Raw genomic sequence first — 56850 nt, forward strand, 5'->3', positions numbered from 1 at the left:
AAAGGGATGTTCGACAAGGGCGCCGGCAAAGCCAACGACAAGTATTTCGATCTCATAAACAACGCCCAATATATGGATAAGGATACGTTTGTGAAGAATTTGGCCGAGCTTAAGCTGGATATAGCTCAAACCGAGCGAGACAAATTGCCCACCGATTTAAAATCCCTATGGATGTACACCGGAAATCCTATCACCTATTTCACTAAGCTTGGCTACAATAAGCTAATGAACTCAGAAGGTGAGGGAAAGGTCGATCAGATGAAAAATATAGAGTCTTTGCTTATAAAGAACTGGAAAGCCACAACTAATTCCGGGCTAAACCCATTAAAAAAAGAAGACTCTATTGTTCCTCTAAACCCAAACAATCAGGGAGGCTCCACAACCACGCCGGCACCTCTTGGCGACAACCTCGATGCCGTCACGGGTTCTGCGCGTCAGGTACGTAATCTAACGGTAAATATCGAGGCATTTAATAAAGGAGGAATAAACACCGATAAAACGACACTTCAACACATGGAGCCAACAGTTATCGAACAGTGGTTTACTGATATGTGCAAACGAATTATTCATAGTGTCGAAGTCTCTTATTAAGCAGCGTTTAAACAGTATTTAAAGATGGATAACCAACTAAAAGACTTTAACCGTATATGCTTGAATATAGAGCGAGCCGTTCAGCGAATTCCGGCCAAGGCGGCAAAAAAGGCCGTCGAGTTTTCTAAAGAGCGCTTTATCAAAAAGAACTGGGTTGACAGGCAAGAAAAGCCGTGGGTTAAAACCAAAAAGAAAGGAGGCTCCACCCTTATCAAGAGTGGGCGCCTCAAAGGAAGCATTCATGATCTTCACATCGGTATCAATTATGCCATTATTGGTACCGATGTACCTTATGCACGTGCACACAACGATAGCGGTACCTTTTCCGGGACGGAAACCGTACGCACTCATGAACGCAGCTCCCACAAGCGAAAAGCGCATAAAACCCGCTCCGGACAACGAATTAAAGCCACTACCGTTCGCGCCCATGTCGTTAGAAGCCACAAGCGTAAATATAAGCGCACATTCATTCAACGACAGTTCATCGGGCGCTCTCAGTATCTTGTCGATCAACTAACCGGCATGATGACCAGTGAAATAGAGAAAGCTATTCAGTTATAGACTCAATCATACCGATAAGCCTTTTCTTAATCTTTTGTATATCTCGTTCCCAGATCACCTCATCCATTCCCCGATGATATTCTGGGTATGGCTTTTCTTCCTTATAAAACTTGAACTTTTTATCCAATGAATAAACATACCGATATGTCCGTACCGTATATATTTTAAATTCCTTTAGCAAGTATGCTATATTATTGCGTACATACCCAGCCGGGCTCGTTGTGTTTGTAAAGAGCTGCTCATGTACAACCTCACCTGTTCTCTGATTTACTAAAAAACGTGTATAGTGAAATCCATAATACCGAAAATTTGCCGCCTTGTAAATCGTCCCACACCCAAGTCTCCCATCAGCAAAACTCTGTATTGCTACGCAGTTTTTATCCAACTTTCGTAACAACTTAATTGAAGCCGCAATAAGAAGTGTCTCTGCATTCTTTCCCAATTCATCATCAATCCACATTCTGTTTAACTCGCACATCCACGCTTCGGGGTTAGGATGAGAGAACAACTTTGCTCTGGGATTTTTCATATACCCATACACGGCTACTCCCAAACACCTGTCATCTCCTCTTTTAAATATTCCGAAGTTATACTTCCCGAACCCTCCATTGTTCCATTTGTGAGAATAGTGATTCTTCACAATCATTTCTTTTGCTAACTCTTTGCTAACTTGTTTAATCACTAGCTCTCCCATAAGTGAACTATTTCTAATAATCTCATCCATATTATTATTATTTTTAATTATTATGCCTACCTTTGCAGCTCGACCACATACTACAAAGATACGCCAACACGTAACCCCAAGGCATTAAAGCCCTCGGTTGTGCGTGTTGGCGCATCTTTGTGTTAGTATGTGGTCGAAAACTACTAACGAGCCGGGGGCTTTCTTTTTACACTCGCCTCCGAATAAGTGTTTCCGTTTTAATAGAGCCAGGCAAACTTGCGGCGCTCGTTCAAATACCTATCATTGTTTTCGTTATCATAGGCTTCCCTCTCAAATGATATGCTACGATAAGCATTACCCTTCATAAACAGGCGTACAATCCATTCCAGTACGTACCACAGGTAAAAAAACACGTAAAGCAGTTCTTTCATTTGAGCCGTATGTATTTGCTCATGATTCAGCGTTTTCTTGTCTATCTTAGCCTCTTTACGCGCAAATAGCACTCCACATACATTCATTGCTCTAAACCCTTTAAATGGGATAAATCTGTTTCTAATTACTTTCATTTTACTTCATTTATTTAAAAGAGTGGCACTCGATTGCCTCCTTTAGTAATAGTCGAACGCCCTTTGGGTTTTTCTATGAAACCGTCCAACTGTCGTTAGAGGTGATGGCGACAGGCTGCGCTGTCCCTGCATTAACTAACGATAGAGAGGACTTATCTACACTTAAAGTGGACTTCCCTGCTTTTACGGTAAAGGAACAATCTTTTGATACACCGGAATCATCCGTCACTCGAAATTTAAAAGGTACATCTACAGCAAATGGTGATGCTGGTGCAGTCAGTGTTGCCACAAAACTATATACGGCAGAGGCACCGGGATCACCCGCAATTAGAGTATTTTTTGTAATGGAAACACTATTCACTTTTACGACTACCGGATACCCATTTTCATCAATCGCAACAATCTGTCCATTGATGAATGGTCCTAGTGTCCAATTTAGTTTTGAACTGTTTGAGGTCCCGTTTATCGTTACGACTCCACCCTCTTTGGGGATATCTGGCTTCGTTGCGTCCATTGTTGTAGCAACTGCTGCTGCTGCTTGGTTTACTGCGATACTTGCAGATGGTCTTTCTCCATTTGCCGCTTGTACCGTTACCGAGGTAGTACGAGCCGCTCTTCCCGTGTGTGCTGTTGCACTGATATTGATTGTTCCGTTCTCTTTACCTGAGGTTGGTGTAACGGTACACCATGCTGCTTTTGCCATATTATTCTTTGTTTAAAATACTTGTTATCTACTATTTATCTATACTGTTTATCGTACCCTATTGCGGCTCTGTGTCCTAAGTCCGAAGAGCTATACCATGATGCTTTTATCCTGTATTATCCATCACGTAACCTCCCATGTTTTACTCATTGTTCTCACTCCGATTACTGCACCTCCGCCCTCTGCCGGGACTTCAATGGCGCTGATATAGGTAAGTCCCATAAACTCCTCAAGCTTGGCACTGAGAGCATCCAGTTCGGTAACCGTATCAACCATCACTCCGCCAACACGGTCAGCCGTATTTGCACCGTCTATCGTCTCCTCCCTGATCTGTTCAGCCCGTTTCTTTAATTCTGCACTCATATCCGGTCTATTATTAGATAGGACAAGCCGTCAGGTTCTTCCTGTATGCTTCGTCCGTGTTTACTTTTACCCCGACCTCTGCGTTTTCAACATACTGTACAAACGCTTTAAGTCGCTTCTCATAGTGAGTTAACCCCATTGTAGCCACCTCTTCCTTCCTGATGGCAGAGAATGTTCCAAACTCACCTGTTAGTCGGTATATACGCGGATAACCCTCCACATCCGCCCCACTTACTCTGCGTGAAACGGTGAGCTCATAAGCTCGCTCCATCCCTGTATTACTACTCATTCTACGTCAACTATTTTTAATTTATAATTGTAAACCGTATCAAACGCAGGCGATACACTTTCATTCTCATGCCTATCAATTACCCACGTATCCACCACATGGGAGCTATATCCTGCCTTGAGTGTATATGTCGCTTTTAAGGCTCCCTGTTGATGTTGATTGAGTAGATACACATCCGATCTGATATCCAAATCCGTTTGCACAGGATACTCTGCGGCAAACCTCATTTTCTTTATGATCTTAGCTCCCCAACTCTCATCATACTGCCAGTAGTAGGTAATTGTGATCGTATTCACGGCTTCCGGCTTATTGAGTTCACAGACCCATTTCGACCACCCGAACCTCAGAGGATTATCCTCGCACACATAGCTACTCCACGTGCAATTAAATGCTACCTCTTTGTTCTCGTACGCATACGACTTCCCTGCAAGCTTATACCTATCCAGCAAGGCAAATAACTGCCGCTCCTTGTCTGTGTCCGTGAAAGCCGTTTGTATGATGAAGTCCACAGGCTTCCCGTCTCCTTCCAATATCTCAATCATGATGCCAAGTTCATCAAACACCGTTCGCTTGATCATGCATACCTGCGGGCTGCCTCCGGCTTTTGCGCGCATACGCTTTCTCCATCGGGCAAACTCCGCATACGTCCCCTCTATCGGACGACATAAAACAAAGCTTAAGGCTCGCATCCTTGGCATTCGCAGCCTCATAGGAAGCATCTCCGTTACCCATTTCCTCCAGTCTACATTCATGCCTTAATCTATTGAGTAAATAATATCAGCCGCATTCTTCTCGTACACAAACGCACCTGAATCAGCCTCAATCCTGCGTCGGTTCTCTTTTGTTCCTTTCCACGTCGTGCCATCCAGCGTCACATCCCGTACCCCCGGAGTAGTCTGAATCATATCCACCAGCTTCGATGCATAAAACACACCACCATACTCCAGTGCATTCAAATACTTCTCAATCGTTTCTTCGATGGGCTTTCCACCGCCTTCCAGCCTTGTACCCGTACTATCCAGTACCAACGGGTCGTAATAGATATGAAGATGTACACGCAACGTATCCGGCGCCTGGCTCACAAATAAATAATGCGTGCCTGCCGCTCCAATCTCCCGCATATAAGCCTCGAACGAGCTTCTCACGTCTCCCGTAATGGGCTGTTTGTTGGCGCCACTGAAATAAACCTTCAACTTTGTCAGGTTCTCATCCGTCACCTGTCGAATGGCTACATGCTTTATCACGCGCTTCGCTTCATCTTCACTCAGGTAGCGAAACGAATACGTCTTTTCATCAAAAGCCAAACTATCCCCTTTCTGAAAGGCCAGCGCCTTGGCGTAATACCAAGGCTGAGAAGTCACATACGATTCATCAATGCGCTGCTGAGTCTCTTCCCTGAATGCATCCCATATCCTCTCCAGCAACCAGATGGCGGACGCCACCACATAGATCAGGGTTGCCTCAATGCTTACTTTCGAGAACTGCTCCTCAAATGTCCGCCCCGGCACCAACCCATAAGCCTCCTGTATCGTTGCGTCCGCCACCAGTGCCTGCTTCATTCCTTTGCCTATCTCCTCAATCGTTCGTGCCATATTTAACTAAATGTAGAATCAAAACTTTTGCCAAAAACGCCGCCGCCATTTACTTTATGCAGCGTCGCCGGACAAATTCCATTCACCCCATAATGCTTTGTTATCCCCTTATCCAGCACCCCGGTGGCGGTATAATGCAGCACCTGTCCCGGCATCAGTTCATCCGTCACATTCAACCCATTCTCCTTTGCCAGAATAAACACTCCTTCAACTCCACCATACACCTGTATGGCAATGTCTGCTAATGTTTGGTTAGATAACACCCGCACCTTCATCGCTCACCTTTCTTTACTTTATACAAGAACCAGATACCCGCACCGACTACTGCCAGCCAGGCCATGCAGCCCGAAGTGTAGAAGAAGTCTCCCGCAAAGCGTTTTTTCTCCTTTACTGTCTGTATCTTCGTATTCCTATCCTTGTACACTGTGTCTATTTTCGCCACAAACACTGTGTCCGTTTTCTCGATCTCTATAAACACGTATTTCACCACAGAGGGGATACTATCCTTGTTCTCGATTGAATGATGGAGCCGTCCGCCCCTGATTGCTGCATCACTCTTTGCATACGATGTTTCTAAATGAGAAACGCTATCTGCCACGTTACTGCTTTTCTCCAGCAAACCCTTTACCATCACCATACTATCCCGGTAAACCTCCATTCGCTTCTCATAGCGTGCAATCCGCTCGCGAAGTTCGCTTACCAGCTTGGTGTAATCCGTTTGCTCTGTACTAACCTTCTTGGTAGAGCACGCTGTCAGCAATACCAGCGTGCATATTACTACTACGCGTCTCATGGCTTTACAATTACAGTGGGTAACCAAGCCGGATATTCGGCTTTCACATCGAAGCAGGGGCACTCTTTCAGCCATTCGCTTTGCTCGACCACTCCATTCCTGTTCTTGTCCGGGCTCGTATCCCGATGCCCCAGCACATCCAGTATTTCATGACGTGAAGCGATATCCTGCACCAACCGTGCCATAGCCTCCTTTTGTGCAGGTGTGCGTGTATCGGTCGCCCGCCCGTTGGCATCGAGACCACCCTCGTAGCAAATTCCAATTGACATACGGTTATAACTAACCTTCATTCCCGGAACCATGCAGTTGTTATGCGCTCCGACTTCATTCTCCGCCCGCATAGGAATCACCCGCCCGTCTTTGCGGATGTAGTAGTGATATCCCCATTTTCCAAACCCACGGGCTACATGCGCCTCGTTTATCTGTTTCTCCGTAAAATCCCTGTCCCCGCGTGTTGCCGAACAGTGAATCACAATGTAACTCGGTTTATTCATCTTTTAAAATCTCCTTTTCTTTAAGTTTCTTTTCTATATCGTCCAACCCCTTTTTAAAGGATAGTTTACGGTAATGGTTGAAACCGAACGCTGTGCCGGCAAACGTCGAAATTTCACCGTAAGCCACCAATACCGAATTATGTATTTCCCCTGCCGGCTTTACCCAAAAACCGCAAAACAATAATGCCACTCCGCAAACTGTCAGAAATAGCGCTACCCATAGATGCACACTCAACCTCTCTTTCATCATCCCCACTTTTAATTGTCATTCCACATCAATCACCAATTTTCCCGTATCACTTACCTGAACGTCTGCTTTATAGCCATCGAGCTCCAACTGTGTTTGTATGTCCGCCCGCATCTGTGATACCCGCCCCACGCTTTTCAAATACTGTTCGCCCACCCCAAGTACCGGAAATTCTTTAAAATCTCCCCGATTGGAGCCAACGATCAACGCCACATGGTCGTAGTCGCTTTCACCGACCACTAATCCCTGTATGATCAACCCGGCAGCATCCCGTACCACCTCTACTCTTAAATCGCCTGTCTCATCCATTAAAATCCCGCGTCTACCCATCGCATTAGTGCTTTACCCGTTCATCCTCATAATCCCCCTTATCCAGCTTGTCCGCCCCTTTTTGTATTGCAGGGACGCTCACCGGAGCCACCGTTGCCTGCGTTGTCGCACTTCCCTGTGTCGATATCGCCCCCGGAGGAATGGTATGCGTATGAGCGTTAAAGGCGTCTATCAAAGCGTTTACCTTTTGCGTCAGTTTGGCAATATCAATAAGGCCTCCCAACTTTCCACCGTTCATCACTACGCCATCTGCCGATACATCCAACGAAACATCTCCCGTTTGAACTACCACCCTGTCGATCTTCGAAGTGGCGAGTATCAACCCTTCAGTGTCCACTCCCAATAACAGCACCAACACATAGCTTCCCTCGGAGGGAATCACCGTGAAGGAATTCGTTATTTTTTCATCAATCACCGCGTTCAGCCTCACATCGTTGAGTTCCGGGCTCCCGTCCCGTTCCACCACACAGGTGCCTTCTTTACGATTTACCTCCTTTACAGTCCCCAAGCAGACCCGGCAACCGGCTTCCAGTCCGCCCGAACGTCTCATCAGTGTTTGTACCATCTCTACAAAAGCCTGTTCTGCTGTCATTCTATTTTGTAGCTAAGTTTGTTAATCCGCTCATAATAAGCATTTCCGTATCTCACCTTCACACTCTCCACCATATACACCCCGTTGCGCTCCGGCTCTCTCTCGGAGATCAGTTTCACCGTATCTCCAGCATGGGTACGCGGCACTCCGAAACCCGTCACATTTCCTTCGAATCCATCGAAACGGAGTCGCTTATACTCCGCCAGTGCCAACTCCCGTAACTCTTTCTCTGTTTTATTTGTGTAGCTTAGCGTCCTGATACCGGCATAGCGATCTTCGCTTCCTACCGTCTGCGTCATCCTCTTTCCGTCACGGTTGTAACTGATCGCCTTTATTCGCACCTTCTTATCTTCCTTACGCTTGTATTTAAGCGTATTGTTCTTAACATTCTTGGCGAAGTCGTATACATGCATCTGCTTGGCGTCCGCAATCTCATACCTGAACTTACACACAATCTTGTTGCCACGGATGGCGGTATAAAAACCATAGTGCTCTTTGATCATCCGTATCACTGATAAGGTGCTTTTGTTGTCAATCTGAAACTTACCCAACGAGGCTTCGTGGCAATCGATCTTGTACCCCGGTGCAATATACTCCAGCACCTGACGCAACGTCACCTCTTTCCAGCTTTTCACAAACGAGTTCTGCCGAAGGAAAAATGTTTCATCATCCAGATGTAGCTTCATCGGGAACCCGCTCTCGATCTCGCGGATATACCCCTCAAATTCCACTGCATACTCACCGTTATACCCCAGTTCCAGCCGCGCCCGATCACCTACGGCTATGTGTTCCGTCAATCCCCCGGAACTGTTTCCGTATCGCTTGGCTATGGTTACCGTAGCCATGTCTCCCAAGACCTCTACCGTCTTACTGATCTCGGCCGCTGATATGCGGTCAATCACTACCTTGCCACCTTTTTGTGGCTCAATGGTCAGACGTGAACATAAATTCAGATACAACATACCTTTTACACGATTAATGAAAACAATACAGGTTTAATGCTTTTGGCCGAGAGGGTATACTTGACTGTGTCGGGGAATCCTTCCACAGGTTCAAAACTTTGCTCTTTAAAATAAATCGACTTAATCCCCATATCCAGCAACAACGGGCAGGCCACTTCAATCACATCGTTAATTTCAAAGAAACGAGCCATCTCTTTCACTTTCTCCCCGGGATATCCATGCTCATCCATATCCACCAGCAACCCACTAATGTCTATCTCCCATGAGTTCACCCCGAAGTTCTCCACAATTTCAGCTTCATCCCCGCCGTCGATCACCGTTACATTGATATTTTTGGTGCGTCGAAACCTCATTAGCGGAGGTGGAGCATATACGCCCTGTGTTTCAGAAAGCAAACTTCCTACACCCATGTGCAACTCTTTCCTTTCGTGCTTCAGGGTCATTTCTGCCCATTGCCACTCGCGCGGCGCATACATCTTTACGTCATACCTCGGTTCCGCCTGGTCGGCACCGGATGCCTTCCATCGGCTTTCATTATAAGCTACTCCGGCTCTGAATATCCCCCCGTTTAAGGCTCCCTCCAGCTCTCCGGCCAGCGTACCGCTCACAAACCCAAAGGCACTCTGATACCTTGTAATCAGGTCAACCGTATATCTCATTTATTCCCTCCTTGTGTTGCTTGTGCTACCCGCGTTGTTTGTATTGCTTGCTTTTCCACCTTTACGCCCAGCATCCCCTTAGTGGACAGCCACTCAATCTGCCGCATTTTCTCCGCCCATACTTCGTCCGGGAGTTGCTCCGGAAAGGGAATGTGGAAATAAAAACTCATCAGCGCGTTATACTTCCTCACATAATCCACATTCTCCGTATCCAGTAGCGGGGGGCAACCCGCTATAACATCTCTACTTCGGGCTTCTGAAAAGGGAGCAGATCAACAATTGCAAAATAAGCCTGATAAAACAGGTTGTCGTCTGCCAATACCTTCTCTACATCCGTCAGTACACAGTTCCGTACGTATATCTCCTTGGCCTTACCCGGGTTCGTGGCATCAAATTTATCCGCTTCACTAATAACTTGCCGGTTCGGGCTTCGCACCAACCCCTCGAGAACTACACTCTTTTCATCGTCCCCTTTATAGGTTACCTTGACAATTTTACACCCCGGGTATTTCGCTTTCTGCTCTTCAATCAATTGTTTTGTAATTCCCATCTTCTTTTGATTTTAAAAATATTACACATTACCATACTGAATATCAAGTACGAACAACTCGTACTGCTTGTTAAGCCCCATCTCTGTATTTACATCGCGGCCTTGGCTCTGAAACTTGGCCAACACCGTATCGTTCACTATTTGATTAAACCCGTCCACGAACGTCACATTGATGGGAAAAGGTTTAATCGACAACAGGTCGCCCCCACACGCGTTTTCCAGCGCTACCGCCTGATTCATCATCATGGTAATACTCCCTGTATGGTCTTTCTTTCCCATACTCCAACTTGAAGCATCCCGGCTTCCCAGTGTCCAGTTCTTCTGGTGCTCTTGTGTCGAACCGTACTCAATTGCTGTGACTTCTTCCCAAATCTGCCCCAGCGCTGTAATCGTGGCGTCTCCGCCGTCATACGCTTTTCCGTCTCTTCTTAATTTCATACCCTTAAATCGAAGTTTTAATGTTTACCGTTCCCTCTATCACCCCGATGCATCCCATCGGAACCCAGCGGAAATACACCTTCAATACCCGGTCGCCCACCATCAGGTTGCTGTCACCGTCCACCTGAGTCTCACCGCCTGATACCTCCTGTTTGGCTGTCATGTTCGCAAACACGTTGTTGCCGATATCCTCGAGGTATTTGACCATTCCGGTGCCCAGTTTCCCTGTCTTAGCATCGAGCGGCACCGTACTCTTTATTTTGGGCAGGTAGGCGGCATAAAGCTCCCGCATCACCTTGCAGTTCGTCCGGCTCATCGCAATAGTGCTCTCGCTTATGTTCCCATCCTTGTCTACCACTATCCGGGCACATACATGATCGTCATTCAAGCACACCGCACCGGAGTAATACTCGCCGAAGATGTAGCCTTTTGAGTTCAAACCGTTCAGTTCCGTTTCCTTCTCCCTTACCTTTTCGTGCGAGGAAAGGCCTGCATTTACCCAACTTCCCCGGTTTGCATCAGTCAGCATCATGGTAGCCACCTCGCCGATGTTATACGACACGGGCTGTGCCGCCATAACACCCAAGAGTGCCCCTACATCGGCATATTTCTGTTCTGCTCCCGTTCGGGTTTCTGCGTAATCCCAATCTTGTCCGATCATGACCGATACCTGCGGGCAATTAACCGCCGTACTGTCCGTTTTTAACTCGCGCAAATTCGCCATCGTTGCTGCCGTAACGGTTCCCAGTCCGGCACCCTCCAGCGCCACATGCAGCGGCCTGTTTGTCTGTTGCGCCCAGTCTGCCAACACCTGTGCGGCTTTAACAGCCGGGATGATCTCATCCGGGAGTCCGTCTACTTTCGTCACTGTTTGCGGCACATAGGAGAAACCCAGGTTAAAGATTTGCCCGTCGGTCGCCGCAATCATCCGCTTTACGCTTGCGTGGCTTACCAATGCAGCAAGCCCGGCGGCTTCGCCCTTTTCCACATTCAGCACATACAGCCGTGCTCCTTTCCCTCCCATACGGAAGTACTCGGTAATGTGGTGGTGCAAGAGTCCGCTTGTGGTCTCATTGATTCCGAAAGCCGCCATATCCGTTACGGCAGAAAGCAGAATAAATTCACCTTCGCCAAAACTGCTAAGATTTCCAAAGTAGCCAACCAGTGCCGATGTCTTCTCAACTCCACCCAGCACGCTTTTGCCAACTTTGCCTTTGCCGATAATTATCCGGTTATTCATCTGTCCCTCCTTCAGGCTCCTTCACCTCTTCTTTATCCGCCGTCGCGATATAAACCCCGACTTTTTTCTTATCACCCGCCTCGCTGGCATACGCATAGCCGGGTTCGGTGAAATACTCACCCTTAGTGTTGTAATACAACTTATTCACACCCATCTGCTCGCAAACGCGCTGCATCTCCTCTTTCTTATCTACACTCTTTTTCGCCATGTCTTTTCTTAGTTTTATGAGAGAAAGCAGCAATGCCTTCTCTCTTGTTTAAACACCGTTTAAATCGCTCTTATTAACCTTTTACGGAGATAATGGCGCCTACTGCTTTCTCTTTCTTTTGAGGTAGCGCCACGAAGCGTGCCGTAAAGCTGACCGTATTACGTTTGTAGAGTGGGTCGTTCTCTGCCTTGCTGTAATACATCTTAACACTGCCTTTGCACTTGAACATGCGCGGAACATAGAAGAATACCGAGGCTTCAAAATCGTTGGCCGTGGCCACTGCACCGAAGCTCTTTTTCTTCTTGGTTGTGCTGTCAAAGAGCGGGCAGTTCGCTGCCTCGTAAATATCAAAGCCGTACATCTTAGAAATCACCCCCGTAGAGTAATCGTGGTACTGGTCTTTAAATTTCTGATCAGCCTCCAGCAGGTCGTTGATATGATCGCTACAGAGCACCAATCTGCGGTTTTTCTTGGGCACTTTGAGTTTGTCCAACTTTCTGCGCAACTTAAGAATATCCGCGCGAAGTAGTTTTTTACGTCCGTCTTCGTCCGGAGTTCCCGATGTTTCCAGTACCGGAGTGTCTGCCGTGTTCTCAGTTGGGGCAAATGCATGAATCGCCTTATCCAGCATACCCTCGCTTAACTTGTCCCCGTGGCGGGTTTTAACCAACGCCATTTTATCGTAAGCAAGCGCGTAAAGTTCATCGTCCGTGACCGCAGTCGGTTTTGTTTCAAACTTACTCAATCCGATAGACACATCCCCATCTGCGAGTGTCTCCACCTCCAGCGGATAAGTCGTATTATCCACCAATACAGTCGGGTCTCCCGACACGTCGCTCAGGTGTATCGTGCTATTCTCCGCATACTGACTAAAGTCCGGAACCCCATCCAGAAACGTATTCTCCATCGCATGCGTATAGTGCTCCACCACCTGCCGTGTCCATACCTCGACATACACACCCGCACGCAATCCGTTAGGCAACCTTACAAAACTGGCGACTGTTGCCACCACCATCATCCCAATGGCTCCCACCCACAGAGGAAGCCCCAAACAAAGGGCGATCAAACACCCCATTACCGCACTGACTACCAGCGCAACAAGCGCCGAAATAATTCTACCTGTCTTCTTTCTCATCTTCACCAAATCTTTCATCAATTGTCAATCGTTAATTACTTAAATGCTGCATTGTACAGCGCCTCGAACTTCTCCGGATCGCTCTTCGCCATCGCCTCGAGCTCGCGCGGAGCTTCCTTTTGCCACTGTTCCCATGTCCAGCCCTCACGCACCCCTCCGGCGGTTGCCGAAGCTGCATTTCCACTGCGCGTTGCCGCAACAAGCGATGGGGAAGGTTTCAATCCGGATAGTACCGCCATCAACGCCTCCAGCCCCGACTTTTCACCGATACCTACATACAGCGCCTTTTGCTCTGCCGTGATCTTCTTTGCATGTACTGCCGCATCTATTGTGTCCTCAATACGCTTCTTTTCCGCATCCTTGTTTGCTTGTTCTGCCGCGTCCGCCCGACGCGTTTCTGCGTCCAGCTTTGCGCGAAGCGCATTCTGCACATCCACATCGCTGCTTTGTGCCGTTACACCCGTCAGGGCAAACTCGTTAATCAAACCTGCTTTGTCCATTTCACTCTCTGTTTTATGATTAATACTATATCCTTCTTTCCCCTCTGTTTCTCCTTTCGTCAAACAAGCAGAGAACCGGTTGTACAGCGCCGTGGGCGTTTGCGTCTTCAATTCCTCCGCGGAAACCTGCGTTACACCTGTGGCAATAGGAGCCACAATGCCGTCTATCAATTTTTCGTCCGCCGCTTCTTGCGCTGTAAACCAGTTGTCACCTACCAAAAGTTCCTCAATCTCCTTTTCATTCTTCCCCGTTTTGGCAGCATATATCTTCTTGAAATTCTTCTCCATTCCACGCAACCCTTTGGCTGCCTTCTCCATCATTACCGCCGTCCCAAAACATCCGCCCGATGGTGCATGTACCATCAGGTAAGAATTCTCACACATGTACACCCGGTTGGCGGCCATCATAATCACCGTTCCCATCGAGCAACACACCCCGACGATATATACGTTCACCGGAATACCACAGCTTTTCATGTGGTTATAGATCAGTGTTCCCTCCAGCACATCGCCCCCCTGTGTATGCAGATATACATCCACTTCGGTGGCTCCTTTGCAGGCTTCATCAAATCGCCCGATAAAAGCGTTTGCCGAGTTAATGCCATACGGGTAAATCTCTCCGTACAGTCGTACTGTTTCAATCTTCTTTGCCATTGCGTCGATTATTTTTCAGCAAACATAACGTGCTTTTTCGCCCCTTGCAACTATCTGTACATACCTTGAACACTTCTTTTCAAGGGTTGAACACTTCTTTTAAACTGTCCCTTTTCGCCTGCATCTTTGCTTAAAAAGATTACCAATTATGGCAGAAATTACCAACGAAAAGAAACGGGAGATAGCCGAAGATATGTACATCCGCCTCTCGCTCACCGGGCGTGAGATAGCCGAAAACCTCGGTGTAACCGAGCAGACCGTTAGCAGATGGAAGAAGGGCAGAGAAGGAGAACCATCTTGGGATGAGCGTAAAAATGAAACTCAGCTAACGCCCCTTAAAATCAAAGAGCTGCTCATGGGCGAGGCTTACAAAGTCGCCAAGGGTGAAACCAGTACCATCAACTCCGATCAGATCAGCAAGCTGATGGCTGCCATCGATCGGCTCGACAAGAAAATAAACGTTCGCACCGTGATGGATGTGTTTCGCGAGTTCGACAACTGGATGGCAGATCAGGAACCTGCCACCGCCGTTCTATTCACCAAGTTTCACAAGCTATTCCTGCAATACCGGATAAGCCTCGAGGCGTAACAGCAAACTACCAATATGTCAACCAAATACGACAAGCTACTCAACGACTACGACAAGCATTGCCAGCGCATAGCCCAGTCTACCAGCATTCGAATCAACGAAAGCCCGGCCGACAAAATGCGTCGTATCAAGTCACTCGAAGCCGATTACATCAAATGGTTCGAGTACTATTTCCCGAACTATGCCAAAAAGAAATGCGCATGGTTCCACAAGAAGTTGGCCAAAGAGATTATCAAGAACCGCCATATTCGTGCACTGGCCGAGTGGTACCGTTCTGCCGCCAAATCCGTACACATCGACATGGGTATTCCTCTGTTTCTGTACTTGGCGATGAACGACATGCATTACATGCTGCTCATCGGCGAAACCGAACCCAAGGCAAAGAAGCTTCTTTCTTCGCTTCAGGCACAGCTACAGTTTAACCAGCGTTTAATCAACGACTACGGCCGGCGCTTTAAGTACGGCGATTGGGCGGATGGCGATTTTACTACCACCGACGGCACTAAATTCAGCGCCCTGGGCTTTATGCAGTCTCCCCGTGGTTCGCGCGAAGATGAGAACCGCCCCGATTACATTGTAGTCGACGACGTAGACAACAAGCGCCACGTCAATAACAACAAGCTCATGCGCGAGGCCATCGAGTTTATCACCGAGGACGTATGGGGGTGCTTCGACTCAGACCCTGATGCCACCGACCGCTTCATCTATGCCAACAACAACTTTCATAAAAACAGTATCACCAACCGTATGCGACAGCTTTACCTGCAGGGACAGCAGCAGGCCGCACAAGAGGGTGATACCTCGCATTATTACATTCTCAAAGTCTGTGCAGTCAAGAACCTCACCGACTTCACCCCGGAGTGGCCGGAAAAGTCCGATGCAGCGTATTGGAGAAAGAAGTTTAACTCCACACCTTACCGCTCTTTCATGCGCGAGTACATGCATGTGCACATACAAGACGGTGCCGTATTCAAGCACGAAGATATTATCTATGGGCAAATGCTCCTCTTAAGTCAGTACGATGGATTGTGTTTCTATGGCGACCTTTCCTACAAAGCTGCCGGAGACTACAAGGCTATGCTACTGGTCGGCAAAACAGGGCGTCAGTATCACATTATTTACGTCTACCTTCGCCGGGGTTCCCGCGCTAAATGCGCCTCGTGGCTGTACGATCTTTACGAAGACAAACGTCTGAGTCGTTTTAATATTTCCTACTTCATTGAGGGTTTATTCGCAATGGACGAGTTTGTCAACGACTTCGACACCGAAGGCGATGAGCGCGGTTACCACATTCCCGTCGTGGCCGATAAGCGAGGTAAAACCGACAAGTTCGATCGCGTCGAATCCACCGCCGGGTTCTTCGAGCGGCACAATGTCATTTTCAATGAAGCCATGAAAGATAATCCGGACTTTATTACGCTGGTCGATCAGTTCCTTGCTTTCGAACGCGGCTCACAGGCTAACGATGACGGGCCCGATGCCTGGCACGGAGCCGAATCAAAATTAAACAAAATCACTTTTGTAGAGAAGTTCGACACCCGCACCATCAGCCGGGCAGAGCGTCGTGCAAAATCTAAAAACAACTACTAATTATGGCAAATTTCATACAAGAATCAGACTACGAGGTACAGGCGCGCACAGAGCTGTTGCGCCTTTTGGACGGTACCGACGACCGTGCCGCCATCTTAAAGGCCGAACGTTTCGCCATCGCCCAGATACGCAAGCATTTGGGAGGTCGATACGACTGTAACACGCTATTCGCCGCCATCGGAGACGACAGGGACGAATACCTTGTTATGATTACCATCGACCTGACCATCTATCACCTGTGGAGCAAGAAGTCTCCCAAATCCACCCCCGAACATCGCAAAATCCGATACGACGATGCACTGGCATGGCTCACCTCCGTCGGCTCCGGAGAGACACCCACCGACCTGCCGCAAATACCCACAAAGGACTACTGCGGAGACGTCCGCATCTCCTCCCGATACAAACCCAACGAGAACAAGTATTAAAACCCGTTTAAACTGATTTAAATAAACTTTTAAAGAACAATATCGTATGTGTGCTAAACAGATAAAGAAAGTCCCGCAAACGGGCGCAAAACAAAACAATTTGATTGTTGCCAAAATTGTAGGCGAATTCAAAGACAGAACCCGTGCCGAGATACGTAAATGGCGCCAGGCGCTCGAGTTGGCAGGCGATATCAATACTCCGCGCCTCTACCTCCTCCAAGACCTGTACGATAACCTCAAAGACGACGGCCATTTCATCTCACAGGTAAAACTGCGAAAAGCTGCCACGCTGTGTACCCCTTTCTCTATCCAAGACCGTGCCACGGGCGAGGTCAACGAAGAGAAAACAAAACTGTTCAAAACCGAATGGTTCTACAACTTCATGGAGGATGTGCTGGAAAGCCCTTATTACGGATACACACTACTGGAGCTTTCCGACCCGGCAACCATGAGCTTCTCGCTGGTACCCCGCCGCAACGTCGTACCTACGCTGCTCACGGTACTACCCGAAGTCAATGCCACTACCGGTATCTCTTACGCTACGGGGTTTGAAGATACCCTCATTCATGTAGGTAAACCCTCCGATCTTGGACTCATGGCGAACATTTGCGGACAGCTCATCTGGAAGCGCAATGCACAGCAATCATGGGCTGAGTTCTCTGAAAAATACGGGCAACCCCTGATTACCGCTACAACCAATAAGACCTCGAAAGGTGATATCGACAAAATCGAATCCCTGCTTTCTGCTCTGGGCGAAGCTGCTCAGGCGGTTCTGCCCGAAGGCACTACCATCGACATCAAGCCTTTTGCCGGCGCCGATGCCTTTAGAGTCTACGACAAGCAGATAGAACGTATAAACACTGAAATAGGCAAACCATTGACCGGAGGCACTATGGTATCCGATAACGGCGCATCCCGCGCGCAATCCGAAGTGCACGAGCGTAACCTTGATGAAAAGATAGCCGCCGCCGATCAGCGTATCGTCACCTTTACCGTCAACGGTCAGTTGCTTCGTATCATGCAGGCTGCCGGCTGGGATGTAAATCCCGAAACTGATGAGTTTGTTTTTGACGCCAGCATCAAGCTCGACCTCAAAGATTACTTTGAAATCATCATGAAACTACTCGAGCGTGGCTATCCGATTCCAACCAAGTGGATTAGCAAGACGTTTAATATACCCATCACAGGAGAACCGGTTGCCCCTTCAGCCGCTATTCCCGTGGGTGGAGCACCCCAACCTGTCAGAGCTACCGCGAAGCTGGGGGGCTTCCTGGCGGATTTTCAGTAGGGGCAACCTCCACCGAGGCTTGCCCCACTCGCACCAACCCTCAATCCGGAGGTGTTAATGATACACCCCGGTACTTATATCCGCCCGTACCGGGCTTTCTTGCTTTAAACACAGAACTTCCCGATTTTGCCGATGAGATAAAGAGCCTGTGTGCGCGTATCCATGAGCAAAAAAGCGAGATCACGCACGACCCCTCTTTGCTCTCTGCGACCGCAAAAACGCTTCTCGAAGGCGTTTATGAAGGATATGGGCGCGACTTTGTTTCCGTAGATTGGAGCACTCCCGATCACGCCATGCTTACCCGTCTGTCTGCTAATGTGTTTAGTTTCTCGGCCGCAAAGAACTACCAGCAGCTCCGTACCATGACGGACGCCTTGCGTGACGAAGAGGGGAACCTGCGTACTTTCTCCGACTTTCGCGAACAAGTATCCGGAATCAATGAAAAGTTCAATCGTGTATGGTTGCAAACCGAATACGATACGGCCATCGCTTCGGCCACCCAGTCCGCCCGTTGGCAAGAGTTCCGGGCGCAAAAGGAAATGTTCCCGTTTCTACGCTATCAGACAGCCGGAGACGACAGCGTACGAAACGAGCACCGCCTGCTGGATGGCATTGTCAAACATGTAGACGACCCGTTTTGGCTAACGTACTATCCGCCAAACGGATGGCATTGCCGTTGTGAAGTGATACAGGTATCCGATGATGATGCACAAGAGACCCCTGAAGGTAGCTACAAAGCACCTGCTGTTCAGTCTATGTTCCGCACCAACGTGGGCAATACCGGGCTTATCTTTCCACAGGGACACCCGTACTACATCGGCGTACCCCGTTCAGAGATACGGCAGGCAATTGCCTACCTGCCGCCCGAGAATGCTTACCTTGATCTTTATATGCCGGGCAAAAGGCATAATGTGTTGGTACATCAACACGTCATGCACGGTATAGAGGAACTTCCTTCAAATCTCGAGGTACTGTCCGATCTGCTTCAAATTAAACCGGGTATTACCGAGGCCAGCCTGTTGCCGGAGATACACCCCAAAGATGGAGGGCTAAAAGACAAGTTCTATCCCGACGACTGGAAATTCCACAACAAAGACAAAAACGCAGACGCATTGTTGATATTTGGCAAGAAAGAGAAGTGGGTCGTAGATTTTAAACGCCTTCAGGGGAACGGTAAACACATTGCCCCGCACCTTGAGAAGGCGGCACAGCAGGCAGACTATGCTGTAATCAAGCTGTCCGAAATAAGAGAAGAAGGCGTGGATGGAATCCGTAGAACCGTAACCCGCAAAATGGAGTCCACTACACTAAAGGGTGTAATTGTCATAGATGCCGATGGACGACTATTGTATGAACAGTATAAAAATACAATCGGCGATTAAACAGTACATACATACAGTTTAACCGCCGAAGGCTCAGTCGACCCGCAGGCCTACTGGCACAAAGATAGAAACAATATTCTAATAAACAACCATTTAAATACTATTTTTTTATGAAGCAGTTATATAAAACCATTCAAGAGCTATTCAAGCAGCCCGAAACTGTTAGTCTGTTCCGCTCCTTGAATCTCTCACCACCCGAATACATCGACCTGTATGATGGGCAACCCGAAGAACCTGAGCGGTTCGAATTTACCACCCCGGCCTTATTCATTGATTATGCCATTTCGTGGGAGCGCGCCGGAACCATGCGTAAAGGTGAGCTATCTGTAGAGGTTCACGTGCTCACAGACCCTACCGATGAAACCGACAACTTATCCGAGACACTCTCTGGAATGGAAAAAATAGACTACTACGAAACCATAAGCAACTTGGTCGAGGATATTTCTACCTGCGAAACATCCGGATTGCTTCTCAAAGGAGAGCGCCCGGTGACTACAGACTATTTCAATTACCACCTGCTTACTTTCACCTGCACCATCTCTCGCAGACGTACCGGGATAGGAGTTGGAAGAATTGACGATATCAACATATCCCCTCAGAGGAAGAAATACCTCATAGACTAAAAAGAGAAACGGTGTTTAAATCAGCCTAACAAACTGTTTAAACACCGTTTAAATAATTCTATCACTTTACTTCTGTGCAAACCACTCAACCGTTACCACTGCTTTCAAGTTTCCGGAACCCTGACACACCCTGCAGTCTATCTTTGTCCGATCACCCTGTTCATCCTCGCCCCAATGCCAACCACTACCACCACAAGTGCTACATGGAAAGCCAAAAAACTCTTCTTTCTCGACTGGGATATCAACGGCAAACATAGGTTCCGATAATAAATATACCTGTTGTTTCTTACTCATCTTTAGCACCCATTACCTTGGCAAGCGCCAAACAGGAAAAAGCAATCTTCATATCTCTGGTCTGATCTCCCATGTCGGAGTCATTGATAACCACAGATTCTGCGACAAGCTTCTGCCACATTTCATCGGAGAGCTTTTCTCCCATTAAAAAAAGAGTCGACAACACGCATTCTTTATCTAACTCGATTACTACCTGAACTTTTTTATCTTCCATATTTTTACTTAATTTGATTAAATTATTCACTTTGATTTATTTGGAGGGGGGATTTGTATATATCGCTTGTATTCCTCCGAAACAGAAAAGCATCTCGCACAATAAACAATACCTTGATGCCAGTTATATGAATGCCCAAATATTCTACATATAAGATTCATTCTTAATTCGCTTTTCAAATATTAAATACCTGGTAACATCCAAAGTTAAAAAAGCAACCATCCCAAAATACTGGCGTTACTGTCACGGTTCGTTTTTGAAGATTAAATACTATCTGATTTTGTATATGCTTTTTCATTCGCTTTTATTAAGTTTTACGTTAATTGTTCAACTTCTTCTAATGCTTTAAATATCTCATACATCACTTCTGGCACTATGGCGTTTCCATAACCCTTGATTGCTCCTGTACACCATGCTGTGAGAGAAACGGTAAGACACACCACATCAAAGGGAAGCCCATCATTTCCTCTACATATAGGGGATTGAGTCGGGAAGTCTCTCCAATCTCGTTTTGTTGCATTATGTGCCCTACAATTGAATCCCGATTTCTCTCGGAAGGAGGAAATGTAACATTCTTGAAATCGCTGGCTTTTGGCGTTGGGAGCATACCGCAAGCCGCCAAATCGTTCAGTTCCATTGTCCATCCCTGTTGTAGTTTTCGTTGAGTCCGGCCATCCTCCTGCTTCGAACCATTCTTGTAACATCTGGCCGTTGGCGTTGGTAACATTCCATTCATTGCCAATGCCGTCAATGCTGTACCCATTTGGCTTTTTGGATTGTACTTCTTGCTGTATTTGTCCGATTCCCTTGCATTTGGTGTTGGCAACAATGTCAGATTCACAAACTCCGTCTTCCCTTTCTCGTTGCACACTTTCAGCCCTTGCGTCTGAACGGTGGGCAATAAAGAAGACCCTATACCGGATATGCGGCGCTTCGACGCTACAAGCCGGAATAACAATCGGTTGGACGGAATATCCTTCTTGCTCAATACTTCGACAGACGGTTTCGACGACATATTCCTGTTCGAGTATCGTTTCTTTGTCATTCTCTTCAAACAAAGAGGTTTGACTTTCCACTGTAGCTTCATTGCCGGGCTGTACCATGCTAAGGATTCCATTAACGTTTTCACCAATAATCCAAGTTGGTCGTATCTCCCGTATTGCTCGAAGCATCTCCGGCCAGAGATAGCGGTCGTCATCCGCTCCTTTTCGTTGTCCAGCGACACTGAACGGCTGGCAGGGGAATCCTCCGGTGAGAACATCAATCTTTCCACGCCAAGGCGTGAAGTCTGTTTCTTTAATGTTTCCATATCCTATTGATTGAGGGAACCAATAACTTAGCACAGTCCTGGGGAAATCTTCTATCTCACACCAAAAAGCATTATCCCATCCCATCCATGTGGCGGCAAGATCAGCAGCACCAAACCCGGAGAAAAGAGAGGCATGTACTTTTGTCATTTGATTCATTACTCTATTGATTTGAACCACCCCGTACCACAAGGACGCAGCCTCGTTAGCCAGTTTACGCAGGATGTGGCGCCGGGATGGTTTGAAGTGATTATTTACCCAAAAGCTGTCTCATACACCTGCGATACTCCTTTATATTCCCAGGGTTCATCTTATGTTTCAACATCGCCTGTGACACCTGAATGGGATTGTATCCTCTGTATTCGGTTGGTATTTTCTCATACACTCCGTACTCTAACATCGATTTCCTGATATTCATTGGAACCTTCAGCACTTTCAGTGCCTTCTGCTGTTGTGGAACAGAATACGGCTGATAGTTACTATCCCAGTTTCCAAATATAGAGGTGACGTAGAGAATCTTTTCTGCTAATCTGATTTTCATACTCTTTCAATGTTTTACAATTTACTATAAATCAACATCAAATACCCGAGGATACACAACAGGATGGTACACAAGCACGCATCCTCTTTTTTACTAAAACGAGCGACAATCGCAACAACAAACACCATCGTCGCACCCAACTGAATAAATGTTTTATCTTCCATTCTTATCTCCTTTATAATTCCATCCATTTAACCGATAACATTCTTTTCTCGCTTCCTCCCTGTCGGGAGAGTCAAACACCTTGGTGCCAATACCGACCGTACCCTGATACTCCATTCGGTAAACCGCCCAATGAGAACCCTTTGGGCGGTACGCGTATTTAGGCTGATGGCTCATTTTCCTTTTTGGGTTCTACGTAAAACGTTTCATCCTGCACCACCTGCATACCACATTTCTTCAGGTTCTCCTCCATGCCTTCGTCGGAGCGATCTGCCAATAAGCGATCTTTGGCTACCTCTTCACTGGTGCGTATATAATCGGGAAGTAGCGTCTTAACTAATGTTAGTACCGACTCTTTGGTAAACCCCTTTAATTGCTTCAGCTTCGGAGTACCTGTACGGAACCCGAATACGCCGTGAGCACTCTTGTAGCTCTTCGTTTTGGAGAACAACGTCTCTTTGTTTTCGGTAGCAAAAGCCTGCAATACCTCTACCGCATCGTCCTTTTGCTGCTGCAACTGCGCCAACCTTGTGGCCTCCTTGTCGCGGATAGCCGTAATTTTTAACTCCATCTCAGCCGTGATCTTTTGAATACTCGAATCAGCTTGAACAAACTCGCTCAACGCTGCTTCCACCTGTTCGCTGCTTACCCCGGTAATCACCGTTTTTTTTACTCTCTTTGCCATAAATCTTGTTTTTTAAATGGTTTATATATCAGAATTGATTCTCTTTCTCAAACATCGACAACTGCCTTTTCTGCAGCTCCTTTTCTCGCTGCAACCGCTCATCCAGTTCCTTCAAATCCCGATCGGCGGGAGTAGCCAAGTAGTTGTAAAACGTGGTTCTGCCGATCTTATAAGTAGGGTAAATATGAGTTTTATAAATATACGTATCCGAATACCCACGGTCATGGTACTCTGTATAAATCCGTTGTATATCTCTTACGCGAAGCAGGAAATTGCGTCTGTTATATTTACCTTTACTCATATGCTCACTTTTACTGTTGTATAGAACCATCCCCGGCACCGCCCCGGGGAGTCGCTCTGCTCATCGCAGTCGTTCATGGCAACCCTTTTGTTATTTTAACCGGGAAGTGTCACACTTAAACACCCCCTGCGTATCGTTTTTCCGTTCGCCTCTGCCCTTGCCTCGTGGCAAATGGACTCTACTCGCTGCGCTGTCTTTTGTTTGCGCACAAACTCGTTATAAACCCGTTTCATTTGCGACTCGGTCATAGCATTGAAGTCTTCCACTCCGGCAGCCCGGCAAGCAGTACCCAGTATCTTCTCTGTCCGCTCCCTGCGTCCGATGTTCTGATATAGCCCTGCCTTATCGAAATATCCTGCAATCGCCGCAATCACCCGTTTCCTATGCCGGTCTGCCCGATGAAAATCACTTTCATTAACCGTCAGGCGCCTCATGTCTTCAATCATCTGCCGATATTTCTTGGGTGATCTCTCGTACAACTCACTCAACGAGGTACCGCCCGAGTACTGGTATACAATCTCTTCTTTCGTAGCTCCCGGCATCTTGCCAAGTAGCTCGTAAAACACCCCAAACCTGCTCATAACTTAATGATTTTAACCTGTTCCTTGACTATGCTAACCCTGCTCTCTCTCACTGCTTCCACGATAGCTGTCGCCAGTTCTTTGTGTCGCAATTCTATCACTGCCCATTCGTCTGTCTTGGCAGGGTTGACCACTATTTTACAAGGCCGCTCATACGCTGTCCACAACATAAAGGCGGTGCTCAAATATTCCACCGGCATACCGATCTGATATAGATAGTTCATAATCTCATGTATTTATCAGTTCCCAACATACGTAGTTTAGCTATCTCTTTCTGTGTGGCGCGTACGGCACCCGTTTTAAGGGTTTCTTCTACCACCTTATCCACACCCTCTTCAATTTCCGGTAGATTAGCGACTGCGATTTTCTCTATCTCACCCCGTAGTTCCTCTCTGTATCCGGCAGGAGTCTTATCGTACCCAAGGTTGGTTACTTTTTCGTTGAAGCGACTCCAAAACTCTGCGTAACTTGGCTTTCTCATACGCTTGCCGTCGATCAGGTTCTTTTGCAGATTATCGGCGCCAATGAAATAACACCCGAGCATAATCCGGTCGCCTGCATTCGCTTTGTTGTAGAGTCCCTTCATGAGCGTTACTACCGCGTCCGCACAGTCTCCGAACTCATCCAATATCAGTAGAGGACAATCGAGCAGCAACAGCTCGTTTGTTACCTCACGCCACAACTGATTGTAGCTACCCGTTTTTTCCAGCCCGAACTGTCCGGCCAAGCAGGTAATAAAATCGCCCTTACTGGGAAACTCCGAGCAATCTACATAGAATACGTTCTTATTTGCCCGGGCATACGATACAGCCGCATAGCTCTTGCCAATGCCGGCGCGATCACAAAGCACCTGCCAAATACCATAGCGCTGGCAGGCTCCCAATTGGGCTTGTACGGTAATGTAGGCCTTTGTTCGAGCCGTATTCCACGCCGATGTGCTCAGTACATTGTAGTGCCGGGCTAATACCAACCATGATACCTCATTGATGGCATTGTAGTTACGCCCTTGTTCTTTTTTGATCTGCGGAAGAACAGCCTTGTCGAACTTAATGCCGTGCCGGAGTGCGATCATTCGTGCAAATTCGGCTTGCGAATACTTCTTTTTATCCGGAGCACAGGCTGCTTTCTGTTCAAATTCGGCAAGCAATCGCTCTACCACTTTGTCTTTAATGCTGTTAGTTAGTTCCATATCTCTTTTATTTATTGGTTATTAATTCTTTAAACACTGTTTAAACGCTGCTACATACCCATAAGTCCCTCTATCTCCACCTCTTCATCGCTCTTCTGAACAAAGCCGTTACGCTTGTCCTCGAGCCTGTTGTTACGTGCATTTTCCAGTACCTTGGGGGTGTCTTGCCAGCTAAAGCCATATCCATCCGTTCCGGTAGCTCTGAATCCTGCCTGTTGGGCAATTTCCCGTTGGCGTTCCATTTCCGTGCGTGCATCCTCGTAGTAATCTTTCTGCAGGCCGATGGCGTATTGTACCTTGCCCATCTCACCCGGTTTATCCTTCATATCAGCCACGCACGAAGCCAGCTTCTCCTTCTCGTATGCATCCGCTACAAACTTCCCGTTTCTATCTCGGAGCTCCACCCATTCCGGGCGGTTCGTTGTAAGGTTCACGAATACCCGGAAGGTATCCCCGAGATGCTCCCGGTTAAATTCAAAGTCCATCGCGCTGCTGTCGCAATCCGGTACAATGAACTTCATCTTTTCGCCACGGATGGAAATCTCAATACCCTTTTGTCTGTACTCGTACTCACCAAAGGGGTGGGTTCTGTTTTTAAGTTCGACGACAAAGAGGCTCATTTTCTCAAAGGCGTTCAGTTTAACACGTCCTTCGTAGCTTTCTGCGTACCGTTCAATCTTCGATTTGCCAATGAACGTACCATAAGCATCGCGTCCTTCGCCTCGCTTATTCCAAGCCTCTACAGCTTCTCTGAACTCGCATAATACTTGTTCCTCTGTGGGTAACTTATCGGTAAACTGCAAGTCCTTGGCCAATTCTTTGAGTAATTCTGGGTTCGCTGTGCTGTTATGGCTCTTAGTGGTGATATTACCGCCTTTAAAGTTTTTCAATTTACGCAGTTCTCTCTGCTGAAAGTGGCCAATCACGGATTCTACCGTCTTGCTTCGTCCGGAGTACGGAGAACAGGGGAAGTTTACACGGGTCATATTATCAACTAATGCCTTTACCGTAGTCTCAATATTGGCCGATCCGTTATCGTAGTTCATTTGATAAGGAATGTATCCCCATGTATTAACCGTATTACGCAGGGCTTCTATCACCATGCTCGAACTTTCGCTAAAAGCTACACTATGCCCGATAATGGCACCCGTACAGGCATCTGTTACAAAATAAGCATACAGATCGCTCTTAACCACCCACTTGTCATTACCCCGCTTGTCTTTTTCCAGCCGCCTGTAGTACAACTGCATGGTTGTACCATCGAGTGACCAAAGCAGGTCGGGCTTGCTCACAGGCTCCCGGTCGATCATCGGTTGTATATCCAAGTCTCCCACCAGTTTGCCGTGTCTCATATAGTACCACACCTTTTTATGCTTGGGTGTGTTTAAATGCTGTTTAATGGCCGATACCGTCATTTTAGGCAACCCCAGTTCCTCGGCCTGTTCGTTGTAATACATACCGATGTCCTCGAAGCTGTATTTCACGGGGTCTGAGGCCAACTGCATTAAAATGGCGTGCGTCTGTGTATTCATCTTTTCACGGTTTACATTTCCGAAGTACCCACCAACAAGACAACTCAAACCCTCTTTGCCATATTCACGTGCCTTTCGGTCTAACGTCCGTTCGCTGTTGATAGGCTTGGCGAACTTCACAAAACCTTTGATTTGCTCGTTTAAACACTGTTTAAACAGCTCTTCCTGTATCTCTCTGACCGATGTAAACCCGTACTTGCGAGCCGTCTTTACATCCATCCGTCGCCACAGTCTCATCCATCCGGCCGCCCGGGCAATCCGCTGCACATCCGAAGGGACAAAGAACTGCATCTGCGTGAGCTCCGACATATCTGCCGCACTCACCTCGACCATTCCGCTCAAACTGCGTTTCACCGCGCTTAGCTTCTTATTCAGTGCTGCCGCCTCCATATTCTGTACCCACAGGTGAGCGTCCGTATCTTCACAAAGCACCTTATTCACGAGCGCTTTGTATTTATCACCCATACCATCGTAGTGCACGAATACCTCGCGCCCTTCCTTGTGGTGTGGCCAGCAATAAACTAACCCAGTGCGGTGTTGACTAAGAGATTTCCATAGGTATTTCTCCGATACCCCACACTCCGCCAACTCGGGAACTCCCACGCAAAGTACCCGCCCTCCCGGTTCTGCAACCGTAGAGTGACAAGCACTGTTAAATGGTATATTCCTATATTGTGGCATAGTGAGTTATCTTCTATTTTTATTATACTTGTTTCATTCCCCGGTCTGACTCCGAGACGCGTCGTCTGTACGACTAAATGAAATACCTACCTATTTTCACAAACCAGTAGGTTTTGCTACATTTGTAGCGACTATAAACTAAATACCCAATTATTATGAAAGAAAAAATCCTTGTTGAAAAATCAACAATGTCTGTCGGTGATTATGATAACGATCAGTCATCATCTTATTTAATCCATTTTTCCGAAATTGAAAAACACCTATCTGAAGGGTGGGTTATAAAGCAAATGTCTATTTTGCCTTATGGAGCTAACGGAGTAAATAAGGCAACTGATTTAATCATCACCGTTCATTTACAAAGGCTTTAGACCTATTTTGGCTACGCAGTCATGTGTAGCCATTTTTCTATAAATTAATAGTCCTATAAACTTCACATCGGTAATAATACACCCATTAAATATGTAACTCTCTTTTTCTATCAAAGCGTTTTTTTGCTTCTCTTTTTTCATTCTATACAGTTTTAATTATTAACACTTTATCTCTTTTGTTATTTTTACCGACACCTGATCGGTCAGACATAACGACACAGGATAATCGATATCTATGTGGATATTAAAACCCTTTCGATCAGCATCGACTATTAATCCGTTTAACTTATCCGCAGCCTCCTTTATTTTCAGTACCATTTCTTCCTCGCTTGTTGGCGCTGGGGCGTTGCGCTCGTTTCGTCTTTCTACTATGTAATAGGCGAAAGGTGGCAGGCAGAAGCATAAGGCGGCGAGGGTATACCAGATGTACACCCAATATTCACTAAACATTGCGCACATTCTGAATCCTCCCGTTTTTAATTGGTACCACTCTACCATCAGGCAGCATAACAATTTCATCTGCCTTATCCCACACGCGGCTCACCTTGTGTGCGTACAGGGTTTTAACCCTGCGTCTCTTTTGATTTCTTGTTTTCATAACTGTTCATTTTTAAGTGAATAACTAAATTATCATTGCTTCATTCCCCGGTCTGACTCCGGGACGCATCGTCTGTACGACTAAATGAAATACCTACCTATTTTCACAAACCAGTAGGCCGTGCTGCGTTTGGCAGCGAATAAAAAACTAACACCTAAATAAATATCTTAAACTCTCACACGTTGAATCAATATGACTCATAGCATCGCCGGTCGTCAAATTCCCGCATTCTCCTTTTCTCTTTCTGCACAGTAAGTATTATATTCTTGGCAGTAGACTTAAGCCAGGGGGCAAAACCGATGATGGGACGCTCTTTGTTCAATACAGAAGAGTATAATATAGCGCTGGCCTCCGACCAGTATTCTTCCGCGTCAGATCGGCGTATACCGAATCTTCTTTGAAGATAAGCAATAGTATTATTCTTATGAGATTCCACCCGGGCATAAAACTTTGACGTATCCCCCGATTTCCATACGTGAATCACGGTACGCACATCATCGTATGTCTCCATTTGCATTCTTTCAACCTCAATCGCTGTATGCTTTCTTCTTTTGGCTCGAATCTCATCCATAATCCCTCTTGGGGTGAAGAGTTGTAAGGTATCCAAAGTTTCGCCTATAATGAAAAGACCTTTTAGAGAGGAAAGGGGGATGTTGTTAAAAACGGAATACATCACTTTATTTGCCGATACACAGTATGCTTTCCCTTGGCGGTAAAGACTTACATATTTGTTGCGCTTCTTAAGTAGTACCTCTTTCCTATTTTTACAAGCGCTCCTAATCTGCCCTAAACTACTTACTTGATAGCTTGGGAACTCCGGAATAGTTTTCCAGATTTCTTCACTATTGATTGTTTGATTTTTCATGACTTGTTTAAATTAGAGTTAGTTACCATATTGCTCCAGTATCTCATCGGCGAACGATACAAACGAATCCCATTCGTTGGAAAACTCAAAATCGAGCTTTTCGGGGGGGGCTGTCTCTGCTTTGTTCACGGCATATCCCCAACGCTCCAGTTCCCGAAGTTTATCCAGCTCAACCCGATTCAGGGAGTCGATATCAACTCTTATCGTTTTGCGCTTTACATCAATCTTGGCACCTCTCTTACGCAAATATGTGCGTAGATTAGCCTTTATGTTATTAAACCGGGAGCCCATAATCAATCGAGGGGAAAATCACTGAGCCTTTCGTCCTCTACGGCAAGCTTTTCAAGCTCCCGGGTGTATTCCTCCAGACTCATATTACTCACATCTATGGTATATAAGGCTACACCATCTTTCTGCACGTGCGCCATACCGGTATTCAAGTCGGTATACATCATTATTCTGGCACAGTGAAATACGTGGTTCATTGTTTTTTGCGCAGTATTATGCGTCGTTGTCCATTGTAGTAATTTCATAACTATTCTATTTTAATTGGTTATTAATTCTCGTTACACATCCGTTCAAGTTCTTGAAGTATCTTCATACCCTTGCCGTTCTTCCGCTTGGGAATTCTATCACCGCGGGCGATCTGCCCAACGTACACCACTGTCGTGCCAAACTTCTTAGCAACCTTTTGATAAGGAGTAGAAGGCCTCGAAGCAGTAGCGCGCTTACGCTTTTCTCTTAGTTTTTCTGCTAATTTCATGCTATTCTAATTTTAATGATTAAATTTGCGATTGTAATAGTGATGCAAAGATACAGAATATTCTGAAACTAAAAAGATTTTATGCAGAAAAATACAGAAATATCTGAAAGAATATCAGAAATGCTTGAATTGATAGATTCAAATCCCAATTCTTTTGCAAAGAAATTGGGTTATCCACGTGCACAGACCATATACGATATCGTAAACGGAAAGTCTGCACCGAGCTATGATTTTTTCAGAAGATTTCAAATTTCAGAATATTCTGAACTCATCAGCATCAACTGGCTTCTAACCGGAAGAGGTGAGAAGTTAATAAGTGAAAAAATAGTAGATAAAAATGGTAAGGTAAACGGTAAGGTAAATGGTAAGGTATCTCAAGAAACAGAAGAAAATCCTCCATTTCCAACCATGGCCGCAAAACCAAATATGCCGTATGGAAATGCTCCAAACCTCTCTCTATATAATGGTGGTGAAATAGAAGAAAAGCAGCCATGTAGAGATGAATCCTCAGACGGACTAATAAAGCACCTCGTAGAGCAGCTAAATGAGAAATCCGAAGAGATCGGCGCCTTAAAACAAGAGGTTAACTTTTTAAAAGACCGGTTAGCCCAATGTGCCGAGAATGTAACAGGTGCGAAGAGTGCCCGCGCATAAAGACGTTCTATGTGTTCCCAATCGCATAGATATGGCAAAGAATCCACTACGTGCACCTCTAAACCTATTGGGTACGCTATTGGGTACGTACCCAGCACGTCTTTTATCAAAAAAAACAGTAAAGGCCAACACAACACATTTCTGCGTTATATCGGCCTTAATTTTCCTTATTTCGTTAGTTTAACAATGTAAATACTTCCATATAATAACTATATAGTACTTTTGTTTCCACGATCAATCTATACAGTAATGACAAAGGTAATACACGTACATCTTATTTTCGAGAAGCAAGATTACTACTTTGGAAGTATCTCTGCTGTCTTCGATACTATCAGCGAAGCCCAAATAGGTATAAAGAAAAGCACACTTTTGCATGCCGGCCTCACCGATGGCGGCTCCACTATCACCAAGCGTGCCATTATTAAACAATCTCACCTACGTCGCAGTATCCGGAGTTAAAAGCACCCCATTTGTTTAAACCTCATTTAATCCCTGTTTAATCCTTGTTTAACCTCCTATATTAAACATCCCCCCGAAGTTGAACACGGAATCACTCATGTTTAACTCGCTTGCACGATTTGTTTTCTGTCCGATCAACAATGAAAAAAGCCGAAACCTGCACTACAGCAATGTCTCAGCCCGTTTTCTCCCTGTCTCTTAAACATCCCCTAATTTACACTATTTGTATTGCCCCATATATTGTGGCACATCTCTTGACTTTAAAATGGTAATCCGCACTTTATTACAAGTGACCGAGTCGAACCGTAAGATCCGTTTGAATCCTACTGTTGTTCCCGTAGCTACCCTTCTCCACTCATTACCCGTCCAACACTCCAACATAAACTTCTCGATACGCTGTCCCTGAGTGATATTCTCCTGTAGCAGCAAGCGGTCTATTTTTTGTTCTCCTTCCAAGGCTATCTCAATGACCTTGTTCTTGGCCGAACCTTGCCAATAAGTATCCAGTCTGTTATCGGTGAGTTTTTTGTATTTCTTATCTACATAATTATGCGCAAAGGTGTTTTGTAAGATACGCTTCATCTCCAACAAGCTGTGTTTATCGTTTTCGTGGATCAATCCGCGCTTATCCGGAGGAATATTAAGCAACAGTAGTGAGTTTTTACCTACTGAGCTATAGTAAATATCAATCAGCTTTTGCGGTGTCTTCACTTTCACATCCTCTTTGGCATGATAATACCAACCCGGACGAATCGAGACATCCACCTCAGAAGGATACCATATAACTCCATTGGCTTTTTCGAGCAATAAACGGCTTCCCATATCCTTCTTCATATTACCTCCCGTAGGCAAAAAGGTTCCGGTACCTGCCTCTTGCTGAGAGGAGTTTGCAATCTCTTTCAGACTTGCTTCTGCAGCAGGAATCACACTCCATTCGGTATCTCGACCATATCCGCTTTCGGTACCAACCCAACGTACATCGGGTCCCATCACAGCAATAACAGCTTGCGGCTGCAATTTACGTATGGTTTCGTAATAGCGTTTGAAATCATATACCTGCTTTTTACCATTGGGTCCTTCACCACAAGCACCATCAAACCATACTTCATCGACTTGACCGTATTGTGTCAATAGTTCGGTCAGCTGATTAGTAAAGACATCGTTATAAGCCTCTGTGCCATACGTAGGGTGATTCATATCCCACGGTGAAAGATAAACAGCAAATTTCAGTCCTTCTTTGCGACAGGCATCAGATACTTCACGAACCAAGTCACCTTTTCCCCCTTTCCAAGGTGACGACTCAACCGAAAAGTCAGTTTCTTTGGACGGCCACAAACAGAAACCGTCATGATGCTTACAAGTGAGAAGAATCATTTTCATACCAGCCTCTTTCGCTGTACTGACCCATTGCCCGGCATCCAAATTGGTAGGGTTAAACTGTTTAGGGTCTTCTTTTCCAGTTCCCCACTCCTTATCGGTAAAGGTATTGATACCGTAGCAGATAAAGGCAGTGTATTCCATCTTCTGCCAATTAAGCTGCCGCTGTGATGGAACAACATGAGCCGATAAACGTACTTTCTCCTCTATTGAACTACCTTCGGGAAAGATACACGACGTAGTGTATAACTTCTTCGTGCTACTACAACTACCGAAGCAAAGAGCCCCCAACAAAAGGAGACTGCTTGCCATTGATTTATTCTTCATGGATTATATGATTAATTAGATATTACTTACCAAATTCCAATATACATCAGCATATCTGTTACCCAAAATTACGTAGGAATTTCGATCGAAATGAACCTGATGATGGTCAATTGATTTAAGCCCGGTTGATTCGACAAACCCAACATTTGGCGTTTCTCTGGCTACTTTTCTCAATATCTCTTTAATTTGATTTATTTGTTTTACTCTCTCTGTTGTATTGTGATCCTTGCCCGTGCCATAAAACTCGGCTAAATTTCCAATGATAAAAGGTAAGTTGGAACACCCTAAATCGGTACGAAGGTCTTTTATTAGTTGTTTTAATTTCGCTTCATAAACCGCCACCGTTTTAGGTGATACCGTATCAGATTCGCCTTGATGCCATAAGATGGCTTTAAGTAATCCATGCTTCTTAGCCCACAACGCTTTATTCAGTACTTCCTTATAAAATTCGGTTCCCTTCGTCATTCGGGCAATAGGGGCTCCTCCCCACCCCATGGGGATTAAGCCGACTTGAGATTGAGGATAGAGCTCTTTGTACACTTTGGCAAATGGTCCCGCCAAACAGAAGCGGTCACTACTCAAGCGTTTATGAATAGGTTGGCTGGCCTTCTCCCAAAAATAAGTTGCTGCCTTATTGGAATCCTCTCTGAGCACATATACTCCCTCAATCTCTTTATCATCTCCGGGCAGCAGTTCTCCATATCCTGCCATATTAGACTGTCCCATTAATAAGAACAAATCCAATCCTTTCGTTCCTTGCTTATCCTGCCCGTATGAAGACAAAATAAAGAAAAAGAACAGAAATAATACACTCAATTTATTTACATCGCATCTTTCCATCATTTTTTGTTTTTAGAATTATTCCATAATAGATTCAGGAGATGTTATTTGAATGAAATGTGCTGGAGGGTTGCCGTCAACCCATATCTTTAAGTTCTTTTTATTTTCACCGATAGCACGATTCAGGTCAGTCATGTTTTTGATATCTTTGCCTGCTGCCGAGAGAATAACATCGCCTTTTCTCACTCCCATCCGATACAATACGCAGGTTTCAGGAACTTCGACCATGATCACCCCTTTTATATCATCTATACCGGCTACAGACTTTTCAGCATCCGTATCCATTGTTTTAATAAGAGCCCCCATCCACTTCACCAGTTTTGTATGCTGTGTGCGTGTTTTCTTCGATAGTACCAATCTATCAAAACGTTGATGCGCCCGAATCGTTTCCGCTTTAAATTCAGGTATTTCAGTTCCAAAATTAGTCAAACAAAACTCCTTGAAACCCAGTTTAAATGCAGGAGAATTTGGCTGTAGCCTAAAGTCTCCCTTCTCTATATCTACAAACATCGGGTCGGCAACGATGGAGTGCCGATCGTGTCCTTTCATTTGCCATTGCTCCATACTCATCAAGTTCTTATATCCATTTTCTGCTTCCCCGGCTAATTTGACGATCATCGGATCGCCTGTCAAAGTGAAATAAAGATTATAATCAATCTCTTTTACTTGAGATGGTTTACTATGAATACCTTCAAAAGCAACATTACTTTCAGTATTGACATATATATTTTTTCGCATCACATCCTCTGTTTGCTGAAAACAAACATGCTTGCCCGGAGGATATTTGCCTATGAATATATTATTTTCTACCAAACGGAAAAATCCTTCACGCAGCTTTACGCTACACCCAATCGTCAGATTATCATAAATCTGATAATTCGATGATCCATCATCCAAATCGATTCCAAACGAATGATTATTAACAGTATGTCCAAAACGATTATGCCGAATAATAGTCGGTATATAATTATCCAGCCGACTACGATCGTGCGCTTTCTCATCTCCTTGTTTCACTACACCGTGCATCTTCATCGTCCAGTGACGGTCTCGTCCCCATGAATTGAAAGGACCATGATCGGCAGTAGAAAGAACCGTATGAAACACATCGTTATTCTCGATAATCTGTCCACCCCAGCTACCATCATTAATACAGATACCTGCTCGCGGCACATCGTATATCGAATTATGATTTATGCGATTCTCGGCACACATCGATAGTAATACGCCGGCTGCTTGTTTTTCCAATTCGCCTATACGGGTAATCAAGTTATTCTCAACCAAGCAATAGCGTGGATAATTTTCTGTTTTAGGTCCCGGAATGGTATCGGTACTGGGCGAGGTATCTCTCAATGGTTCGTTCCAAATGGAATAGGTAAGAATATATCCCCATCTTTTGGTAAGGTCGACTGTCTTTTTATTCGGTGTCACTTCGCACCAAGGAGTATCGCGCATAGCATCTCTACCACCCACTAAGACAATACCATTGGCCTGAATATTCTCAAAACGAGAAGCACATACCGAAGAGTTACGATTATACTTGCTCAGCATCACTCCATTTCCTCCGATATCATTGAACCGACAATTCTCTATTTTACAACCAACGGTTCCTTCCATATAAACAACAGCATCACGGCAAATCACGTAATCTCCTACCGGCAGATGCTCGCTACTACGAAACCATGTAGATAGCGTTTTCTCAAACCGAATGCCCCGAAACTCTACATAACAAACCGGCTGTTTCTCATCTCCTTCTAGTCGAACGATTTGTTCCGTAGCCGGAACCTCTATGACAGCCTTATTTAAATCAGTCCCTTTGGGAGGATAAATATAAAGTTGCTTTGTTTTTCTATCCCAAAACCACTCTCCGGGAGCATCCAATTCCTCAAAGATATTTTCGACATAGCGATCTTTGGAGTGAAGCTGTGCACCATTATACATCGTAGAGGTATCAATAGAAATCAGTTCCAAATGTGGAGTACCGTTATCGGAAACTCCTAGAATCTTATAGTGAATACTTCCCCACTTACCTTGTTGCATACCATGTACATAGCCTCCTTCGGCCGACTTCCAACGAGACACACGTTCGGGACTTAAACAGTCGGCAGCTACTCCCTCAAAGGGTCTCATCCCTTGCATCCTGTTGGGATAGCGAGAGAGCGGACAAATTTCTCCATTAATGTACAGAGTACGTGGCGAAAATCCTTGTTGTTCGGCTAAAGTAACCGAAGCCACCCAAATAGAGTCATTGTATTTTTTCCAAGTAGGAGTGAGCAAACGGCTTCCACTAAACACCACTTTTTCATCCTTATACGAAGTATAAACAATGGGGCTACCCTTTTGACCGGAGTCCTCGGCTGTGAGTACAAAAGGTGATGTAAAGCGGTAAACTCCTCCACGCAAACAGATAGAAGAGACTTTTGCTCTTCCTGTTTTCTTTCTGTTTCTTGCTTCATCACGTGCCCGTTCCAATGTTTTAAACGGATCTTGTAGTGTTCCTTTATTTGTATCTTTTCCTACCGGAGATACATATAGGGTGCTTTGTCCCCACATGAAAGTGGTTCCAAGCAATAGAGATAGTATAACTAGTAATTTTTTCATGTCATTCGTTTTAATTAATAGTACCATCCGGATAAGGTACCGACAATCCGGTTTCTTTGAAATAAGGCAGGTTCGCTTTATTCTTTTTCAGATAGTTACTTAACTCTTTAGCTAAAGACGCTCCTTTTTTCGCATAGCGTTTGTCTTTTATCAAATTATTCTTTTCGGAGATATCTTCTTTTAGATTGTATAGCTCGTTGATTCCTGTTTCATAGTAATGAATCAGTTTCCAATCGCCTTTACGAATGGCCGATTGAGGTAAACCTACATCCTCACGCTGTTCGCCCCAATTATTAGGATAATGAAAATACAGCGGACGCTCTTTGGTTAATGTTTTACCTTTTTTAAGCGCCTTGACAAAGCTGACACCATCGATACGTTGAGGTGTCTGATGCTCCTTGACTTCCCCCATCTCTAATATCGTTGGAAAGAAATCTTCGATTATCACAGGCGTAGCATTCTCTGTTCCCGGACGGGTTATTCCGGGCCAGTATGCAATCATTGGTTCGCGGATGCCACCTTCAAAGCAAGCACCTTTGCCGCCACGCAGTGGGTAGTTACGTTGAGCTGCTTCCCCGCCACGTCCTACAGAGTAACCTCCATTATCGGACATAAATAGGATAATTGTATTCTCGGCTACTCCTGCACGCTCCAGACAATCCATCAAAGCGCCTAAACTATGATCCATCCCCTCTACTAGGCTGGCATATTGTGCCTCTTTCTCAGACAACCCTTTGTCTATGTAGTACTGATAGAAACGTTTGTCTGCCACAAAGGGGGCATGTACAGCATAGTGGCTCATGTACAGAAAGAACGGTTGCTTATCAGCGACCGACTTCTCCATAAACTTACAGCCTTCTCTGGTTAAAACTTCGGTTAAAAAAATGTCCGATCCGTGATAAGCCTCCAATGATGGAACACCCCACGGTTTAGTCCATGTACCGGCTTCTTTATTTCCATAGTTATTCTCGCCCAAGTAGCTCCCCATTGCTCCGGCAGCATGACCACCGATGTTATAATCGAACCCAATCGTCAACGGATCGGCAGCCGGAGTATCTATCGCTCCCAGATGAGCTTTTCCGATGATACAACTTCTGTATCCGTTCTCTTTCAATAACAACGGTAGGCACTTGGCGTAGAAGGCATGCGGATAGTCTTGTACCGGAGATAGTCCGTTGTAGTTCCATTCTCCAAAGGTCAACAACTTATGTGGCTTATCCGTCCCCTTATCTTTATACAGCGTCCAATTAGAAACTTGATGCTGAGCCACATTAGCCCCTGTCATCAGACTAACACGCGAAGGCGAACTGACCGGACATGCGTATGCTTGCGTGAACTTCACTCCCTTGGCTGCCAACCGCTCCATATGGGGAGTGCGATATGTATCATTTAATACTGTGCGTTCCGTCCAAAAAGGAACGGAGGTATCTTGCCATCCCATATCATCGACCAAAAAAAGGATGATATTTGGTTTTTCTTGTGCCTCTGCAACTTGTACCCCCAACACAATCATAGCACCTGTGCTTATTCTTATGGCTAGCCTGTTCTTCATTTATTTATGTTTTAATGATCATAGCAAAAGGGTGTGCATATTGTTATAGGACACACCCTTTTATTTAATTACTTATTTATAACCTGGGTTTTCTGGTGATAAGTTGGGATTATTAGAAATACGTTTCATCGTTATCGGTAGATAATAATGCTTCTCAGCAAAATTTCTATCGCCTGAGTCTGCATTGATAATCTTTACCTCATACTTTTTGGTATCCCAATTAAAGTTTAGCTCTATACCGTTACGCTTCTTTGACAACTCTTCAACTGCAATACGCCATCTTCTCAAGTCCCAAAAGCGATGCCCTTCAAAAGCCAATTCCAATGCACGTTCTTTCCGAATCAGTTCGCGAGTAATTGATGTATATTTATATATGCCCGCTCTGTCTCTGATTTGGTTGATGTACTCTAATGCTTCATTTTCTTTACCTAGCTCAAAAGCAGCTTCTGCTAGATTTAATAGCGTTTCGGCATAACGATAAACGATATAATCAATATGTGATTCGTTTTTCTGCACCTGCTCTTCAGCCTCATTAATATACTTTTTAATAGCAAAACCGGTCATTCTATTTTGACTAGCAGGGCATCTAGCAAACCAGTTGGAATTATTATAAACTCCAAGAATCTGATTTGAAGTATTCAGCACTCCATTTACATAGGTTCCATTATGAGAAAGTAAGACTCCATTTCTAAATTTTGATTCAGCATACAAAACTGAGCCATAGAGTCTAGGATCTCTATTGCCAAACAACTCATTCATATCAAATTCTTTTCCAGCCAAAGCAGTAGCATCTAAATTTCCACTTCTTCCGTCAAGATAATCATATTTATTCACGATTTCAAGGAATGGAAAGGCATTCCCTCCCCAAAACTTATTAAACCCAGCCGGATAATGATAGTAATCATACGAATGCCCTACTTTTCCTAACCCATTATATACTTTCGAAAAAATAGTTTCACTGTTCTTCTCATCCAAAAATATACGTTGAAAATTATAAGACTTATCACTTTCTTTATTATACAATTGAAAATTAGTACTATTTACGATCTTTTTAGATGCATCGTAGCTTGCTTGCCAATAGTTTTTACTTTCTGATAGATTAAAGCCTAACAAACCATTTAGCTGCAATTTACCAAACTGAGCAATACTTCCGGCATACAACATAGCACGAGACTTTAAAGCCAATGTTGCATATTTTGTAACACGTCCATATTCAGTAGCTACTTCCGGCAAAATAGTAGCAATCTCATCACATTCGGCGGCTATAAAGTCATAGACCTCTTTTTCCGAATTCCTCTTTACGAATAGCTCTTCCTTACTCAAATCAGGTGTCTGAGGTTCAGTTATAATAGGAACTCCGCCATAGCGTTTCACCATTTCAAAATAATGGAAAGCACGCAAGAAGCGGGCTTCTGCAATGCGAGTCTGAGCTATACTTTGTTCAATAGTCGAAGATCCCACCTTTTGAATAAATGTATTCAATTCATAGATTTTATCATAGGCCCAATGTTCCATTACCCCACCAGTTTCACTTAATTCACCATTCACCCAGCTATAAGGAGCATTGTCGATAAAAACATCACCCGCCATAAAATCTTGCATCAAACACAAATTACTATTCTCATTATAAAAGAGAGGAGTCGATGCATAGAGAATAGCAAGATTAGCATTCACCAAATTCACATCATTCCACACCACGTCATCGGATATTTTATCCAAAGGTCTTCTATCTAGAAATTCACAAGAAGTAATTCCCAGCAAAAGCACTAATATATATACTATTTTCATTTTTTCACTTTTTGTTTTAAAATTCTATATTAAATCCAAACGATAGCGATTTATATAACGGATACTCCAAACTTGCTCCTGATTCAGGATCCTGTTGATATTTACGAATCTTATCAAATGTGAGTAGATTGTAACCAGATAAATACAACCTAACTCTATCAAATCCGACTTTAGCTGTCAGATGAGCAGGAATGGTATAACCGAACGTCAAATTCTTCAAACGTAAGTAATCTGCGGGACGTAGCCATAAATCAGACTGTTTAGTATTATAAGCATTTGTGCCATTCGTTGTTGCAGGGAAACCTGCATTGGGATTATCCGGTGTCCATCTATCTTCGTATAAAAACTTATATGAATTCCATACGCTATTAATAGTAAGTGACTTCATGTTATCACTAAAAGCAATATCAAATTTAGCAGCTCCCTGCATTAGCATACTAAAATCAAACCCTTTATATTGCGCAGAAAGATTTAAGCCGTATACTATTTTAGGAAGGGAACCATTCCCAATCTCTTCTTGATCGCGCCAATCAATTTTCTTATCATTATTTAAATCTTTATACTTAACCATGCCCGGCTTAATCGATTTGTTACCAGTTAAATCATAGTCAATAAGACTATTTTTTATTTCCTCTTCCGACTGAAAGAAGCCATCTGTACGGTATCCAAAAACAACATCTGTCCACTGCCCAACTCTATTCTTATTCAGACGTTCTTCATCAGGGTCGGTATATTCTTGCTGTGCAAAACTTACAATTTTTTCTTTTGAAAAAGAGATATTTGGACTAATTGTATAGCGTAAATCACCTATCGTATTTTGATGTTTGAGCACTAATTCAAAACCACGATTATCCATTTTGTTTAGATTTTCTTTTGGTAATACAGCTCCAAAAGTATTTGGTAGTACTGTGGCTCTATCTCCTAGTACATTCGTTCGCAAACGATAAAAGACATCTAACTCCATGCCTAATAACCCATTCCATAAACTTAGATCCAAACCAGCATTATAAGTATATATATCTTCCCAAGAAATTTTATAATTAGCCAAACCATTTGATTTTAAGCCTTTGTATACATTATTACCAAACACATATTGGCTATCAAACTTGAACGAGCTTAAGTATTGATAGGCATCTGCATTTTTATCATAACCCGAATGTGCATAAGAAAGACGCAGTTTCAAGTTATCGATTACTTTCGATTGATCTTTGATAAAACTCTCTTCGGACATGCGCCACGATAATAAGATACTAGGAAATAAAGACCAACGATGTTCTTTTGCAAATCGGGAAGAGCCATCATAACGAGCAGAAGCTTCCACCATATATTTTGATTTGTAAGAATAATAACCCCTTCCGATAAAGCTCATTCTAGCTTCTTCGGTAGCAGTTCCATCTGTACTCATATTATCACTAGACCCTGCAAACATTTCGTCTATTGCATCCGAGATAAAACCATCTTTATAACCATTAAACCAATTAGCTTTCTCGTCAATTAGTTCTGTAACAAACATACCTTGTACTTCATGGTCTTTGAATTTATTTTGATACTCAACAAAACCCTGTAAAGTCAATTCACGAGATTTATCTGCACGCTCCGTCAAACTATATTTACCTCCGGTAGCTGCTATAGTATAAATATCATTAATGACATCATAATTATAAGTAGAAAATGGTTTTGTCCACTTTTTATTTTTTTTCTGATCAGAGATATAATTACCTTTTACTTTAAGATTCAATCCTTTAACATGAGGAATATCGTATTTTAAGGTCAATGCACCTACCAAGTACTCACGGTCAGTATCATTGTAGCCACTAAACTCCCTATTTGTTTGCAAATAGGGAGTTACTGACCCACGATTTACAAACGGAATTTTTGTACGGTCAGGATAATGACCCGGATAACGATTAGTTGTTGTACCTATGGCCTGAAATATTTCTCGGCTTGAATAAGGAACATCTTCATTATTCGTAATCCGCATGGACAAATCAAGAGCAACCAAAAAATTATCTGAAATTCGAACATCAACATTTGAACGGACATTATATCGCTTCAAGTTCACATCACCTGACTTATAAATACCATCTTGATCCATATATCCTAATGATAAGAAGTAGTTCATTTTATCAGTTCCACCGCTTACATTTAGATTCGTATTTTTCATAAATGACCATTTCTTAATCAACTCCGAATAATGATCCGTATTAGAGAAATTTAAATCCGAACCATCTCTAAACTTTTGTATCTCTTCCTCTGTAAACATGGGTTGCTTACCTGCCCATGCCTGAGCTTCGTTCTGTATAATTGCCCAATCCCATGAATCAACAAATTGTGGCATTATATTCGGGGTTTGTCCAGTTAAAGAAGCTCCAAACGAGACTTTAGCTTTGCCTTGTCCGCCACGCCTTGTTGTAATCAAAATTACGCCATTTCCTGCACGTGAACCATAAATCGCAGCAGAGGCATCCTTCAAAATTGTAAACGATTCAATTTCATTAGGATCAATATTGTGAAAATTATCTTGTTCTACACCATCTACAATGACTAGTGCATCGCCATATCCACGAATATTAATTTTAGGAGTTTCTCCTGGTTTTCCTGTTGTTTCTTTGGTGATCAATCCTGGGAGTTTACCTATCAAACTCTGAGTTGCAGAGGCTACAGGGACTCTGGTCAAATCTTCATTTTTAATAGTAGCAATTGCTCCAGTTAGGCTCTCTTTTTTCTGAGTGCTATAACCTACTACCACTACTTCATCCAATGCTCTTGCATCTTCTTGCATCACGATATTTACAGACGTTTTTCCTTTTAAGGGAACCTCTTGTTGTTGATAACCAATATAAGTAACAACCAGTATATCGTTAGGAGAAGCATTTAGTGTAAAATCACCATTCATATCCGTGATGGTTCCATTACTAGTACCCTTTACCATCACATTAGCGCCAATAATCGTTTCTCCTGCTGCATCCTTAACCACTCCTTTGATTTTAGAAGAGCTTTGTTGTGTCGCTTTTGGCATCAACAATATTTTCCGATTTTCTATTCGATACGAATAGTTACTCAAGATTGCATTCAAAACCTCTGCAATATCGGAGTTACGCTTGTTGATATCTACTTTTTTATTAGTGTCGATTTCTTCATTACTATAAAAAAAGACAAATTCGGTTTGCTTCTCAATGCTTTGAATAACCTCTTTTAAGGTTGCATTTTTAAGATTCAAACTTATTTTAGCGTTTTGCGCATAACTTTCCGATGCAGATAGTTGCCATACAGACAGCGCAATAAACAAAACGATTAGCTTCATTCTTTTAAATGAATTAATATTAAGAGAGGAAAGAATCTTCTCTCTTAGAAGTTTATTTTTCATATTTTGTATTATTCTGATTTAAATATAGTACTCTCGCCCGTCGAAAAGAGAGAGTGATTACTTAGACCGAATACTCAATCAAGAGGATATTTCGGTATTCATTTATTTTCTACTTTTCATTTATGTTTTCATAGGCTATCAAATTAATAAGATTAATATTTAATCATAGAAACGACTCTCTATGACTGATTGTGTCTATAATCTATCACTGTAATGAAGGCTTTATCCCTTGGTTTAGATTAGTTAATAAATGCAAAACACAAAAACATATTGATGAACAAATAAGAACATACGCCTAGGTCTAATCAAAATACACAAAGCATATCCGTACTTTAATCAATAGATCAAAATTAAAATCCTATATGTTTTTTGAACTATTCTAAAAACATATAGGATTCTTTTATTATACTACCACAATGGGTTTTGTATCAAGCTTGGTGACTTTTCAATTTCATCCTGCGGAATAGGATATAGATACATTGCCCTTACCCACTGATGCTTACGAGTAAGAACACGAGTAAAGAATGAATCCGGATCACCTGGTGCTTTATCTGAAGTACCAGACACATTCATTCCATAATAAACAGTCTGATCGGCTTCTTCTCCTACATCACAAATCATCCAGCGACGAATATCAAAATAACGCTGGCCTTCGGTAAACAACTCTACTTGGCGTTCTCGACGAATGGCATAAGCTTGTAACTCATAGTTTCCTATCACATTTACCTTAACACCGGCATCATCCAATTCACGATATCCAGGAATACCGGCACGACTACGCACTTTATCCAAATAGTCAATTATATTCCTATCAGAGGGGTCGACTTCATTACATACTTCGGCATAATATAAATAAAAATCAGCCAAACGAAGAAGAATAGAAGGACGCACATATTTTCTCGCATAAGAACCACTGTTATATAGTTCTTGGCAATTCTTTTTGTACAATAAATAGCCTGAATAATGTTCTCTCCCAGCGATATTATTAGAAGTATTTCCATTTACAGAAAAATCGACTTGCCAATTAGTAGATGGTTGAATATGCCAACTTTTACCTTGATAAGTAACCGCATGATAAAAACGAGGTTCTCTATTCACATACATATTAAACACCTTTTTGTCAATCTGTGGTTTCTTATACGCACATGGATTCTCAATATCAGTAAATCCTGTCTCATTGTACGTTGGGTCTTCTTTAATGTCTAATCCTGCCTTTGTGAAAAAGGCATCTACCATTTGTTGTGAAACACCAATACCTCCAAAACCGCCTAAAACGGCACTAGGTCTACAACGCATGTCCAAATCTTTACCATCATTAACACTAACTAAAGAAGTTTGAGATGTAGCCCAAATCACCTCACTATTGTAATCTTGCAATACCTTATAAACTGATTGGCTATAATTTTCAGAACCATCTTTATTAAAAGCTCGGTATAATTCATACTTCTCAGTTTCAGCAAACTTAAGGAATGTTTCAAGATGTTTTTTAGCAATATTCCATTTTTCTTTATTAGCTACTGGAAAAAGTTGTTTACCCTCCGTATCTCTTAGTGCCACGGCTTCTTGATAACCTCCATTAAACAATTTACTAGCAGCATATACCCATAGTTTTGCACGCAATGCTAACACGACGGCGCGGGTAGGACGGACCATTTCGTTCATATTCTCTTCAATTTCACCAATCTCATTCACTCTTCGTAATGTTTTGGGCAAGTAGTTCTCAGTCAAAATCTCTTCGTAAAGACCATCAATATATGCTACAGTCTCATCTACAGAGGCTCTGGGATAATCAAAACTAACCTGCGAATCATCAGAAATCCCAGTTAAAATTGGAATCGGGCCATACTGCTCAAATAATGAAAAATAGGAATAAGCGATAAAGAATTTAGCTTCCGATTTCATTCTTAAGATATCGGCCTCTTCTAATTTATCGTTGTCACTTGGTTTTCCTATAGGCTTTGCTCTTTCTATAAAGATATGTGCCTGTCTGATATACTGATAAAGAGGTCCAAAACGATGAAACTTATTGGTACTGGCATTAAAGCCGTTCAGCATTTCCAATTTAGCATCTCCCCAACAAACAGTTGTTTCACCACATAAACTAGCCCAAGGGTTTTGCAACCCATTAGGAGACCAAAATATTTGAGAATACTCCGAAATACAATTAAAAATATTGGCGTGCCAACGTCTTGTATAATTTACATTATCAAAAACCTCCTCGAGGCTCAAATTACTAGCCAGTTCGTCCGAAACATTTAAATAATCCTGACAACTAGCAAAAAGCAAGCTTACACTTGCAAAAACAGATATAATTATCTTTTTCATATTACTTCCTTGTTTATCATTTAAAAACCTAACTCAAGACCAATAGTCCATGTCCTATTGATAGGGTATTTAACCCCGCTACCAGCCGATCCTAACTCGGGATCCCACATTTTAATTTTATCCCAGACAGCTAAATTATTTCCCTGCACATACATTCGAGCTTTGCTCAAATGGAGCTTAGTCAATAACCTCTTGTCGAAGTTATATCCGAATTCTACATTCTTCAGACGAAGAAACCCAGCATTCCGATACCACCAAGTACTGGCCAAGTTATTGTGATCAAAATAATCGTTATGCAAACGAGGAAATATAACATTTTGATTGTCTGGATCAGAACTACTCCAGTGACTATTTATCGCAGTTTCTCTTACTCCCCCATCTCTAGCACGGCCAAAGGGAACAAATTCTCTAACCCCATTCAAATTCATTGAGGTATTATTTACTCCTTGAAAAAAAATCCCGGCATATATACCTTTATATTCTGCATTTAGACCAAATCCATAGACTAATTCAGGATTAGCAGAATAAAACTTGTGATCATAAGTCATATCGTAAGAATCAATTTTTCCATCCTTATTTAAGTCAACATATTTAATATCTCCAGGCGCTACCGAACTTGCCGGTATAGGTTGTCCATCTATTAAAGTATAGATCTTACTTCCATTTAAAGGATTTTCAGTAACCACAAAATCATTATTCGAATAAAGTCCTTCTGCAATGTAAAGCTTTGGTTTACCTAAACTTTGGCTCGTATAGTTCTGATAACCGTATTTTTGAGGAACTTCATCATATTCAGTTATTTTATTTTTCGCATAGGTTATGTTGCCACGAAAAGAAAGGTTTAGTTTATTAATACTTTGTCTCACCACCAAATTCCCATCAAATCCTTGGTTAACCATCTTTCCAAAATTTTGATAAGGCGTCTTTCTGAACCCAGTTACTTGACTCACCGTTTTACGTGCCATCAAGATATCGCTTCGCTTATTTTTAAAAATGTCAACACTTAGGTCTATTCGTCCTCTAAAAAGTCCCAAGTCCAAACCTATATTCTGCTTTTTTTCTATTTCCCAAGATAAATAAGGAGCAGCAAATGTATCCTCAATAATACCCTTGCCCGGGTTATTAGATCCCCCACCACCAGTACCACCAGCAAATCCAAAGTTATATCCACCAGCGTCTGTTTTTAACATACCTCGATAGGGGAAACGGACATTACTACCTACATTGTCATTTCCTGTTATACCATATGAGACACGAACTTTTAATTTATTCACAACATCTTCCATTTTCTTCATAAAGGCTTCATTACTTACATACCAAGCAAGTCCTATCGCAGGAAAAACACCATACCTATACCCTTTAGCAAAGTTTTCGCTTCCTGTCAATCCAAAACTACACTCTAATAAATAACGATTATCATATCCATAAGAAGTTCGGGCTACTACACTTTGCTTTCTGTATGGCAGTCCGCTTCCTTGTTCCTGTCTCTCTTTTTGCATATAAAGTGCCATTGCTGAAACATCATGTTTCTCTGCGAAAGTTCTTTGATAATCTAAAGCAGCTTCTAAATAAATACGTTTTTCCCCCCCCGTATCCGGGCTTCCTGGATCTGAAAGATCGGGTTGTCCCGCGGTTATCTGTATCATTTCCTTCTCTCCTTTATCATTCAATATCATATAAAAAGTTTCCGGTTTTTTCGTTCTTTTGGTTGATGAATCATAATTTGCATCGAAACTACCGATTAACCGTACAGATAATCCTTTTGTAACAAAGTCAAGTTTTTGCTTCAGTGTTACTTTAGACTGGAGAAAAGCTTGCCAGCTTTTCTGATAGCCAGATTCATTTAACAAGTTATATGGATTTCCATTAGTCCCATTTTCCATTTTGTCATCTGCAAAAGTTCCATCAGAAAAACGAAGAGGAAATCTATTGGGAGCCCAATAGAACATATTCGTAAAAATTTTATCGGTACCTGCACCCGGTACACTTTGATCGCGATACTGCCCACTGATATCGACTGACAAAAGAGTTGTTTTAGTTACATCCATATCAATGTTTGAACGTAGGTTATAGCGCGTTAGCCCGATATTAGCATCATATTTATCAATCGCTTTTGAATCAAACAGTCCATTTTCATGATAGAAAGAACCCGATACAAAGTAACGTACCTTTTCAGCTCCTCCTCGCAAATTCAATGTGACTCGCTCATTAAAAGTATGTTCTTGCAAAAGGCTTAAAAAATCAGCATTGGGATAAAGATCCGGATCAGCTCCCGTTCTATACATATCTACTTCTTTATCCGAATAAGGATTCGCGTAATTGAACGTAGGATTTCCTGCCGTTTCCCAGCTCGCTTCATTGTATAGATTAACAAAGTCATAAGAATTCATTAGTTTAGGCAAACGGGTCGGAGTTGACATACCAAACTCAGCACGTACATCCAACTTTGGTTTTTGTGATTCTCCTCGCTTCGAAGTAATCAACACAACACCATTAGCACCCTCTGCTCCATAAACAGCTGTAGCTGAAGCATCCTTAAGAACGGTAAATGTTTCGATCTCATCTACATCAATATCATTCATACGCCGTGGTACCCCGTCTACCAAAACTAAAGGTGAAGTTCCGCCTGCAAAAGAGCTAACACCACGGATCCAAAACTGTGAATCATCTTTACCCGGCTCGCCCGAACGCTGAATAGCTAATACACCGGCTATCTGTCCTGCCAGATTATTAGTTAGGCTTCTGTTAGGCATTGATAACTCTTTAGCCGTGATGGTGTTCATCGAAGCCACGACACTACTCTTTTTCTGCTGACCATAAGCTATCACCACAACATCATCGAGCCCGACTGAAGATTCCATCATACGAACATTGATGGTTGTTTCTTTTTTAACCACTTTTTCTTCTGTATTATAGCCGATATAACGAAACACAATGGTAGCTCCTTCTGCAGCTTCAATAATATAGCGACCATCAATGTCTGTTATCACACCCGTGGTACTGCCTTTAACTGACACTGTGGCACCAATGATGGGATTTCCATCAGCATCGGTTATCAAACCTTTTATCTGATAACCCTTTTTCTGTTGCACTCCTGCCAATTTGCTGTTTCCCTCATTTGTTTTCTTAGCGATTGCAATATAGTTGTCTATTTGCTTGAAAGTATATCCGTCACCCAATACAGCACTCAACGCTTCTTGGATATTGGAGGTTTTGATATTGACGGAAACTATTGATTTAACAGCTAGTTCTTCATTGCTATATGCCAACCTGATACCCGACTGTTGAGATATAGCATCCAATACTCTCTCTAACTTGGTAGCCTTAAAAGATATATTTAAAATGTAGTGTTGCTCAAAAACAGAGTTAACAGCCGACAGTTCTAATGAAGTGTAAGAAAATAAGCTGATAAATAAAATTATTAAAAATGACCGATTTAAGCTTTTTTGTCTTCGCAAAAAGCCTTCTATTCCATGTTTATCCATAAATTTGTAGTTTACAGGTTAATCTGATTTTTTTCTTTTTTGATCTGTATCTAAGGGGTAGCATCTTGTCCATACTATCCCTTTCTGTGTTTCATACTATTAGATGCTATGTCATTCTGCCCTCCTTTGTCTTTTAATGTTAATACTATTTCCAATCCTTTCAAGCTTTACATCAGATGTATAGTTGATTATTTCGAGTAATCGATCAATACCGATCGTTCTATCTATTACGAATGAGAAGTGCCTGTTCTTTAGAGATTCATCTTGATAAGTTACAGAAAAGTCATACCAACGTTGAAGTTTATTCATAATTTCTTCCAAAGGGATGTCTTTAAATATATATTCTCCATTTATCCACGAAGTGAATAATTCAGTATCTACTTCGTTTACAGTCATCTTCTCGTCCTCTTTATTGTAAACACATTGTTCGGAGGGAGTAATCAGTCTTGGAGTGCCATTATGAGGTAGTATAGAAACAGAACCTTCGATCAATGTAGTACAGACTGTTTTATCTGTGCGATAGCACGACACATTAAACGAAGTTCCCAATACCTGCACATCAACCCCATTCGTTTTTACGATAAACGGTTTCTGCGCATTCTTTGCCACCTCAAAATAGCCCTCTCCGGACAAAGTAACTTCGCGTTTATCGCCTGTAAAGTGAGTAGGATAAACTAATTCAGTTTCTGAATTGAGCCGAATGCAAGTACCATCAGACAAAACCAATTGATAGGTTTTTCCTTTCGGTATAATTAAGTGATTGTTTTGTACTAGCTTCTCTTCATCAATATTGCCCGATTGATAAGTAAGGCTGTTAGCTGCTTTATTCTTAATAAGCACGTCTTTTTGTTGCATCGAAAAGGATTTGCTATTTAATGCAATCTTCTCTCCATTATCTAATAATAAGGTAGGCTCTTCATAAGCAGATATATCAACCGGCATAGTTTCTTTGACTGTAATACGCTCTTGATAATACTGCCATCCAATAGAAGAAAGTACTATAAACATGGCTGCATAACCAACCCAGGCTTTTAGGATACTTCGTCGTTTCTTGATAATTGTTTGTTGATGCACCCGCTTCCAGGCATTATCTACATCTACTTCTATACTTTGGGGGGAAGAAGTTGAAATCAAATATAATTGTTTTATTCTTCTATACTCCTTTCGATTCGCCTCAGATTCTTCCAGCCATGCTTCTAATGCATGACGTTCAGCATCCGTAGCTTCATTACTTAGCACAGAGAGAATGATTTGATGTATTTTAGCAGAGTTCATATTCCTTCTTTTTCTACAATGACAATTCGTAAAGAAGAAATGGGTAGGTAGAATCAGAAAAAAATCAGAAAAAATAAAAAAGAAAGTTCTTTGAGCTCCTCTTTCATGATGCGAAACGCCTCGCTAAGGTGATACTTTACAGTGTTGACCGATATGTCAGACACTTCGGCAATTTCTTTATATGTTAGCTCGGAAATACATTTTAGCAGAAATACTTTTTTTGTTTTGGGAGGAAGTTTATGAAGAGCCAACTGTACCTCTTTTTTATAGATAAAGTCATCTGCTTCCTCCCCATCGTATTCTAGTTGCTGCTGCCACTCTTGGGCAAGAACAGCTATTAAATCGTTTCTACAGTTTTCAGCTTTATAGTAGTTGATACAACTATTCTTTATTGAGCGATAGGCATAAGGTAAAAAAGTATCCGATGTAACAGAGAGGTGATTTTTTTCCCAGAGAGTAATGAAAAAACGTTGAACTATATCCTCTACTATTTGCTGATCGGCAATATACCGAAAAGCGTAATTGCAAAGAAAAGAGTAATATTCATGGAATAGTTTCTCAAAGGTATGTTCGTTTAGTGTCAGCATCGTATCTTAGTATATAATCCCAAAAGCTAAGCAGAGAACAAATTGCATATCTATCAACCACTTACATAAAAAAAGAATAAATCTACAATATACTATAGAGATCAAGGTCGACGGCAAAAGTAATGAAATAACTTCAATCCAGATCAAATATCTCCCAAAAAGTATATTATTTAATTTCCTTAGTTATATGCTAAGATACAAGCAACCAGAAACATTTTTATTTTAATTGAAAAAAGACAATGAATGCATCATTTCCTTTTTTTACTGCAACAGCTAAAACAAGCGGCTTACCATTCTCTTGGTAAACAAATGGTCGTTCCATTCGCTCTACCCTCATTACAGTACCATCTTTGAGCGGTATTTGTTTCTTGCACACTTCGTAATGCTTTGCTCGCTTCCAATGAATGCCATCTTCTGATGTAATGAGCCCCAAATAATCCGCTTTGTGCGCATGAAAAATGGCATAATAACGTTTTCTTATATTATCGTACCACATCGATACATCTTCGGTAGGTACATCGGCAAAAGCCGGTTTGTTTTCCAGAAGAAAAGGACCATCGGGATAATCAGAGGAACCAATGGCTTGTATAGCCCGTGGTTCGCTCGCTGTGATGTCGTCTCCTTTTACAATAATGTAATAACGACCGTCGTGCCCTTTGCAGACTGCCGGATTTACCGTAACAGTTTTGATAGCCCCATGAGGCTCTATCATCGGCTTGTCTCTACGCACCCAAGGCCCTTCCAAGGAAGAAGAAACAGCTACTCCCGTACGCTGGTTTGAGCGCAATAAAGGCCAATATTTGTGAGAATACCCTGTTTTACCAACCTCCAATAGCTGCTCTGCCGATAGTTTTTCAGATCCTGTATTGGTAGTAGTATAATACATATAGAATCGATTATCAAATTTTTCGACTTTTACATTATGAGCTGTTATCGCATCCCAAGCTTTCGGGCGGGCTTTCAATACAGTTTGCCCCATCTTATAGGGTCCTTCGGGTCGATTGGCTGTACTATGTGCTATCTCCGAATGTGTCAGCCAAGAAAAAAAACCGATCGACTTGGGCCAGCGAGCATAGAACAGATGATAGTTTCCTTCATCGTCTTTTATAATAGAGTTACACCAGTTGTAATACAAAGAATCACGTACAAACAAAGCAGGGTCGGCTGGCTGTATCATGGCAGAGAGGTTTAAATCATCTGTTGTTTGTACAGACGAATATGTAAGCTTGGCCGCATCGGTTTGTGCATAACCAACAGCGTTAGTAAACAATAATAGTACCCAAATGAATAAGAATCGTAACATAGATTTTATTTAAAAGTTTATAGATTAGGTGATATCTGATTACATACCTCCATATATCATGCATTTTAGTGTCTCTGCGACAGTATTCTGTAGTTCTATCTTTACATAGCTCGCATCAACTCCTTCAATCAAGGCACCGGCTTGATAACTTGTAATGGGTATTTCAGATATCTTATGTTGAAGAACAATCGCTTTCTTTGCATCCCAATTGATGCCATCTTTCGAGAAGGAGAGTGTTATTTCCGAGCCGAGCGTACTCTCTCCACACTCTACTTTCACTCCTTTCACCCGTTTGCTTTGAGATAGCTCTATCAATAAAGAATTACCGGAAGTGAGGCTTTTAGTCGCGACTACTTTCCCATAGACTTTTTCGTCAGCAAATAAATCGTTCGTTTTCTCCTTCGATTGCACATCCGAAAGCATCAGTTCCCTACTAGCTGTGAGTTCAATGATAACCGGTGAATCTATGGCTGCCATCTTTTGCATATCGATTTCAAAACCTCCCGGTACTTGCTTACTCATAATAGGTTGTCCGGTCAATACCTTACTTCCGATTATACGAATCCCATCCAAATCAGATAAAATGATTTTATTCGTTTCCGGTCTCTTCAGAATGTGCACATACACCTTGTTGCCATGGAAAGTGGTACCGCCCCAAGTGTCCGGCAGCCAAGGACCTCCATTCGTTTCATAAATGGAATGACCAAACTGTCTCAAATAGTTGCCCACACCTAAGAAAGAGTTCTTTTGTGCTTCATCCCACTCTCCATTCCATTTCATCCCCCAACTAAGCAATAGATTGCCATCGCCTATGGCTGTAGATTGTAGCTTTTGGAAAACAGTAAAGGCCGATTTTACAGGAGAAGGAGTGTACGACCATCCGCCGCAAAGCGTCATGCATGTTTCCCACGGGCGACGATTCTGAAACATACCGATCCGTTGCTCCGGTGTATCGTAATCACCCGGTACGCCTGTCCGATTATTGATTAAGATACCGGGCTGTAGGCTGCGTATCATACGCGTAAGTCTTTCCGCATCCCACATTTCGGCTGTAAACATACCATCCCAATAGTTAGCATCAAACCAAAACATATCAATTTTACCGTAATTCGTACATAGCTCACGTACTACATCAAACTGATAATCAATGTATTTCTGATGTTGTTTGCCGGCTTTAAGCGTTTGGCCGTCTTTCACCTTAAAATAGGGGGGAGTAGTTACTACATCAACCACTTCCGGGTCTACCGGAGCATAATAGGGATGGTACCAGTCGCGTTGTGAATAATAAATACCGACTTTGATTCCTGCTATATGACAGGCATCGACTACTTCACGAATAAAATCTTTTTTATAAGGTGAGTTTGTTGATTTAAAATCTGAGTATTTTGTATCCCACAGGTGAAAGCCATCATGATGTTTGGCTATGACAACCATATACTTCACGCCGGATTGTTTGATAATGTCGACAAGTTCTTCCTTACTAAACTTCTCTAAAGACAAGGAGTCGGCCCATGAAGTCCATACTTCGCGCGGAAACACTCCCCTCTTTTCTACCTTATCCGGCAATACACGCTGTGCCATTCCCCAACTCAACTCTTTCTTTTTAAAGGTACTCAATCCGAATGATATAAACATACCATATTTAGCTTCCTTGAACCATTGGAGCTCTTCGGCAGAAGCAAAGTTACTGCTATCCCACTCTTTGTCCGGCATCGAATGAACGAGATAGGAACTGGTTTTACTTATCTGCTCCAAATTACTACCTGGAAGTTCACTTTCCTTAATTGTCCATTGTGCTTGAGCTACTTCTACCATGGACAGGAGGCATAAAAGCGTTGTTAATTTCTTTTTCATACTATTTGGATATTCTGTGTTTTAGAAAAGAAGATCGATGTCGAATCTGTCATTCTCCTAAATTCTCAAATGTTTTCTTAGTCTCAATTTTGTCTGTTTCTACTTGTAGGGTATAATATTCAGCAGACAATAGTTGGTATTTCCGGAACATTTTACGAGCTAGCTCTACTTCATCACCCATTACTATCGGCGTACGGGCTTTGTTGTAGGTATGTATGTATTTCAACTCCCAATCACCCAAAGAACTATAAAACTCATTCGCTCTAAAAGATTCTCGTTCATGCGTTTGTGGTAATCCCTTTTCGATATATTCTTTACCGGACGTAAGGCAACTATCTATCATCTTGTAGAACATCTCCCAGCGCTTCAAATAATAGCCTTCGATAAGCCCGGTCCATTCTCGCCAAGAATAATCAAAGATAAGCGGATCGCCATCGGCTCCCCAAACCGTAACGAGCGAAGTAGCATCTTTCTCAAAGTAATTACTCTCCTCTTCGGTTTTCCCCCATTTCCTTGCATCGGTAAGCCATTTATCGAAATTGAACTCCTCTCTGGTTCGCAATAAAGCATCTACATCACCCATCAATTCTAAAAAACGGTTGCTATGGAGTCTAAATGCTTTTTGATCGCGTTTATAGAACGCTTCTGCCGCTTTTTTATGAATCGCTTGTCCCAGGTTCGACATCATTTGGCGCTGTACATCGACAATATCAAAACGATACGAGTCTGATTTTTTCAATTTGTCGGCCTCATCTAATAGTAGCTTTTCAGCTTTTATTAACAATGAAGGAGAGTAAGGAATCCCCAACCCGGCATTTGGTCCCGACTTTTTTACATTCAGCGCAGGACGAGCGGCAATAATAGAACTGCGTTCTGTACCATTCGTTCCCGGTTTATATGGGCCTTCTAAAAGGTACAACCAGGCTTGATGAGCCTTTTCGGAAGTTGCACCATAACGACGTTCGGCATAACGACGCAACCACTCCTCAATATCTATTCCGTTACGGTGTAAAGGCATTTCGAACGCAAGATCGTAATAAACCTGGTTTTGCTCGATACCTTCCATGAATAATCCGGATCCGCAAACATTGGGTGATTGCTGCGTAGCCTTAATATACTGATTGGCGGATACCAAGCGTAAGTCGCCATGCAAATTGATACGTCCGCCAAAGTTATGTAAATTGCCTGCTACTATAGGGTATCCCCAACAAGCATTCTTCTGTGCACTTCTATTTCCATTCAAATCCAAAATCAATAACCTGTCTTTAGGAACTGCTTTGACGATAGGTTCGCGTAGACTCCATGCCTGCATAGCCCATATAGCTTTTGAGTCGAATGATTTAATCAAATTATAGATGGAATGCCCCACAGCACTTAAATATTCGGGAGTATCAACCGGAGGTTTACTCTCATGAAAAGGATCTGCTGCATACACCCCATAGGTTCCAAAAAGCTTCTTTTCCTCTTCTAGAAAATCACGCCCGAAAGTAGTAAAGAGCGAATCCGTAGGATCTAATTGTGCAGCTCCTTTAAAGCCACACCAAGATGGTTGAATACGTATTTTTGCTTGAGGATATTTCTCTTTCAGCTCTCGAGGAACATAACCGGAGAACCCTTGTTGAATGGGTTGCATCCCCAATTCCAACTGACGATTGATAATCTGTTTTCCCAAAACAATATGCCGGTCAATCCAGGATTTAGGCAACAAACCATCATAGCCCTGTAGGTTTTGCATCCACTGCCAAGCAAAATATCCAGGTCCGACTAAGAAACGGCGAGCTTCTTCATCGCTAAACTTATGTTTTAACAAAGTATTGTACCATACGGCTTCCAATCCAACTACTGAGAGAGGCATATTAATAGAGTTCATCGCCATATAATCAAGTTCGCGTTCCCAGCGTTTCCAATCCCACCACGACGAGGTATAGCTCACCGTACAATAGTTCATATATACCCGATGCTTTCCGTTAATCGTATTGCGGACTTTTACTTGTGGCAAAGGTAGTCTTTTGGGTAAATTCAACTGATCTCCCATCCAAGACACCTGCGCATTACATGTATATTTTAGATATTGGTTATAAGCGGTAGCCAGTGCAACAGCATTGTTGCCTCTAAGTACGACTTTACCCTTTTCGGAGGCTATTTCGTACACATCCTTCTCTCTGTCCGAGGGTATTATCTCCAGCTTAAACTGCATACCATATCCAGGGGTTACTCTCTCTATCAAATCGTAGATGACTTTAATTGGGCGTTCGTTCGATAATGCAGGCAGACTGCTTAATAACAGGAAGAAAGCAAATAACTGTAGTTTCATTTTTTGGGTTTTTCAATAAAGCCTCCTTCTACGGGGAAGCAGTAATTAGTTGACTCTTCTTGAATAAATTAATGTTAAGAAAAAATAAGTTCTTCTCTTTTATGAATTTATTTTTCATACATTTGTATTATTCTGATTTTAAATATAGTACTCTCGCCCGTCGAAAAGAGAGAGTGATTTTCTATCGGATACTTAATCAGGTCAATACTCAGGCATTGACCTGATTTTTTATATTGCATTTATATTTACATAGGCTAACAAATCAACACATAAATCATTATCTTTACTTATGGGAACTCTATTTTTTTCTGACCAACACTTTATCATCCTGAATGGTGTAGCTAATCGGGGCAATAATAGATAGCAGATTCAGAATCTCTTCCTTAGGTTCGTCTCTGATAATCAAAGAATATGGAGATTTTAAAGAGAGACCCTTTTCACAAGAGATTTGAACTCCATACCAACGCTCCATCTTTCTCAAAATAGTGCCTAACTCCTCATTATCAAATACCATCTTTTTGTTTTTCCACAGTACATATTCGGCAGCATCTACAGACTCTACCATATACTCTCCCCCTTTCTTATTCAATGTCAGTTTCTGATTAGGGGCCAATATAACTTTTTTACTCCCCTCCA

The 56850-nt window shown here is 43.1% G+C and carries 66 protein-coding genes (2 of these 66 cut by a window edge); 11 read left to right on the forward strand and 55 right to left on the reverse strand.

What is annotated here, in order from left to right; genetic code table 11:
• Both TY03_RS04935 and TY03_RS04940 read left to right on the forward strand, forming a co-directional pair.
• Window positions 1-591 carry the final stretch of a phage tail tape measure protein gene (locus tag TY03_RS04935; RefSeq protein ID WP_187373974.1) on the forward strand. 1221 nt of this gene lie to the left of the window's left edge, so only the last 591 of its 1812 coding nucleotides appear in the window; its start codon lies beyond the left edge, outside the window; the stop codon is at window positions 589-591.
• 24 nt (window positions 592-615) lie between these two features.
• Complete coding sequence (locus tag TY03_RS04940; protein ID WP_042367895.1) at window positions 616-1152, forward strand: phage virion morphogenesis protein; 537 nt, start codon at window positions 616-618, stop codon at window positions 1150-1152.
• Here the strand turns inward: TY03_RS04940 and TY03_RS04945 are convergent.
• The 22 genes from TY03_RS04945 to TY03_RS05050 form a co-directional block, all read right to left on the reverse strand.
• On the reverse strand, window positions 1139-1876 hold the full coding sequence (locus tag TY03_RS04945; RefSeq protein ID WP_042367896.1) for a Mom family adenine methylcarbamoylation protein: 738 nt from the start codon (window positions 1874-1876) through the stop codon (window positions 1139-1141). The two genes, TY03_RS04940 and TY03_RS04945, sit on opposite strands and share 14 nt — an antisense overlap.
• 197 nt (window positions 1877-2073) lie before the next feature.
• Window positions 2074-2382, reverse strand: coding sequence for a hypothetical protein (locus TY03_RS04950; protein ID WP_042367899.1), 309 nt, complete (start codon window positions 2380-2382; stop codon window positions 2074-2076).
• A gap of 73 nt (window positions 2383-2455) precedes the next feature.
• A complete protein-coding gene (locus TY03_RS04955; protein WP_042367901.1) occupies window positions 2456-3085 on the reverse strand; it encodes a BACON domain-containing protein in 630 nt (209 codons plus the stop codon).
• 123 nt (window positions 3086-3208) lie between these two features.
• Window positions 3209-3448: a hypothetical protein gene (locus TY03_RS04960; RefSeq protein WP_042367903.1), complete on the reverse strand. Its 240-nt coding sequence runs from the start codon at window positions 3446-3448 to the stop codon at window positions 3209-3211.
• Between the two features lie 13 nt (window positions 3449-3461).
• Window positions 3462-3737: a hypothetical protein gene (locus TY03_RS04965; RefSeq protein ID WP_042367906.1), complete on the reverse strand. Its 276-nt coding sequence runs from the start codon at window positions 3735-3737 to the stop codon at window positions 3462-3464.
• Window positions 3734-4489: a hypothetical protein gene (locus TY03_RS04970; RefSeq protein WP_042367908.1), complete on the reverse strand. Its 756-nt coding sequence runs from the start codon at window positions 4487-4489 to the stop codon at window positions 3734-3736. Before TY03_RS04970 ends, TY03_RS04965 begins: the two co-directional genes overlap by 4 nt.
• Window positions 4490-4492: 3 nt before the next feature.
• A complete protein-coding gene (locus TY03_RS04975; RefSeq protein WP_042367910.1) occupies window positions 4493-5329 on the reverse strand; it encodes a hypothetical protein in 837 nt (278 codons plus the stop codon).
• Window positions 5330-5331: 2 nt separating this feature from the next.
• Window positions 5332-5604: a hypothetical protein gene (locus TY03_RS04980; protein WP_042367912.1), complete on the reverse strand. Its 273-nt coding sequence runs from the start codon at window positions 5602-5604 to the stop codon at window positions 5332-5334.
• Window positions 5601-6122, reverse strand: a complete 522-nt coding sequence (locus TY03_RS04985; protein WP_042367913.1) for a hypothetical protein — start codon at window positions 6120-6122, stop codon at window positions 5601-5603. The genes TY03_RS04980 and TY03_RS04985 overlap by 4 nt, the downstream gene beginning before the upstream one ends.
• Window positions 6119-6616 carry an N-acetylmuramoyl-L-alanine amidase gene (locus TY03_RS04990; RefSeq protein ID WP_042367914.1) on the reverse strand — a complete coding sequence of 166 codons (498 nt, stop codon included), beginning with the start codon at window positions 6614-6616 and terminating at the stop codon, window positions 6119-6121. Before TY03_RS04990 ends, TY03_RS04985 begins: the two co-directional genes overlap by 4 nt.
• Window positions 6609-6866: a hypothetical protein gene (locus tag TY03_RS04995; protein ID WP_316929653.1), complete on the reverse strand. Its 258-nt coding sequence runs from the start codon at window positions 6864-6866 to the stop codon at window positions 6609-6611. Before TY03_RS04995 ends, TY03_RS04990 begins: the two co-directional genes overlap by 8 nt.
• Window positions 6867-6881: 15 nt before the next feature.
• A complete protein-coding gene (locus TY03_RS05000) occupies window positions 6882-7193 on the reverse strand; it encodes a hypothetical protein (RefSeq protein ID WP_042367917.1) in 312 nt (103 codons plus the stop codon).
• A 4-nt stretch (window positions 7194-7197) separates the two neighbouring features.
• The gene (locus tag TY03_RS21395) at window positions 7198-7785 is read right to left on the reverse strand and encodes a hypothetical protein (protein WP_052332395.1); all 588 of its coding nucleotides are present in this window, start codon (window positions 7783-7785) and stop codon (window positions 7198-7200) included.
• Window positions 7782-8747 carry a hypothetical protein gene (locus TY03_RS05010; protein ID WP_042367919.1) on the reverse strand — a complete coding sequence of 322 codons (966 nt, stop codon included), beginning with the start codon at window positions 8745-8747 and terminating at the stop codon, window positions 7782-7784. The genes TY03_RS21395 and TY03_RS05010 overlap by 4 nt, the downstream gene beginning before the upstream one ends.
• Window positions 8748-8752: 5 nt before the next feature.
• Window positions 8753-9406, reverse strand: coding sequence for a DUF6046 domain-containing protein (locus TY03_RS05015; RefSeq protein ID WP_042367921.1), 654 nt, complete (start codon window positions 9404-9406; stop codon window positions 8753-8755).
• The gene (locus TY03_RS05020; RefSeq protein ID WP_148335580.1) at window positions 9403-9597 is read right to left on the reverse strand and encodes a hypothetical protein; all 195 of its coding nucleotides are present in this window, start codon (window positions 9595-9597) and stop codon (window positions 9403-9405) included. Before TY03_RS05020 ends, TY03_RS05015 begins: the two co-directional genes overlap by 4 nt.
• Window positions 9598-9638: 41 nt before the next feature.
• Entirely contained in the window at window positions 9639-9956 is a 318-nt protein-coding gene (locus TY03_RS05025; RefSeq protein WP_042367925.1) for a hypothetical protein, read from the reverse strand.
• Window positions 9957-9977: 21 nt separating this feature from the next.
• Window positions 9978-10394 (reverse strand): hypothetical protein, encoded by a 417-nt coding sequence (locus TY03_RS05030; RefSeq protein WP_042367928.1) that lies wholly within the window; start codon window positions 10392-10394, stop codon window positions 9978-9980.
• A 4-nt stretch (window positions 10395-10398) separates the two neighbouring features.
• The gene (locus TY03_RS05035) at window positions 10399-11634 is read right to left on the reverse strand and encodes a DUF2586 family protein (RefSeq protein ID WP_042367931.1); all 1236 of its coding nucleotides are present in this window, start codon (window positions 11632-11634) and stop codon (window positions 10399-10401) included.
• Window positions 11627-11842, reverse strand: coding sequence for a hypothetical protein (locus TY03_RS05040; protein ID WP_042367933.1), 216 nt, complete (start codon window positions 11840-11842; stop codon window positions 11627-11629). The genes TY03_RS05035 and TY03_RS05040 overlap by 8 nt, the downstream gene beginning before the upstream one ends.
• Window positions 11843-11915: 73 nt before the next feature.
• Window positions 11916-12977, reverse strand: a complete 1062-nt coding sequence (locus TY03_RS05045; RefSeq protein ID WP_052332440.1) for a hypothetical protein — start codon at window positions 12975-12977, stop codon at window positions 11916-11918.
• Window positions 12978-13012: 35 nt separating this feature from the next.
• A complete protein-coding gene (locus TY03_RS05050; RefSeq protein ID WP_042367937.1) occupies window positions 13013-14131 on the reverse strand; it encodes a head maturation protease, ClpP-related in 1119 nt (372 codons plus the stop codon).
• A gap of 148 nt (window positions 14132-14279) precedes the next feature.
• Between TY03_RS05050 and TY03_RS05055 the strand changes: the two genes are divergently transcribed.
• From TY03_RS05055 to TY03_RS05080, 6 genes are all read left to right on the forward strand, one after another.
• Window positions 14280-14720 carry a helix-turn-helix domain-containing protein gene (locus tag TY03_RS05055; RefSeq protein WP_042367939.1) on the forward strand — a complete coding sequence of 147 codons (441 nt, stop codon included), beginning with the start codon at window positions 14280-14282 and terminating at the stop codon, window positions 14718-14720.
• 15 nt (window positions 14721-14735) lie between these two features.
• Entirely contained in the window at window positions 14736-16310 is a 1575-nt protein-coding gene (locus TY03_RS05060) for a hypothetical protein (protein ID WP_042367940.1), read from the forward strand.
• A gap of 2 nt (window positions 16311-16312) precedes the next feature.
• Entirely contained in the window at window positions 16313-16735 is a 423-nt protein-coding gene (locus TY03_RS05065; protein ID WP_042367943.1) for a phage protein Gp36 family protein, read from the forward strand.
• 46 nt (window positions 16736-16781) lie between these two features.
• Window positions 16782-18023, forward strand: a complete 1242-nt coding sequence (locus TY03_RS05070) for a phage portal protein family protein (RefSeq protein WP_042367945.1) — start codon at window positions 16782-16784, stop codon at window positions 18021-18023.
• 197 nt (window positions 18024-18220) lie between these two features.
• The gene (locus TY03_RS21400) at window positions 18221-19405 is read left to right on the forward strand and encodes a phage minor head protein (RefSeq protein WP_148335581.1); all 1185 of its coding nucleotides are present in this window, start codon (window positions 18221-18223) and stop codon (window positions 19403-19405) included.
• 110 nt (window positions 19406-19515) lie between these two features.
• Entirely contained in the window at window positions 19516-20028 is a 513-nt protein-coding gene (locus TY03_RS05080; protein ID WP_042367946.1) for a hypothetical protein, read from the forward strand.
• Window positions 20029-20094: 66 nt separating this feature from the next.
• Here TY03_RS05080 and TY03_RS05085 read toward each other — a convergent pair whose 3' ends face one another.
• From TY03_RS05085 to TY03_RS05130, 13 genes are all read right to left on the reverse strand, one after another.
• Complete coding sequence (locus TY03_RS05085) at window positions 20095-20322, reverse strand: hypothetical protein (protein WP_042367948.1); 228 nt, start codon at window positions 20320-20322, stop codon at window positions 20095-20097.
• Window positions 20315-20536 (reverse strand): hypothetical protein, encoded by a 222-nt coding sequence (locus TY03_RS05090; protein ID WP_042367950.1) that lies wholly within the window; start codon window positions 20534-20536, stop codon window positions 20315-20317. The genes TY03_RS05085 and TY03_RS05090 overlap by 8 nt, the downstream gene beginning before the upstream one ends.
• Window positions 20537-20562: 26 nt before the next feature.
• Window positions 20563-20697: a DUF1660 family phage protein gene (locus TY03_RS23185; protein WP_148335582.1), complete on the reverse strand. Its 135-nt coding sequence runs from the start codon at window positions 20695-20697 to the stop codon at window positions 20563-20565.
• Window positions 20698-20850: 153 nt separating this feature from the next.
• The gene (locus TY03_RS05095; protein ID WP_081713047.1) at window positions 20851-22002 is read right to left on the reverse strand and encodes a DNA cytosine methyltransferase; all 1152 of its coding nucleotides are present in this window, start codon (window positions 22000-22002) and stop codon (window positions 20851-20853) included.
• A 91-nt stretch (window positions 22003-22093) separates the two neighbouring features.
• Window positions 22094-22384: a hypothetical protein gene (locus tag TY03_RS05100; RefSeq protein ID WP_042367952.1), complete on the reverse strand. Its 291-nt coding sequence runs from the start codon at window positions 22382-22384 to the stop codon at window positions 22094-22096.
• Between the two features lie 14 nt (window positions 22385-22398).
• Window positions 22399-22548: a hypothetical protein gene (locus TY03_RS22310; protein WP_154663590.1), complete on the reverse strand. Its 150-nt coding sequence runs from the start codon at window positions 22546-22548 to the stop codon at window positions 22399-22401.
• Window positions 22538-22723, reverse strand: a complete 186-nt coding sequence (locus TY03_RS21745; RefSeq protein WP_074434137.1) for a hypothetical protein — start codon at window positions 22721-22723, stop codon at window positions 22538-22540. The genes TY03_RS22310 and TY03_RS21745 overlap by 11 nt, the downstream gene beginning before the upstream one ends.
• On the reverse strand, window positions 22707-23231 hold the full coding sequence (locus tag TY03_RS05105; RefSeq protein ID WP_042367954.1) for a host-nuclease inhibitor Gam family protein: 525 nt from the start codon (window positions 23229-23231) through the stop codon (window positions 22707-22709). The genes TY03_RS21745 and TY03_RS05105 overlap by 17 nt, the downstream gene beginning before the upstream one ends.
• Before the next feature lie 28 nt (window positions 23232-23259).
• Window positions 23260-23532, reverse strand: a complete 273-nt coding sequence (locus TY03_RS05110) for a hypothetical protein (protein ID WP_042367956.1) — start codon at window positions 23530-23532, stop codon at window positions 23260-23262.
• Between the two features lie 95 nt (window positions 23533-23627).
• The gene (locus TY03_RS05115; protein WP_042367957.1) at window positions 23628-24113 is read right to left on the reverse strand and encodes a hypothetical protein; all 486 of its coding nucleotides are present in this window, start codon (window positions 24111-24113) and stop codon (window positions 23628-23630) included.
• The gene (locus TY03_RS05120) at window positions 24110-24337 is read right to left on the reverse strand and encodes a hypothetical protein (RefSeq protein WP_230201902.1); all 228 of its coding nucleotides are present in this window, start codon (window positions 24335-24337) and stop codon (window positions 24110-24112) included. The genes TY03_RS05115 and TY03_RS05120 overlap by 4 nt, the downstream gene beginning before the upstream one ends.
• Complete coding sequence (locus TY03_RS05125; protein ID WP_042367961.1) at window positions 24334-25302, reverse strand: AAA family ATPase; 969 nt, start codon at window positions 25300-25302, stop codon at window positions 24334-24336. The genes TY03_RS05120 and TY03_RS05125 overlap by 4 nt, the downstream gene beginning before the upstream one ends.
• Before the next feature lie 50 nt (window positions 25303-25352).
• Window positions 25353-27515, reverse strand: coding sequence for an integrase catalytic domain-containing protein (locus TY03_RS05130; RefSeq protein WP_081713048.1), 2163 nt, complete (start codon window positions 27513-27515; stop codon window positions 25353-25355).
• Between the two features lie 155 nt (window positions 27516-27670).
• Between TY03_RS05130 and TY03_RS05135 the strand changes: the two genes are divergently transcribed.
• The gene (locus tag TY03_RS05135; protein WP_042367966.1) at window positions 27671-27883 is read left to right on the forward strand and encodes a hypothetical protein; all 213 of its coding nucleotides are present in this window, start codon (window positions 27671-27673) and stop codon (window positions 27881-27883) included.
• Here TY03_RS05135 and TY03_RS22315 read toward each other — a convergent pair.
• The 6 genes from TY03_RS22315 to TY03_RS05155 form a co-directional block, all read right to left on the reverse strand.
• The gene (locus TY03_RS22315) at window positions 27869-28024 is read right to left on the reverse strand and encodes a hypothetical protein (RefSeq protein ID WP_154663591.1); all 156 of its coding nucleotides are present in this window, start codon (window positions 28022-28024) and stop codon (window positions 27869-27871) included. The genes TY03_RS05135 and TY03_RS22315 overlap by 15 nt on opposite strands.
• A gap of 18 nt (window positions 28025-28042) precedes the next feature.
• Window positions 28043-28402 (reverse strand): hypothetical protein, encoded by a 360-nt coding sequence (locus tag TY03_RS05140; protein WP_148335583.1) that lies wholly within the window; start codon window positions 28400-28402, stop codon window positions 28043-28045.
• Between the two features lie 266 nt (window positions 28403-28668).
• Window positions 28669-29346 (reverse strand): NUMOD4 domain-containing protein, encoded by a 678-nt coding sequence (locus tag TY03_RS05145; RefSeq protein WP_042367970.1) that lies wholly within the window; start codon window positions 29344-29346, stop codon window positions 28669-28671.
• A gap of 18 nt (window positions 29347-29364) precedes the next feature.
• A complete protein-coding gene (locus TY03_RS05150; protein ID WP_148335584.1) occupies window positions 29365-29592 on the reverse strand; it encodes a hypothetical protein in 228 nt (75 codons plus the stop codon).
• A gap of 47 nt (window positions 29593-29639) precedes the next feature.
• Window positions 29640-29879: a hypothetical protein gene (locus tag TY03_RS22320; protein WP_148335585.1), complete on the reverse strand. Its 240-nt coding sequence runs from the start codon at window positions 29877-29879 to the stop codon at window positions 29640-29642.
• A 23-nt stretch (window positions 29880-29902) separates the two neighbouring features.
• Entirely contained in the window at window positions 29903-30109 is a 207-nt protein-coding gene (locus TY03_RS05155) for a hypothetical protein (RefSeq protein ID WP_042367974.1), read from the reverse strand.
• 81 nt (window positions 30110-30190) lie between these two features.
• On the opposite strand from TY03_RS05155, the gene TY03_RS21405 reads away from it, so the two are divergent.
• The gene (locus tag TY03_RS21405; RefSeq protein ID WP_052332397.1) at window positions 30191-30763 is read left to right on the forward strand and encodes a hypothetical protein; all 573 of its coding nucleotides are present in this window, start codon (window positions 30191-30193) and stop codon (window positions 30761-30763) included.
• A 249-nt stretch (window positions 30764-31012) separates the two neighbouring features.
• Window positions 31013-31222, forward strand: coding sequence for a hypothetical protein (locus TY03_RS05165; protein ID WP_042367976.1), 210 nt, complete (start codon window positions 31013-31015; stop codon window positions 31220-31222).
• A gap of 219 nt (window positions 31223-31441) precedes the next feature.
• Here TY03_RS05165 and TY03_RS05170 read toward each other — a convergent pair whose 3' ends face one another.
• The 14 genes from TY03_RS05170 to TY03_RS05235 all read right to left on the reverse strand — a co-directional run.
• Window positions 31442-32926 carry an alpha-L-fucosidase gene (locus TY03_RS05170; protein WP_081713049.1) on the reverse strand — a complete coding sequence of 495 codons (1485 nt, stop codon included), beginning with the start codon at window positions 32924-32926 and terminating at the stop codon, window positions 31442-31444.
• Between the two features lie 15 nt (window positions 32927-32941).
• The gene (locus TY03_RS05175; protein ID WP_081713050.1) at window positions 32942-33769 is read right to left on the reverse strand and encodes a sialate O-acetylesterase; all 828 of its coding nucleotides are present in this window, start codon (window positions 33767-33769) and stop codon (window positions 32942-32944) included.
• A 15-nt stretch (window positions 33770-33784) separates the two neighbouring features.
• The gene (locus tag TY03_RS05180) at window positions 33785-36364 is read right to left on the reverse strand and encodes a PDZ domain-containing protein (protein WP_187373975.1); all 2580 of its coding nucleotides are present in this window, start codon (window positions 36362-36364) and stop codon (window positions 33785-33787) included.
• A 10-nt stretch (window positions 36365-36374) separates the two neighbouring features.
• Window positions 36375-37916 (reverse strand): sulfatase, encoded by a 1542-nt coding sequence (locus tag TY03_RS05185; RefSeq protein ID WP_042367980.1) that lies wholly within the window; start codon window positions 37914-37916, stop codon window positions 36375-36377.
• 72 nt (window positions 37917-37988) lie between these two features.
• Window positions 37989-39704 (reverse strand): RagB/SusD family nutrient uptake outer membrane protein, encoded by a 1716-nt coding sequence (locus TY03_RS05190; RefSeq protein ID WP_042367983.1) that lies wholly within the window; start codon window positions 39702-39704, stop codon window positions 37989-37991.
• Window positions 39705-39720: 16 nt separating this feature from the next.
• Window positions 39721-43071: a TonB-dependent receptor gene (locus tag TY03_RS05195; RefSeq protein ID WP_042367985.1), complete on the reverse strand. Its 3351-nt coding sequence runs from the start codon at window positions 43069-43071 to the stop codon at window positions 39721-39723.
• A gap of 408 nt (window positions 43072-43479) precedes the next feature.
• Window positions 43480-45396: a RagB/SusD family nutrient uptake outer membrane protein gene (locus tag TY03_RS05200; RefSeq protein ID WP_042367987.1), complete on the reverse strand. Its 1917-nt coding sequence runs from the start codon at window positions 45394-45396 to the stop codon at window positions 43480-43482.
• Between the two features lie 20 nt (window positions 45397-45416).
• Window positions 45417-48881 carry a TonB-dependent receptor gene (locus TY03_RS05205; RefSeq protein WP_042367988.1) on the reverse strand — a complete coding sequence of 1155 codons (3465 nt, stop codon included), beginning with the start codon at window positions 48879-48881 and terminating at the stop codon, window positions 45417-45419.
• Between the two features lie 111 nt (window positions 48882-48992).
• Window positions 48993-50156 carry a FecR family protein gene (locus TY03_RS05210; RefSeq protein ID WP_042367990.1) on the reverse strand — a complete coding sequence of 388 codons (1164 nt, stop codon included), beginning with the start codon at window positions 50154-50156 and terminating at the stop codon, window positions 48993-48995.
• 53 nt (window positions 50157-50209) lie between these two features.
• Window positions 50210-50743, reverse strand: coding sequence for an RNA polymerase sigma-70 factor (locus TY03_RS05215; protein ID WP_042367992.1), 534 nt, complete (start codon window positions 50741-50743; stop codon window positions 50210-50212).
• Window positions 50744-50960: 217 nt separating this feature from the next.
• Window positions 50961-52046 (reverse strand): glycoside hydrolase family protein, encoded by a 1086-nt coding sequence (locus TY03_RS05220; protein WP_052332400.1) that lies wholly within the window; start codon window positions 52044-52046, stop codon window positions 50961-50963.
• A 39-nt stretch (window positions 52047-52085) separates the two neighbouring features.
• The gene (locus tag TY03_RS05225) at window positions 52086-53900 is read right to left on the reverse strand and encodes an alpha-L-fucosidase (RefSeq protein WP_081713051.1); all 1815 of its coding nucleotides are present in this window, start codon (window positions 53898-53900) and stop codon (window positions 52086-52088) included.
• 49 nt (window positions 53901-53949) lie between these two features.
• Window positions 53950-56214 carry an alpha-N-acetylglucosaminidase gene (locus TY03_RS05230; protein ID WP_042367996.1) on the reverse strand — a complete coding sequence of 755 codons (2265 nt, stop codon included), beginning with the start codon at window positions 56212-56214 and terminating at the stop codon, window positions 53950-53952.
• Window positions 56215-56512: 298 nt separating this feature from the next.
• Window positions 56513-56850, reverse strand: partial view of a FecR family protein gene (locus tag TY03_RS05235; protein ID WP_042367998.1) — the end only. 643 nt of this gene lie beyond the right edge of the window; only the last 338 of its 981 coding nucleotides appear in the window; its start codon lies beyond the right edge, outside the window — the gene reads right to left on this strand; its stop codon occupies window positions 56513-56515.

Source organism: Bacteroides neonati (genome assembly GCF_000499785.1).
In the GTDB taxonomy this organism is placed as follows: Bacteria; Bacteroidota; Bacteroidia; order Bacteroidales; family Bacteroidaceae; genus Bacteroides; species Bacteroides neonati.

Excerpts from the sequence above, each read along its gene's own strand:
- TY03_RS22315 (WP_154663591.1), bottom strand. The coding sequence starts at position 28,024 with ATGAAAAAAGAGAAGCAAAAAAACGCTTTGATAGAAAAAGAGAGTTAC.
- TY03_RS04955 (WP_042367901.1), bottom strand. The coding sequence starts at position 3,085 with ATGGCAAAAGCAGCATGGTGTACCGTTACACCAACCTCAGGTAAAGAG.
- TY03_RS05210 (WP_042367990.1), bottom strand. The coding sequence starts at position 50,156 with ATGAACTCTGCTAAAATACATCAAATCATTCTCTCTGTGCTAAGTAAT.
- TY03_RS05055 (WP_042367939.1), top strand. The coding sequence starts at position 14,280 with ATGGCAGAAATTACCAACGAAAAGAAACGGGAGATAGCCGAAGATATG.
- TY03_RS05205 (WP_042367988.1), bottom strand. The coding sequence starts at position 48,881 with ATGGATAAACATGGAATAGAAGGCTTTTTGCGAAGACAAAAAAGCTTA.
- TY03_RS05000 (WP_042367917.1), bottom strand. The coding sequence starts at position 7,193 with ATGGGTAGACGCGGGATTTTAATGGATGAGACAGGCGATTTAAGAGTA.
- TY03_RS05180 (WP_187373975.1), bottom strand. The coding sequence starts at position 36,364 with ATGAAAAAATTACTAGTTATACTATCTCTATTGCTTGGAACCACTTTC.
- TY03_RS05130 (WP_081713048.1), bottom strand. The coding sequence starts at position 27,515 with ATGCCACAATATAGGAATATACCATTTAACAGTGCTTGTCACTCTACG.
- TY03_RS05025 (WP_042367925.1), bottom strand. The coding sequence starts at position 9,956 with ATGGGAATTACAAAACAATTGATTGAAGAGCAGAAAGCGAAATACCCG.
- TY03_RS05170 (WP_081713049.1), bottom strand. The coding sequence starts at position 32,926 with ATGAAGAATAAATCAATGGCAAGCAGTCTCCTTTTGTTGGGGGCTCTT.
- TY03_RS05115 (WP_042367957.1), bottom strand. The coding sequence starts at position 24,113 with ATGAGCAGGTTTGGGGTGTTTTACGAGCTACTTGGCAAGATGCCGGGA.
- TY03_RS05050 (WP_042367937.1), bottom strand. The coding sequence starts at position 14,131 with ATGGCAAAGAAGATTGAAACAGTACGACTGTACGGAGAGATTTACCCG.
- TY03_RS05155 (WP_042367974.1), bottom strand. The coding sequence starts at position 30,109 with ATGAAATTAGCAGAAAAACTAAGAGAAAAGCGTAAGCGCGCTACTGCT.
- TY03_RS05090 (WP_042367950.1), bottom strand. The coding sequence starts at position 20,536 with ATGGAAGATAAAAAAGTTCAGGTAGTAATCGAGTTAGATAAAGAATGC.
- TY03_RS05080 (WP_042367946.1), top strand. The coding sequence starts at position 19,516 with ATGAAGCAGTTATATAAAACCATTCAAGAGCTATTCAAGCAGCCCGAA.
- TY03_RS05085 (WP_042367948.1), bottom strand. The coding sequence starts at position 20,322 with ATGAGTAAGAAACAACAGGTATATTTATTATCGGAACCTATGTTTGCC.
- TY03_RS04985 (WP_042367913.1), bottom strand. The coding sequence starts at position 6,122 with ATGAGACGCGTAGTAGTAATATGCACGCTGGTATTGCTGACAGCGTGC.
- TY03_RS04965 (WP_042367906.1), bottom strand. The coding sequence starts at position 3,737 with ATGAGTAGTAATACAGGGATGGAGCGAGCTTATGAGCTCACCGTTTCA.
- TY03_RS05120 (WP_230201902.1), bottom strand. The coding sequence starts at position 24,337 with ATGAACTATCTATATCAGATCGGTATGCCGGTGGAATATTTGAGCACC.
- TY03_RS05195 (WP_042367985.1), bottom strand. The coding sequence starts at position 43,071 with ATGAAAAATAAACTTCTAAGAGAGAAGATTCTTTCCTCTCTTAATATT.
- TY03_RS04945 (WP_042367896.1), bottom strand. The coding sequence starts at position 1,876 with ATGGATGAGATTATTAGAAATAGTTCACTTATGGGAGAGCTAGTGATT.
- TY03_RS04995 (WP_316929653.1), bottom strand. The coding sequence starts at position 6,866 with ATGATGAAAGAGAGGTTGAGTGTGCATCTATGGGTAGCGCTATTTCTG.
- TY03_RS05185 (WP_042367980.1), bottom strand. The coding sequence starts at position 37,916 with ATGAAGAACAGGCTAGCCATAAGAATAAGCACAGGTGCTATGATTGTG.
- TY03_RS21405 (WP_052332397.1), top strand. The coding sequence starts at position 30,191 with ATGCAGAAAAATACAGAAATATCTGAAAGAATATCAGAAATGCTTGAA.
- TY03_RS04990 (WP_042367914.1), bottom strand. The coding sequence starts at position 6,616 with ATGAATAAACCGAGTTACATTGTGATTCACTGTTCGGCAACACGCGGG.
- TY03_RS05220 (WP_052332400.1), bottom strand. The coding sequence starts at position 52,046 with ATGTTACGATTCTTATTCATTTGGGTACTATTATTGTTTACTAACGCT.
- TY03_RS23185 (WP_148335582.1), bottom strand. The coding sequence starts at position 20,697 with ATGAATCTTATATGTAGAATATTTGGGCATTCATATAACTGGCATCAA.
- TY03_RS04980 (WP_042367912.1), bottom strand. The coding sequence starts at position 5,604 with ATGAAGGTGCGGGTGTTATCTAACCAAACATTAGCAGACATTGCCATA.
- TY03_RS04940 (WP_042367895.1), top strand. The coding sequence starts at position 616 with ATGGATAACCAACTAAAAGACTTTAACCGTATATGCTTGAATATAGAG.
- TY03_RS05100 (WP_042367952.1), bottom strand. The coding sequence starts at position 22,384 with ATGAAAATCAGATTAGCAGAAAAGATTCTCTACGTCACCTCTATATTT.
- TY03_RS05110 (WP_042367956.1), bottom strand. The coding sequence starts at position 23,532 with ATGAGTAAAGGTAAATATAACAGACGCAATTTCCTGCTTCGCGTAAGA.
- TY03_RS05105 (WP_042367954.1), bottom strand. The coding sequence starts at position 23,231 with ATGGCAAAGAGAGTAAAAAAAACGGTGATTACCGGGGTAAGCAGCGAA.
- TY03_RS05165 (WP_042367976.1), top strand. The coding sequence starts at position 31,013 with ATGACAAAGGTAATACACGTACATCTTATTTTCGAGAAGCAAGATTAC.
- TY03_RS05035 (WP_042367931.1), bottom strand. The coding sequence starts at position 11,634 with ATGAATAACCGGATAATTATCGGCAAAGGCAAAGTTGGCAAAAGCGTG.
- TY03_RS05065 (WP_042367943.1), top strand. The coding sequence starts at position 16,313 with ATGGCAAATTTCATACAAGAATCAGACTACGAGGTACAGGCGCGCACA.
- TY03_RS05145 (WP_042367970.1), bottom strand. The coding sequence starts at position 29,346 with ATGAAAAATCAAACAATCAATAGTGAAGAAATCTGGAAAACTATTCCG.
- TY03_RS21745 (WP_074434137.1), bottom strand. The coding sequence starts at position 22,723 with ATGAGCCATCAGCCTAAATACGCGTACCGCCCAAAGGGTTCTCATTGG.
- TY03_RS04975 (WP_042367910.1), bottom strand. The coding sequence starts at position 5,329 with ATGGCACGAACGATTGAGGAGATAGGCAAAGGAATGAAGCAGGCACTG.
- TY03_RS22320 (WP_148335585.1), bottom strand. The coding sequence starts at position 29,879 with ATGAAATTACTACAATGGACAACGACGCATAATACTGCGCAAAAAACA.
- TY03_RS05200 (WP_042367987.1), bottom strand. The coding sequence starts at position 45,396 with ATGAAAAAGATAATTATATCTGTTTTTGCAAGTGTAAGCTTGCTTTTT.
- TY03_RS05095 (WP_081713047.1), bottom strand. The coding sequence starts at position 22,002 with ATGAATCAAATGACAAAAGTACATGCCTCTCTTTTCTCCGGGTTTGGT.
- TY03_RS05040 (WP_042367933.1), bottom strand. The coding sequence starts at position 11,842 with ATGGCGAAAAAGAGTGTAGATAAGAAAGAGGAGATGCAGCGCGTTTGC.
- TY03_RS05030 (WP_042367928.1), bottom strand. The coding sequence starts at position 10,394 with ATGAAATTAAGAAGAGACGGAAAAGCGTATGACGGCGGAGACGCCACG.
- TY03_RS05125 (WP_042367961.1), bottom strand. The coding sequence starts at position 25,302 with ATGGAACTAACTAACAGCATTAAAGACAAAGTGGTAGAGCGATTGCTT.
- TY03_RS05225 (WP_081713051.1), bottom strand. The coding sequence starts at position 53,900 with ATGAAAAAGAAATTAACAACGCTTTTATGCCTCCTGTCCATGGTAGAA.
- TY03_RS22310 (WP_154663590.1), bottom strand. The coding sequence starts at position 22,548 with ATGGAAGATAAAACATTTATTCAGTTGGGTGCGACGATGGTGTTTGTT.
- TY03_RS05070 (WP_042367945.1), top strand. The coding sequence starts at position 16,782 with ATGTGTGCTAAACAGATAAAGAAAGTCCCGCAAACGGGCGCAAAACAA.
- TY03_RS05045 (WP_052332440.1), bottom strand. The coding sequence starts at position 12,977 with ATGAGAAAGAAGACAGGTAGAATTATTTCGGCGCTTGTTGCGCTGGTA.
- TY03_RS04950 (WP_042367899.1), bottom strand. The coding sequence starts at position 2,382 with ATGAAAGTAATTAGAAACAGATTTATCCCATTTAAAGGGTTTAGAGCA.
- TY03_RS04970 (WP_042367908.1), bottom strand. The coding sequence starts at position 4,489 with ATGAATGTAGACTGGAGGAAATGGGTAACGGAGATGCTTCCTATGAGG.
- TY03_RS05215 (WP_042367992.1), bottom strand. The coding sequence starts at position 50,743 with ATGCTGACACTAAACGAACATACCTTTGAGAAACTATTCCATGAATAT.
- TY03_RS05190 (WP_042367983.1), bottom strand. The coding sequence starts at position 39,704 with ATGAAAATAGTATATATATTAGTGCTTTTGCTGGGAATTACTTCTTGT.
- TY03_RS05175 (WP_081713050.1), bottom strand. The coding sequence starts at position 33,769 with ATGATGGAAAGATGCGATGTAAATAAATTGAGTGTATTATTTCTGTTC.
- TY03_RS05015 (WP_042367921.1), bottom strand. The coding sequence starts at position 9,406 with ATGAGATATACGGTTGACCTGATTACAAGGTATCAGAGTGCCTTTGGG.
- TY03_RS04960 (WP_042367903.1), bottom strand. The coding sequence starts at position 3,448 with ATGAGTGCAGAATTAAAGAAACGGGCTGAACAGATCAGGGAGGAGACG.
- TY03_RS05010 (WP_042367919.1), bottom strand. The coding sequence starts at position 8,747 with ATGTTGTATCTGAATTTATGTTCACGTCTGACCATTGAGCCACAAAAA.
- TY03_RS05140 (WP_148335583.1), bottom strand. The coding sequence starts at position 28,402 with ATGAAATTGTTATGCTGCCTGATGGTAGAGTGGTACCAATTAAAAACG.
- TY03_RS05135 (WP_042367966.1), top strand. The coding sequence starts at position 27,671 with ATGAAAGAAAAAATCCTTGTTGAAAAATCAACAATGTCTGTCGGTGAT.
- TY03_RS21395 (WP_052332395.1), bottom strand. The coding sequence starts at position 7,785 with ATGACAGCAGAACAGGCTTTTGTAGAGATGGTACAAACACTGATGAGA.
- TY03_RS05060 (WP_042367940.1), top strand. The coding sequence starts at position 14,736 with ATGTCAACCAAATACGACAAGCTACTCAACGACTACGACAAGCATTGC.
- TY03_RS05230 (WP_042367996.1), bottom strand. The coding sequence starts at position 56,214 with ATGAAACTACAGTTATTTGCTTTCTTCCTGTTATTAAGCAGTCTGCCT.